At 52.2% G+C, this 46,425-nt stretch carries 27 protein-coding genes and 3 pseudogenes; 10 read left to right on the top strand and 20 right to left on the bottom strand.

All coding sequences use genetic code 11. The features are described 5' to 3' along the window. Positions 1-114: 114 nt before the first annotated feature. The 5 genes from EOW68_RS16700 to EOW68_RS16680 form a co-directional block, all read right to left on the bottom strand. Positions 115-750: a glycosyltransferase family protein gene (locus EOW68_RS16700; protein ID WP_431359015.1), complete on the bottom strand. Its 636-nt coding sequence runs from the start codon at positions 748-750 to the stop codon at positions 115-117. Between the two features lie 2 nt (positions 751-752). Then, positions 753-1,670, bottom strand: coding sequence for an alkaline phosphatase family protein (locus EOW68_RS16695; protein ID WP_128226302.1), 918 nt, complete (start codon positions 1,668-1,670; stop codon positions 753-755). 66 nt (positions 1,671-1,736) lie between these two features. Further along, a complete protein-coding gene (locus tag EOW68_RS16690) occupies positions 1,737-2,849 on the bottom strand; it encodes a glycosyltransferase family 4 protein (RefSeq protein ID WP_128226301.1) in 1,113 nt (370 codons plus the stop codon). 74 nt (positions 2,850-2,923) lie between these two features. Beyond that, positions 2,924-3,973, bottom strand: a complete 1,050-nt coding sequence (locus EOW68_RS16685) for an NAD-dependent epimerase/dehydratase family protein (protein ID WP_431359014.1) — start codon at positions 3,971-3,973, stop codon at positions 2,924-2,926. Positions 3,974-4,216: 243 nt separating this feature from the next. Next, a complete protein-coding gene (locus tag EOW68_RS16680; protein WP_128226299.1) occupies positions 4,217-6,034 on the bottom strand; it encodes an ABC transporter ATP-binding protein in 1,818 nt (605 codons plus the stop codon). Between the two features lie 261 nt (positions 6,035-6,295). Between EOW68_RS16680 and EOW68_RS16675 the strand changes: the two genes are divergently transcribed. Beyond that, positions 6,296-7,345 (top strand): bifunctional UDP-4-keto-pentose/UDP-xylose synthase, encoded by a 1,050-nt coding sequence (locus tag EOW68_RS16675; RefSeq protein ID WP_128226298.1) that lies wholly within the window; start codon positions 6,296-6,298, stop codon positions 7,343-7,345. A gap of 29 nt (positions 7,346-7,374) precedes the next feature. Here the strand turns inward: EOW68_RS16675 and EOW68_RS16670 are convergent, their stop codons facing one another. Further along, complete coding sequence (locus EOW68_RS16670; RefSeq protein WP_128226297.1) at positions 7,375-9,111, bottom strand: carbamoyltransferase family protein; 1,737 nt, start codon at positions 9,109-9,111, stop codon at positions 7,375-7,377. A gap of 209 nt (positions 9,112-9,320) precedes the next feature. Here EOW68_RS16670 and EOW68_RS16665 point away from each other — a divergent pair, with 209 nt between their 5' ends. Then, the gene (locus tag EOW68_RS16665) at positions 9,321-10,553 is read left to right on the top strand and encodes a glycosyltransferase (RefSeq protein WP_128226296.1); all 1,233 of its coding nucleotides are present in this window, start codon (positions 9,321-9,323) and stop codon (positions 10,551-10,553) included. A 132-nt stretch (positions 10,554-10,685) separates the two neighbouring features. Here EOW68_RS16665 and EOW68_RS16660 read toward each other — a convergent pair whose 3' ends face one another. Beyond that, a complete protein-coding gene (locus EOW68_RS16660) occupies positions 10,686-11,918 on the bottom strand; it encodes a glycosyltransferase (protein ID WP_128226295.1) in 1,233 nt (410 codons plus the stop codon). Between the two features lie 830 nt (positions 11,919-12,748). On the opposite strand from EOW68_RS16660, the gene EOW68_RS16655 reads away from it, so the two are divergent. Beyond that, on the top strand, positions 12,749-13,498 hold the full coding sequence (locus EOW68_RS16655; protein WP_431359013.1) for a hypothetical protein: 750 nt from the start codon (positions 12,749-12,751) through the stop codon (positions 13,496-13,498). Positions 13,499-13,624: 126 nt separating this feature from the next. Here EOW68_RS16655 and EOW68_RS16650 read toward each other — a convergent pair whose 3' ends face one another. The 3 genes from EOW68_RS16650 to rfbB form a co-directional block, all read right to left on the bottom strand. Beyond that, entirely contained in the window at positions 13,625-15,244 is a 1,620-nt protein-coding gene (locus tag EOW68_RS16650; protein WP_431359016.1) for a DUF6298 domain-containing protein, read from the bottom strand. Positions 15,245-15,587: 343 nt separating this feature from the next. Further along, complete coding sequence (locus EOW68_RS16645; protein WP_128226292.1) at positions 15,588-19,178, bottom strand: carbohydrate-binding protein; 3,591 nt, start codon at positions 19,176-19,178, stop codon at positions 15,588-15,590. A 333-nt stretch (positions 19,179-19,511) separates the two neighbouring features. After that, positions 19,512-20,435 (bottom strand): dTDP-glucose 4,6-dehydratase, encoded by a 924-nt coding sequence (gene rfbB / locus EOW68_RS16640; RefSeq protein ID WP_128226291.1) that lies wholly within the window; start codon positions 20,433-20,435, stop codon positions 19,512-19,514. A 55-nt stretch (positions 20,436-20,490) separates the two neighbouring features. On the opposite strand from rfbB, the gene EOW68_RS16635 reads away from it, so the two are divergent. Next, entirely contained in the window at positions 20,491-21,384 is an 894-nt protein-coding gene (locus EOW68_RS16635) for an SDR family oxidoreductase (RefSeq protein ID WP_128226290.1), read from the top strand. A 79-nt stretch (positions 21,385-21,463) separates the two neighbouring features. Here the strand turns inward: EOW68_RS16635 and EOW68_RS16630 are convergent, their stop codons facing one another. Genes EOW68_RS16630 through EOW68_RS16620 form a run of 3 tightly spaced genes read right to left on the bottom strand, consistent with a single transcriptional unit; the run spans position 21,464 to position 23,187 of the window. After that, the gene (locus tag EOW68_RS16630; protein ID WP_128226289.1) at positions 21,464-21,643 is read right to left on the bottom strand and encodes a hypothetical protein; all 180 of its coding nucleotides are present in this window, start codon (positions 21,641-21,643) and stop codon (positions 21,464-21,466) included. 2 nt (positions 21,644-21,645) lie between these two features. After that, positions 21,646-22,719: a glucose-1-phosphate thymidylyltransferase gene (locus EOW68_RS16625; protein ID WP_128226288.1), complete on the bottom strand. Its 1,074-nt coding sequence runs from the start codon at positions 22,717-22,719 to the stop codon at positions 21,646-21,648. 3 nt (positions 22,720-22,722) lie between these two features. Continuing rightward, complete coding sequence (locus tag EOW68_RS16620; RefSeq protein ID WP_128226287.1) at positions 22,723-23,187, bottom strand: cupin domain-containing protein; 465 nt, start codon at positions 23,185-23,187, stop codon at positions 22,723-22,725. Between the two features lie 466 nt (positions 23,188-23,653). On the opposite strand from EOW68_RS16620, the gene EOW68_RS16615 reads away from it, so the two are divergent. The 5 genes and pseudogenes from EOW68_RS16615 to EOW68_RS16595 all read left to right on the top strand — a co-directional run bounded on the left by EOW68_RS16615 (position 23,654) and on the right by EOW68_RS16595 (position 36,571). Next, a complete protein-coding gene (locus EOW68_RS16615; protein WP_128226286.1) occupies positions 23,654-26,557 on the top strand; it encodes a G8 domain-containing protein in 2,904 nt (967 codons plus the stop codon). Positions 26,558-27,564: 1,007 nt separating this feature from the next. Further along, entirely contained in the window at positions 27,565-32,778 is a 5,214-nt protein-coding gene (locus EOW68_RS16610) for a carbohydrate-binding protein (protein WP_128226285.1), read from the top strand. Between the two features lie 414 nt (positions 32,779-33,192). Further along, positions 33,193-34,187: pseudogene (locus EOW68_RS16605) on the top strand (IS630 family transposase). Between the two features lie 210 nt (positions 34,188-34,397). Then, positions 34,398-35,357 carry an NAD-dependent epimerase/dehydratase family protein gene (locus EOW68_RS16600; RefSeq protein WP_128226284.1) on the top strand — a complete coding sequence of 320 codons (960 nt, stop codon included), beginning with the start codon at positions 34,398-34,400 and terminating at the stop codon, positions 35,355-35,357. Between the two features lie 74 nt (positions 35,358-35,431). Continuing rightward, positions 35,432-36,571 carry a glycosyltransferase family 4 protein gene (locus EOW68_RS16595; RefSeq protein ID WP_128226283.1) on the top strand — a complete coding sequence of 380 codons (1,140 nt, stop codon included), beginning with the start codon at positions 35,432-35,434 and terminating at the stop codon, positions 36,569-36,571. A 1,296-nt stretch (positions 36,572-37,867) separates the two neighbouring features. Here the strand turns inward: EOW68_RS16595 and EOW68_RS16585 are convergent. The 5 genes from EOW68_RS16585 to EOW68_RS16565 form a co-directional block, all read right to left on the bottom strand. Further along, a complete protein-coding gene (locus EOW68_RS16585; RefSeq protein ID WP_152035125.1) occupies positions 37,868-38,179 on the bottom strand; it encodes a hypothetical protein in 312 nt (103 codons plus the stop codon). 777 nt (positions 38,180-38,956) lie between these two features. Continuing rightward, a complete protein-coding gene (locus EOW68_RS16580; RefSeq protein WP_128226280.1) occupies positions 38,957-39,853 on the bottom strand; it encodes a hypothetical protein in 897 nt (298 codons plus the stop codon). Between the two features lie 150 nt (positions 39,854-40,003). Then, complete coding sequence (locus tag EOW68_RS16575; RefSeq protein ID WP_128226279.1) at positions 40,004-40,615, bottom strand: hypothetical protein; 612 nt, start codon at positions 40,613-40,615, stop codon at positions 40,004-40,006. Positions 40,616-40,873: 258 nt separating this feature from the next. After that, the gene (locus EOW68_RS16570) at positions 40,874-41,800 is read right to left on the bottom strand and encodes a methyltransferase (protein ID WP_128226278.1); all 927 of its coding nucleotides are present in this window, start codon (positions 41,798-41,800) and stop codon (positions 40,874-40,876) included. A gap of 149 nt (positions 41,801-41,949) precedes the next feature. After that, positions 41,950-43,191, bottom strand: a complete 1,242-nt coding sequence (locus EOW68_RS16565; RefSeq protein ID WP_128226277.1) for an inorganic phosphate transporter — start codon at positions 43,189-43,191, stop codon at positions 41,950-41,952. A gap of 829 nt (positions 43,192-44,020) precedes the next feature. Between EOW68_RS16565 and EOW68_RS16560 the strand changes: the two genes are divergently transcribed. Beyond that, positions 44,021-45,070: a YihY/virulence factor BrkB family protein gene (locus tag EOW68_RS16560; protein ID WP_128226276.1), complete on the top strand. Its 1,050-nt coding sequence runs from the start codon at positions 44,021-44,023 to the stop codon at positions 45,068-45,070. 266 nt (positions 45,071-45,336) lie between these two features. Here the strand turns inward: EOW68_RS16560 and EOW68_RS16555 are convergent. After that, positions 45,337-46,152: pseudogene (locus tag EOW68_RS16555) on the bottom strand (ADP-ribosylglycohydrolase family protein). Between the two features lie 150 nt (positions 46,153-46,302). Continuing rightward, positions 46,303-46,425: pseudogene (locus tag EOW68_RS16550) on the bottom strand (IS1595-like element ISHti5 family transposase); the annotation flags it as partial.

Genomic DNA, 46,425 nt, shown 5'->3' with positions numbered 1-46,425 from the left:
CGGGATGGTCTCCGAGCTGAGACCATCCCTGGAGATGTTCAACTAGCCCTTGCTGAAGGTGCATATCTCCCCGATTGGTCGCCTGCTACGAGACAGTGGCGAAATTCATTGGGGCTAAACACGTACTTTATTTTTAAGCAATTCCTCTAACCACTTAGAGATAGTTATTTTGGACAATGGGAGGCTATAGCTTTGGTCGACCAATTCTTTCTCTCTGCGAGCCTCCTTATTTGGGGGAGTTATCTCTTTCATCTCGATAGGATACTGGTCTGGCTCTGAGGCCAATCTACCAACTCTCTCCCATGAACGCTCATCATTCCAAGTTTTCCAGATTTCATAATGCTGTACAAAATATACTTTTTTACCTTTTGATTCACCAAGTGACGCCACTAAATACGATGTCTCCCAAGAGGTAGCTATGGTAATATCAGCGTCAGGAATAAAAAACTCTACAAGAGAAATAGCGTTAGGAGCTATTGTTGGAATTGGAACTAATTCGACTTCAACATCAAACCAATCAACGGAATTACTTCGAACAACACGCTTAATTGTACCGAGGAATTGTGTTATTCTTGATCTGTAATCGGTCCATTCTCTATCCATTCTGGGCGGAACCACAGGATATATTATTTTTACGTCGTGGCCCCTTTGAGAAAGCCGATTCGCATACTTAAAAACGACTCTTATACCGCCAGCAATTCCGGTTCCTGGGAGAACAAAATTTATTTTCATTTTAATATATTGGGACAATCTTATTCAACGTACCCCAGTGCTTTTAATCTCTTTTTTTGAACTTCACTACTAGACTGAACAGTCCCTTCGGGAGGTGAACTTTCTATCTCTCGCCTGTTATCTGATTCTATTTCAACCCATGGTACCTCAATTAACTCAGGTAAATACAGACTGTGAAAGTGGTCATACCCTCTCACTGGTATAGGGTACATCCTCTCTCCCAACATTTCTCCATGATCGGATGTGATTATAATTTTCCCGTCAATATTCACCAACAAATCCTTCACATGTTCTAATACTACTTGTAGATTTTCAGTATATGCCTTCTTTACTTCCTTTACGTCAACATCTTTTGGATAATACATTCCTCGATGCCAACCCAATTTGTCCCACACATGTTCCCCTATTACTCCAAAGAATGGTAGATGTGGCTGCATATAATGAACGATAATTCTTTTTTTGGGATACTCTTTGTGTGCTTTTTTTGCTTCTTGAGTCACCACACCTGGTGGTGCTTGTTGAGCCGTGTCTTCCCAAGTCTCATCTAACTTAATTGTATGAAACGTATCTTCAGGCAGATCCGTAATATATGGGTTGGAAGTTATGTAAACTGTATCGTGGTACTCTCCATCATAAAATGTTTTTTGAAAATACTCGCGAGATTGACTCCCTGGTGCAGTTCTCTTTTCAACTACTCCCCACTCTTCCGGACAGTTTTGATTAAAAATGTCGTATCGGCATGCATCCAATATGATCGCTGTATCCCAATCTTCATCCACCAAATTGTGTCCATTCATACTTGGCCCAATTAAAGAAAAGTAATGTTGGTTAATCCGTCGCCCATAGTAATTCAGTTCAAGTGGTATCTGAGAAAGGGCACTCTTTGGGTCTGTGACAGCCCTGTTCAAAACGGTCAGTAAATATTCGCTCAGAGCCATATCTGTTAATTGTATTAAAATGATCCTATAATAATGTTCTCGTATATTTTGTAGAATTGGTATGAATTAACAGGTTGTTTGACAGGTTTCTTCAAGTTGACAGACGATCTGATCCCAATCGTACTCCTGTGCCGTGGCGACACAGTCATCTTCCGACATGCTCACTCGCGCAGTCTGGATCCCCTCTGCAATCTCTTTTTTGCTCGGAACACAGATTTTGCCGGTCACACCATCCTCCACCAGTTCTGTCGAGGCGTTCTGTGGATTTCTGATTGTGACGACCGGGGTCCCACAGGCCAGTGCTTCCAGTACAGTTATGCCGAACCCTTCGCGTCGCGATGGGTGCGCAAGCACATCGGCGGCTTTTATTAGACCGAGGACCGGTTCGTGCTCATCTATGAATCCGGGACAGGACACGTTGTCTTCGAGACCGAGACGTTCGATCAGTGCGGTCATCGCATTGTGCTCTGGACCGCCGCCAACGAGCCCGCAGTTGATCTCCGGGTCGGTCTCAGCGAGTTCTGCGACGGCTTCTACGACCAGATCGGGGTTCTTCTGTTCGATGAACCGCCCGGCGAACAGGACATCGCCATCACGATCAGCTGGTTCGACGCTCCGGACTGCATCGAGATCGATCCCGTTCGGGACCAGGCGTGCATCGGAGACGCCGAGGTCTTCCGCGTCGTCTCTCGTTCTGTTCGAAACGGCGATATGACCGTCCGGGACCTGTGCAGCCATCCGTTCGATTGCCTTCCCGAACACCCCTTTCCGGCCAAGGTACTCGTACCAGTAGTCGCCCCAGATCTCGTGCCAGGTCATTACCAAAGTCGATCCCCTGAGGAGCGAATGGAGTTTGCTCGGAAAACACGGGAAGTACGGAAACTCCTGACAGTCGATGATGTCGAACTGTTCGTCGAACAGCGGTCGAACAAGCTGTCGGCTATAAGAGAGCACTTCGGGAATCGAGCGACGGCCATCGACGTAGAGATCCTGCGCCGGCCCAACCCCATGCAGGACGACGCCGTCACTCTCGATGACCGATGGCCCGTCCCAGTACTTCAGACCAAACCAGTGGACATCGTGGTCGTCGGCGAGCCGCCGGGCAACCTCCCATACGCGCTTCTGGACACCGCCGGTTTCCCAGGGATATACAGCGTCATAAATGTAGGCGATGCGCATCACTCTCCCCACCCCGTCCCATCGCTTCGTTTTTGATGATCAGTGCACGGCGTACTCAGGGGTAGAAACATCGTTCACTCCCGGTTTTTGTACCACGACAGAAACCGGTCGATCCCCTCGTCGAAGGAAACCATCGGGGCCCAGTCGAGCGTTTCACGAGCGCGTGAAACATCCGAGACGTAGACTTTCTGATCGCCCTCTCGCCACTCGTCGAAACTCACATCGGGCCTCTGCCCGGTCTTCTCCTCAAGCAGGTCGAGAAATTCAAGCAGTGATGTGGTACAGTCTAGTCCTCCACCGATGTTATAAACGGCAGGTTTGCCTGCTGGATCCGATAGGAACGCATCGTACGCCCGCACAAGATCGTCGACATAGAGCACGTCCCGGACCTGTTTCCCGTCGCCGAATATCGTGAGTGGTTCCCCGCGGAGCGTGCTGAGTGCGAAGTGAGCGACCCAACCCTGATCTTCGTTGCCGAACTGCCGTGGGCCGTAGATACAGCTCATCCTGAACGCAGCAGCCTCTACCTCGTGTCGTTTCGCGTAGTCCTGTACGTATAGGTCGGCTGCGAGTTTCGAGACACCGTATGGTGTATGCTCACAGTCGTCGATCGGGAAGGATTCCGGGATCCCCCGGTCGAACTCCTTGTCATTGTACCAGTACCGGCGGTCCTCCTCGCGGACCGGGATGGAGTTAATATTGTTACCGTACACTTTGTTCGTCGACGCAATAACTACTGCGGGATTGCTGTCGGCTTTGCGGGCCGCTTCGAGGATATTGAACGTTCCCTCCGCGTTCACTTCGAAGTCAGTTCGCGGGTCCTGGATGCTCGCCGTGACAGCGACTTGGCCTGCTGTGTGGACGACGGCGTCGTGTCCCTCGACAATGTCATCGACGAATTCCTCGTTACGGACATCCCCCTTGACTAGCTCCACGCTGGGGTAGTTTTCTTCGAGATACTGCCAGTTGTACGCACCGGTGTCTCTGCTCTCGTCGGCAGTTTCGAGTGTCTCTGTCCGCGAGAGATTGTCCAGTGCTGTTACCTCGTTGCCGTTCTCTGCATAGTATTCGACGACGTGGCTGCCGACAAATCCTGCTCCGCCCGTAACGAGCACGTCCATCATAGCTACAGTAATCAATGGCTGTGGTAAATGTTCTTTGTTCAGCATGTTTTCGGATCGAGACAGTCACAGCCAAGGGCGCGGTCACCAGTGTCTGATCGCATGCACGCGGAAGTTTCGCCCGTTCTTTGCCTGTGCAGTCCTTACAGTTCCGTCCAACATTCCGAGGCTCGACGCACTGTTTGATAGCAACATTTTGCACCTGTTGGACCAGTACACAGATTCGTTAGCAATGGGACGAAATTGTCAATCTTCCGTCCACGCCGCATCGATCTCTTTTGACTGGGTCGCGTACAAAGCCGAATACTCTCCCTGTTTATTGAGTAGTTCACGATGGGTCCCGCTCTCGACTATCTCTCCATCCTCCATCATGTAGATGCAGTCGGCGTCCGTTACAGTCGAAAGGCGGTGCGCTATCGCGATCATCGCGTAGTCCCGCTCCATCGCTTCGATCCCGCTGTGCACTCGCTCTTCCAGGTGGCTGTCGAGATCACTCGTCGCTTCGTCGAGAATCAATAGATCTGCGTCTTTCAGCAGCGCTCTGGCGATTGCGACTCGCTGGCGCTGGCCGCCCGAGAGCCGGACGCCTTCCTCCCCGAGCATCGTATCGAACCCCTCGGGCAGTTCGTCGAGAAACTCTGTCACCTCTGCGATCTCACAGACCTGTCTAACCTTGCGGTCTGTCGCATCACGGTTCCCGATTGTTACGTTGTATCGTAATGTTTCGTTGAAAATAAACGGGTCTTGCCGAACCACCGAAATCCGCGACCGCCAGTCGCCGATATCGTATTGGCTGATTTCTGTCCCGTCAGCGGTGATCTGCCCGCCGTCAGGTTCGTACATCCGGGCAAGCAAGGAGACAATCGTGGATTTCCCTGCTCCGGATGGACCCACGAACGCCGCAAAATTACCGCGCTGGATATCGAACGAGACACCCTGTAGGACCTGTTCATCACCGGCGTCGTACGAGAACTCGACATCTTCGAAGCGTGTTTCCCTGATCGGTGACGGGACGGATTCACTCCCCGTCGGTTCCTGAACCTGTTTGAGCTCCGTGACGAACTCCTGAGTCCGAACGAGATGGGGGAGCGTGCTCTGGGCCTGGTAAAATACGTCGTTCAGCTGACTCAGTTTCGGCCCGAGACGAAACACGGCAAACAGGAACAGGCCGAGTCCACCGAGTGTTAGCGAAGCCAGTTGCGTCCCAATATAAATCAACCCAAAAAGTGCAACCGCTGTCGCGAACTGACTCGTACTGTTGATCAGTGCCTTGTTTCGTTCCTGTGAGATTGTCCCAGTCACATACTGGTCCATCGCCGTCTGGAACTTTTCAAATACTTCGCTGTTTAACCCAAAGAGTTTAATATCACGAATTCCCTCCGTCCCAGCCTGTACCGACTCCTGAACCAATTCGTTAGCCTCTGCGACCCGTTCCCCGATCGAGAACCCTGACTCAAGAATATACCGTACACCGAACATGAAAACGACGAGTACAATCCCCGTGGTGAGCATCAAGAATGGAGCTACTAACAGGGCGATAAGCAGATAGACGGTACACATTAATGTGAGATTGAGCGTCCGGATGAGATGGGTGATCGTTCGTCCGGCGTATTTGGTCTGTGTGATAATCGCGTTGAGCATTTCCTCTGACCCTTTTGTATCGAAGTAGCTGACCTCTGCATTCAGGGTGCTTTCGAAAGCTCTTGTCCGCATGTCCTTTACGTAACTCGTGCGTAAAATCACAGCCGCCCACATTGCAACGAAACTCGTCGCGTAGCGCACGGTGATAATAAGAAGGACGCCTACGATGAGATATTCCATCGTGAACGGCACACCGAGGAATTCGTACAGCTGTTGAAATACTCCGAGCAATCTGGAGTCTCCTGATGGGCCGTCACTCCCCTCTGCGGCCTCGATAATAGGTAGAATGAACCCCAATCCAATACCTTCTAATGAGGCCAAAACAAGGTTGAGGACGACGACAATAGCCGTCATCAAGGGACGGTACCGTGCGACGTCAAGTAGCGTTCGTATCTGCTTGGTCCAGGAAAGATTCTCGTCCATTCAATATCACCGTTTTTATAGCTAACAAATAAGTCTTCTCCGCCAACAATTAACGATTCCACTTAGTCAGATATCATGGCTAAATATTCTAGTGTTATCGTTAGTATCTAATCAACTATTGATAAATATACTAATTTACATGGGTTTACTCTCGAAATCAATGGTATACTTCCGCCCATACTGAGCTGTGGGTTTCACTGCTGGTGGTAATTTATATTCCCTCCATAACAAAATGTCACTACTCATATCTGTACCCAGAGCATGGAAAGTATCGCACTTTTCGGAGGAGGTGGGTTTATCGGATCCCATCTTGTCAGAGAGCTGCTGAACGAGGAGTACAAACTGATCGTCGTCGATCTCTCCAGTGAAAAGATCAGAGATGTATTACCACACCCTAAGATAGAGTACCTGGAGCTGGATATACGAAACGATGAGAACGATGCCAAGTTTAAACAGATTGTAGACGACAGTGACCTCGTGGTTGATCTGGTTGCCTACGCAAACCCGGTACAGTACGTCGACAAGCCGGTCGATGTTGTCGAGTTAAACTATCACGACAACATGAAAATTGTCGAAGACTGTGCGGAGTTAGATACCAGACTGATACAGTTTTCCACCTGCGAGGTGTACGGCAAGATGGGTGGGCGGAGTGACGGGAACCCCGTATTTGAGGAAGACGAGTCCGATCTCATCATGGGTCCTATCCATAACCAGCGCTGGATTTACGCGACAGCGAAGCAACTTCTGGAGCGGATGGTGCATGCGTATGGCATAGAAAAAGGCCTCGACTGGTCGATCATTCGACCGTTCAATTTCGTCGGTCCCGAGATGGACTACATCATAACCTCACCGGATGAGGGAACCCCGAGAGTATTCGCGAGTTTCATGTCCGCGCTGATGTACGATCATACGATGTATCTCGTCAACGGTGGAACGAACAGACGTTCGTTCACGTACATTGATGATGCGGTGAGAGCTATCAAGCATGTTGTCGAAAACGAGGGCAAGCAGTTCTCGGGTGAAATCATCAATGTCGGCTCACCGGAGAATGAGGTAACCGTCGAACAGTTCGCCCATCTGATGCGGGACATCTACCAAGATATAAGTACAGATGGATCGCTTCCCGAGGTGGAAGAGATATCCGGTGAAGCGTTTTATGGGGACGGATATGCGGACTGTGAACGGCGAGTACCCGATATAAGCAAGCTAGAACGTGCAGGATGGGAGCCAGAGTACGATCTACGTGAGTCTCTGGAAGAGGCTATGCGATACTATATCGAGAAACACGAAGAGAAGCAAATCGCAAAATAACAGTGAAGTAGTTGGGCGTCTAGTTCTGGTTATTTATCCTTCGTTGCACTCTTCACAAGGCCAGGTTGCTTCCCCTCAACAGACTTTTCAACAATCACATCGCCGAGGACAAGGGTATCGAGTCCCATTCCGTAGAAGTCTTTGATCGCTTCGGTTGGCGTATTAACGATCGGTTCACCGCTATCGTTGAACGACGTGTTTAGCAGTACCGGGACACCTGTGATATTTTCAAACTCGGACAGCAGTTTATGATAGCGGGGGTTCTGCTCCTTGGAGACGGTTTGCGGGCGAGTCGTGTCGTCTGCAGGGTGCAGGACGGCCGAAATCTGGTCTTTCTTGTCGTCGTAGACGTCGAACGTTTTGATCATGTACGGCGCAGGCATGGCATTGATTAGATACTCGTCTGCTGCTGACTCGAGGAGTGATGGCGCGAATGGTCGCCACTCTTCGCGGTGTTTGACAAACCTGTTGACTCTGTCCAGTGAGTCTCTCGTCCGCGGGTCTGCCAGAATACTCCGATTGCCCAACGCTCTCGGCCCCATCTCTAATCGACCCTGGAACCACCCGACCAACTCACCGTCTGCGAGTCGCTTTGCAACCTCTTTGGCGAGTTGATCGGGCTCGGTGTAGTTGATCTTGTACTCGTCCAATTTTTCTTCGATCGCTGTGGTCGAGTACGATGGGCCCCAGTATACGGTGGACATCGCGTCGAAACTGTTCACGCCCGCCTCGAGTATCCCAGCGCCAACTGCAGAGCCAGCGTCTTGGGCGACAGGTTGTATGAATATATCGTCGACGGCATCGAGTTCCATCACCCGCTTGTTCATCTTGCAGTTCAATGCGACGCCGCCAGCGAGTGCAACGTTGCCGATACCGAGCTCGCGGCTGTACGTTTCGACAATATCGGCGACTGTTTTCTCGATGAACCACTGTGCAATGTGTGCCAGGTCTTTCTCCCAGTCCGAGAAATCACCCCCTCTGGATTTTTTCGGTCTACCGAACGCAGCCTCCAGTTTTGGAATTGATTCGCCAGTGTGATAGTTGAGAGCACTTACATCATACTCAACGCCTGGTTTGACCAGATCCAGGAGTTTGTCCGCGATCTCTTCATTGTATTCCCCGTATGGAGCAAGACCCATGATCTTTCCTTCGCCGTTGTTCAATCGATACCCTAGATACGCCGTTATCGTGCCGAAGAACCCGCCTAGACTATTCGGAAATTCGTATGTCTTCACTCGCTCCAATCCGTCTTGATCCCCTTTCCAGACGACTGTGGCGTCCTTTTCTCCCCGACCATCGACACTCACGACGAGCGCTTCGTCAAACGATGAGAGCGAAAATGCACTCGCTGCGTGACAATAGTGATGATTATAGGTTTCGACGGGTGGCACTGGCGATCCAATCTCCGACAGGTTCTGCTGGATCTTGTTCGATGCTACCTTGTAATTCCGCAGGTTGTGGAGAAACCGATATCCCTTCTTTGGGAGTTCAGAGTGACTCAACGCAAGACGCGCGTCGTATTTTGCCTTCGATTTCGGTTCCCAGGAGATAGCGACTGTGTCGAGTTCAGAGAGCTCAACGTCACAAAAATCTAAACACGCTTCAACAGCCTGTTTCGGGAACGTTTCACGTGAATGTTTCCGTCGGTTGAATCGCTCTTCTTCTGCACCAAATACGATCTGACTGTCCTCAATTATCACTGCTGCCGGATCATGTGAACCAGTTCCTTCAGTGGTTGGATTTATACCCAGTATTCGCTGGACCATAGACGACAATCAGTTGACTTGTACTCGTATTAACTGTTTGCGATAGTAGTGGTGGGTATGAAGAAGATACATGCGAAAGTACAATCACAGTTGGACGAATCCGATGTCGTGACTATTTTTATCAGAATAGCCATCGAATCCCGGTCCAACAGTTTGGTGATGTTTATCTTGGCACAAGATTAATTCTCGTTCCGGGGTAACAAACAGCTATGGATATCGGGTTAGTAGATCTCTATACAAATGGCCATCATCTTCCCTATGCAGCAAGAACGAGGCAGGCGCTCGATGATTTGTCGGACCACGATGTGCAGTTCATAACTGTATCCGAGACACCCCGCAGCAAGGAACTGTTCGACCCCAACAAGATTCGGTTTCTGGAAGACCCCGATTCGCCACCCGTCGAGGACCGCGAACGGTCGTTTGATGCCCTGGCAGAGGATATGATCGCGGACTTCTACTCGAACGACCTACATGCGGAGTTTGATGCCCTCCATTTTTTGTTTGCAGACGATATCCTGGGTCCGCTTTTCCGACACTCCCCGAGTACCGACGGGCCGCGAATCGTGGGAGAACTAAATGGTGTCTTTTTCGAACGGAAATTACCACTGCGACAGCGATGCATCCACCCCGCGTTCCTGACTCTCCTCAAATCCCCATTTGGGGCGGTAATCGATACTGCCGTCCCGAACCATACCGATCACGAACAGTTATGGCGGGATTTATACATCTATCGTTGTCTCAAAAACGAGATATTTGACAACGTGATAGTCCACTCGAAGGAGGCTAACGCGTATGTTTCAAATCTGGATACGGCGGGGAGAACACCGATCAAGCGGATTCCCTATCCCGCTCCGGTTGATTTTGGCGCCAATATAAGCAAGAGTGAGGCGCGCGAAGAACTGGGTCTCCCTCCTGACGATTCGTTGCTTCTATTTTTCGGCACCCTGCGGGAGGAGAAGGGTATCCACCGTCTCCTGCGCGTGCTTCGAAATTACAGTGGGCCGGAGTTTACGATGTGCATCGCCGGACCGCCAGTCAACGTGACAGAACAACAGGTTCTATCGATCCAGGACGAGTCGTCGGTTACGATCATCACTGAACTCCAGTATGTTGATGGGCCAGAGGTGTATTTCCGGGCAGCTGATGGCTTGATTTTGCCGTATACCCGCGAGTTCGGGAAAGAGTGCACGAGTCAGACACTCGAAGAGGCAAGCAGCTCGTTGCTGCCTGTTATTGTCCCAAACTTCGGTGCTGTCGGTCGCGTCACGAGAGAATGGGAGCTTGGCAGTACCTATACAAAGGGCTCTGATGAAGCCCTCGAAAACGCAATGAGGCAATTTGCACGCAGTGGTGTCTCTCACTCCCAAGCACAGATGAAACAGTACAACCGTCGTCACAGTTACACGCAAGCAGTGAGTGCACTACGTACTGCTTACAACTGAACCGAAGACTGATTACTTGAGTTCGAACATAGTTGAATCCCTGTTGAATACAATAAAACATTTTGTTACATTGTCTGTCGTTCTCTGTTGACTCTCTGGCAATAGCTGACAGAATCGAGACGGTCTACACCTTCACCGGCCTAACTTTCGATATGTTTCCGACACACGCGACACTGTCTTTTCTTTACTGTGCTGATTGGCGTAGCGCTCCATCTGGTCTTCAGAAAACGGTGTGTCGCTCGTCACAAATTCAGCTATGACCGCTGCGAGCGATTCGGCGGAGTCATGCTCGAATGTCATTCCCAAATTCTGTTCGGTAGTCAAACGACCAAGCACACCAAAATCCGGCGTGATGATCGGTCGGAGCGAGCCACAGGCCTCCTGGAATATCATACTCATATTCTCTTTTCCGAACTCCCACTGATACGGCATCAAAACGCCATTGACTGCTCTGTAGTAAGGCCCCGGATTCTTGATAAACTCGAGTCTCGAAATGATGTTGACGCTGGATTCCCTGTCGGTTTCCTCTATCTCTTCAGCAGTCGTCGCAACGGGTGGACCGGCAATGAGTAACGTAAACTCCGGCCCACTGTACTTTCGCATCGCATCCAGCAACAACTGGATTCCCTTGTCAGATCTCAGTGTGCCGAAAAACAGAAGTATCGTTCCCGATTCTGGCAGACCGAGTTTTTGTCTCGACGCAGCCTGTGTGAACTCAGCTCTGTACTCCGTCGGGACCGGGAACGGGATGTGTGTCGACTGTTGCTCGAATCCGAACTGATCGACGTACTGCTGCGCCTCAACGGAGTGGAGTAACATTTCGTCGAATACCTCATCTTTCATGGATCTGTAAAGAAGGAGATCACGCCACATCGCCTGGTGGGATGTATCCTCCGGGACGAGAAAGTCCAGTGCCGGTGCTACTGGCGACTGCAATATTTTCAGGACCAGCGGATGCGTGTACCTATTCCTGAGCACTGTTCCGCGTGTAAAGAATGGACCGATAAGATCACCAATGGCGCTCGTACTCCCTGTCCAGTGACGTTGCACTGGACCTAGGATATCGTCGATGTATAGAAAATGAACGACATCGTACTTTTCCGAGCCAGCAAGCGACGACAACTGTGACACTTTTTCTTCCGCAATTTGGGTGAAGTCCTCCTCTCTCTCCTCAATTTTTGGCGATCCAGGTGGGTCAAGATAGACGATATTCTCGGGAGCGAAGTAGTCAGACTGTCGTTCCGTCGCGGTGAGGGTGATGAAATCAACCTCATGCTCGGTAAACTGATCTACTGCCTGTTGCACTGTATTGGCGTAGGGGAGGTGGTGTCCGGTCGCATACAAATCGAAAAGTCCGATTTTCATTGTGTTTGGTTAGTAATGGTTTCCAACTCTGACATATTTATCAGCGTTGATTAGTCGCGTCACGTCAAATATCCTTGATTACTCATTGGACGGCGAATTAAAAAATACTCTTGATCGCCAGTATGGTGCTACTGAGACAACTTCTGTGAACGATCAGCAGTTAGCCGGTACCCGTATTAGTGAACAAAGTACCTCGGTCAAAAGCTAAACGTAACAAACCTGATAGATACGTTGGTAGTTCCTGATGTACACTTTTTAATGAATCGGTAATGAAGCGACGCATATCTCGCTGCCGATAGAGATGCTTCAGGCAACCACTCCGCGAAGTGCTCCACGATCTCGACATCAGACCGCTGATTCAATTACCGTATTTCGCTCTGTACGACTACCCCCACGATGCGAGGATCGACGGACAGCACTCTAATCACCTTCTGCAACGAAGACCGTGAACTCGGCTGACAAGCGCTTGATTGACTTCATCGTGCAGCGCGCTTCTGTTTCCGTGAGTTCCGAGAAGTTGCCCTGTGTATGTCGTCCATGACATCAAGCATGGTGCGAAACAGTGTATTCCGCCCGCCTGTGACGAATCAACACAGCCATTAAGAATATTTATTAAGCCATTTGGAGTGTAGATATAGTGTTATGTGTCGGCGTGTCAAAATTGGGTCTAATTAATGATTGGAAAACTCTCACGCGTGGATACTTCCTTTATAAAGTATATTAAAAAACGTTTGTCAGATTTCATCCCAAGTGTTTTTATAATACACCACCTCTGGCGATATCGAAACATCGTACGCCGGTATATACGATTGATACAGTATCCTAAATCGTTGGCTGAGCCATACGACCTGATACACGTCCCGCCTTGTAGTGTTGATTATATGATGACTCGGCAGTTTTCATACCAGAAAGAAGCGAATCTAGATTTGACACACATCATTGGCGGAGACTGGGACCGAGTCGTGCCGAATGCAGAGGTGCTTTTTTTGAACTCTGTCGAACAAAAATTTGACCGTCGCAGGATAATGCCGTTGAGTAACTGTTGTTTTTATCGCTCCGTTGTTAACCATATCAGAAACGGAAAACCGTGGGAAGAAACGGAATTTAACGAGTTGTTGACAGACGCGGACAGATTTCAATTAGACCGGGAGTGGGAGTATAACAACGAGAATGGCCGCGAGTGGCGGTTTGATCAGCTTGATAGACTTGCTTGCTCAATGAGAGAGGACGGATATAAAACACAGAGGGAGTGTAGAGAGGCTGATATCTCCGGACACGACAAGTTTAATCCTTCACTCCGCTCCAGTGAATTCCCACCGGAGTCTCACGAGGTGGCGATCAACATTGGACGCGACGGAAAATTAATACTTGACGAGGGCCGGCACCGGTTCATGATCGCTCGGGCACTCGAGCTTGATTCAATTCCTGTACGGGTCTTTGTTCGACACGAGCAGTGGCAGCAGAAACGCTCTGAGGCCGCCCGCGCGGCGCACCCATCTGAAGTTAGCAAGGATGTACGTTGTTATCTCTCACACCCAGATATGTCTGATGTGGCAAACTTTGATATGCGGATAGACTGATCTCGCCACTCATTCTATTCATCTGACTCAATTATATCAAGATTATCCTGTTGATGGTATCACCGTATTCCGAGTAACGGACCAAGCCTCTCTTCTGGCTTGGATGCTGGAAGAAAGTTCAGCCAGCTACGGTCGGACCAAGACAGCCCAGTGGCCCGACTGCGGCGTCGTGAGGGTAACAACCTCACCAGAGAGTGTCTTTGAGCTGGCCCAAGAGCGATTTTCGATGTCGCGCCATTCGACAGTCACGTTGCCGTTCACGTCACTAACATCCAAACCGACGCTGCCGGCACCTTTGAAGTATACCGCATACACTCGTCCGGGGTCGGCCATCATGTATACCTCTTTTCCGTCACGGTTTTCGATCAGGTGATTAATTTCTTGATGGGGTTGGACGGCGTATGCTCCACCGACAGCGTTGAGCACGAGCTGCTGCGTTTCGAGGTGAACTTTTGCTTTGTCCTGCAGGCCAATCCCCCAGTCACAGTCGCCGAGTGGTCCGCGGTGGTACCGTGCGGCTGCTGCTCCAGCCATGAGACACCGCCAGACCATTGCTGCGCCGTCGTCACTGCAGTCGTAGTTTTTGACGGCGTTCATCGGCATGGGCTGGCTGGCGAGTTCGTCGTACGACGCGGCGAGGTCGGTGAAGTGGTCCTCTCCGTTCAGTTCGGAGTGCTGTGAGACCTCCGCGAACTCGAAGACGTCGCGGGACAGTGACGGCTGAACGCTGCCGTGGTTGTCTTTGTCGTTCATCTCTCCGATATAAATCTCTCGGCCAGCGTCGGCGGCGGCATCCTTGAGGAAGTTTGCCCAGTAGAGTGACCACTCTAACGCTCCCCGACGCTCGTTGTGTGGGAGGTAGATGACGTTGTCGTAGTGGAGTGTTATGTCGAGGATGCGCTGGACGAACGCCTCCTGATACTGGCGCACCGTCGAATCGTCGTTCAGTGATGGTACTGTCTTGAAGAACGGATTGGTCGTCTGTATCGGATCGTCGGTCCACGCGGTTTCGAGCGTGGTCGTCGATTCGTCGTAGGTGACGTTGTTGGCGGGGTTCCAGGGGTGGGCGTCCCAGCGGTCACCGTAGAGATCCCAGCCGTCCCAGAGTTCGATGGAGACGATAATCTCCCGTGACTGGGCTTCGGCGAGGTAGGTGTCCAGACGATCGAAGTACTCGGTGTTGAACTGCGTCAGGTCGTAGCCCGAGTCCGTCCGGTCGAACGCGTAGATGTTGTCGGTGCCGAATTTTACGCTGTCTCGGTCAGACATGACGTTTCGGACGAAGTTGCCACCGAGACTGGCGAGGGTGTCCAGCCAGGTGATCGCGTCGTAATCATCGTCGGAGTTGATATACTGGAATGGGTTGTCCTGCTGATCGCCGCCAATGAGTGTGATCGGCTGGCCGTTGTACTCCCAGTATCGGGGACTGTCTGCGGACGGCTGGATCGGGCCGTCGGCAGCAGGCTGCTCGGACTCTGTTTCCGTTGCCGTCTCGATTTCTGTTCGGCCGTCACTGTAACTCGCCAGACACTCTACCTCGTACTGGTGTCCCTCTCCATTTTCGCCGCTGGCGACAAGCCGTGTGGTGTCACTGGCGGAGTCGCCCGACACGCTCGGGCTAACAGTATCCATCTGCTCGCCTGTATCGAGATTTGTCAGCGTCAGTTGGACCGACGACAACTCACTGCCAGTATCGCTGACACTCCAAGCGGCGTCGAATGCCGCGTCGCGGTTGTCCGTTTCCACTTCGGTCAACCGTAAACTGGTGATTGGCCCCTCTATTTGATCGTTGTCGCCAAATATAGCACAACCGGCAAGTCCGACAGCACCTGCAACTCCTAGCTGCTGAAGAAATGACCGACGCCCAGGTATACGTCTATCGTTATTTCCAGATGTCATTTTCGCCTCTTTATACATGTTGCAACCTACTGCAAAAAATATTGCGTGTGAAACATATTCTGTGGAGTCTCGGAGGTTGTCTCGTATAAAACCCTCTTGTAGACTCTGGTCGAAACCTTGCCAGCCTGACGCAGTCGTCTACTTCGACGTTCAGCTGCAATGCCGAAACTGTGCGTATCTCCCAGCCGGATTACGGCTTGACGATCGCAGCCCAGTGGCCCGACTGCGGCGTCGTGAGATCGATTACATCACCGGACAGTGTCTCGGAGTCGGTCCACGAGCGTCCTTCGATGTCGCGCCATTCGACAGTCACGTCGCCGCTCACGTCAGTTATATCCAGGCCGATGCTTCCGTTTTTATTCCCACGTTTGGGGAAGTAGACGGCGTAGACGCGGCCGGGGTCAGCGAGCATGTATGCCTCGTCTGTTCCCCGATATGAGATGAGCGAATCGACTTCTTGATGGGGCTTGACAGTATGTGCCCCACCGACAGCCTTGTCAACAAGGCGTTGGGCTTCGATGTGTGCTTGGGCCTTTGACTGCAGGCCAATCCCCCAGTCACAGTCGCCGAGTGGTCCGCGGTGGTACCGTGCGGCTGCTGCTCCAGCCATGAGACACCGCCAGACCATTGCTGCGCCGTCGTCACTGCAGTCGTAGTTTTTGACGGCGTTCATCGGCATCGGTTGACTGGCGAGTTCGTCCCATGAGGACGCGAGGCTGTTGAAGTGGTCTTCGCCGCTGCGTTCGGAGTGCTGGGAGACATCCGCGAACTCAAAGACATCGTGAGTCAGTGACGGTTGGACGCTACCGTGGTTATCTTTGTCGTTCATTTCACCAATATAAATCTCTCGGCCGGCGTCAGCGGCGGCATCTTTGAGGAAGTTTGCCCAGTAGAGTGACCATTCGACTTCGTGGCGGCGTTCGTTGTGTGGGAGGTAGATGACGTTATCGTAGTGGAGTGTTACGTCGAGGACGCACCTAACGAACGCTTCCTGATACCGGCGCACCGTCGAATCGTCGTTTAGTGACGGGACCGTCTCGAAGAACGGATTGGTTTTTTGCATCGGGTTGTCAGTCCAGGAGGTTTTGAGCGTGGTCGCCGATTCAGAGTAATTGATGTTGTTGGCTGGGTTCCATGGGTGGGCGTCCCAGCGGTCACCGTAGAGATCCCAGCCGTCCCAGAGTTCGATCGAGACGATGATCTCTCGTGACTGCGCCTCGGCGAGGTAGGTGTCTAGACGGTCGAAGTATTCGGTGTTGAACTGCGTGAGGTCGTAGCCCGACTCGGTGTTCTCGAACGCATAGATATTATCGGTCCCGAACTTCACGGCATCCCGATCGGCCATGACGTTTCGGACGAAGTTGCCGTCGAGACTGGCGAGCGTATCCAGCCAGGCGATCGCGTCGTGATTATCATCGGAGTTGACATATTGGAATGGGTTGTCCTGCTGGTCGCCGCCAATAAGTGCCACGGGCTGGCCGTTGTACTCCCAGTATCTCGGATGGTCCGCAGATGGCTGAATGGGACCGTCGCCGATGCTTGGTTCGGACTCTGTTTCCGTCGCGGTCGCAGAATCAGTGTTCTGTTCACTGTCTCCAACGATACACTCTACCTCGTACTGAAACTTCTGTTCGTCTTCGCCGCTGGCAAGGAGACGAGTTTTATCACTATCTGCAGAACCTGATACGCTAATGCTTACATTGTCCATCTGCTCCGCCGTATCGAGGTTTGTAAGAGTCAGTTCAACAGTCGAAAGATTGCCATCATCGTCACTGAGTACCCATTCGGCATCGAACTCCGCATCATTATTGTCGGTTTCGACCTCGAACAACTCCAGTGAGTCGACAGTCGGGCCGACGTCGTCTGTCGCACCGGAATCCACGAAATCGACCCAGTTGAGGTTGAAACCACCGCCATTGAAATCAAGATGAAGGATCTGTTCGCCACCGGACAGACTCAGATTTGGAATATCCATGGTGATCCACTCCTGCCAGCCGCCGGTGTCCGGCACGTCGACAGTTCCGATAGTTTGCCCATCTAGCAGGACATCTATCGATCCGGCTGACCCCTTAGAGGCAACCCGGAGGAGGAGGTCGTATGTGATTGATGTATCGGTCACATCCACAGTGTATTCGAGCCACTCGCTATCTTCGATCCAACCGACATTGTACTCACCGCTGTTGTCGTTCACAACTTCAATGTCGACATCCGTCTCACGGTATGCACCACCATTGTTGCCATCAGAAGTGTCGTGGTAGGCGACACCCTCGCCGCCAGTGTCGAAGTCCTCGGCCTCGATGAGGCCAGGAAGCGGCCACGCCGACCCCCCGAAGGGTTCCTGACCACTTGGTTCGGTTTCGGTCGCCGTTTCGGTCGCCGATATCGAGTTCCCGCCAGAATCGGTCACGGTACAGGCCGTTTCGTATGCGTCTCCCGATCCATCCTCGCTGCCTGCGACAAGTCGTGTTGTGTCTTTGGCCGACTCACCAGAAATTGAGACGTTCGTAGAGTCGACAACTTCATTGGCTGTCGTATTCGTCAGCGTGAAACTGATGCTTTCAAGATCACTGTCGGTATCGCTAACTGCCCAGGACGCATCGAACTCGGCGTCGCTGTTGTCTGTCTCAACCTCGGAGAGGTCCAGCGAGTCGACAGATGGAGTTGCGTTTGCTGGTGTATCCGACGCGACGAAATCGACCCAGTTGAGGTTGAAATCACCGCTGTTGAAAACCACCCTGAGGGTTTGCTTGCCGCCGCTTGACGGCGAGATATCTGCTAGTTCAACGGTAGTCCATTCTTGCCAGCCGCCGGTGTCCGGCACGTCGACGGTTCCGAGCGACTCGCCATCAAGCGAGACGTCAATCGATGCCGAACTGTTTTTGCCCGCCACACGGAACTGAACATCGTATACCGTGTCTGCGTCAGTTACATCGATAGTATATTCGAGCCACTCGCTGTCCTCAATCCAACCGACGTTGTACTCGCCGGTATCGTCATCCACTTGCTGAATATCGACGGCTGTGTCACGATAGGCACCACCTTTGTTACTTTTTGTCGTGTCGTGATAGGCGACGCCTTCACCGCCGGTATCGAAGTCTTCAGCTTCAATCCGTCCAGGAACAGGCCAGGCTGTTCCGCCGAACGGTTGCTGGCCGGTCCCAGTCGTGCTGAAATCGATCCAGTTGAGATTGAAATGTTTACCGTTGAAATCCAGCCGGAGAATCTGTTCGCCGCTGTTTGGTAATGTGACGTCGGTCAGCTCGACGGTGGTCCACTCCTGCCAGTCGCCGGTGTCGGGGACGTCGACGGTTCCGACCGACTCGCCACCAAGTGAGACGTCAATTGATGCCGAACTGTTCTTGCCTGCTACGCGAAACTGGATAGTGTAGGTTGAATCCGGCTCAGTAACATCAATCGTGTACGCGAGCCACTCGCCGTCATCAATCCAACCGACATTATAGTCGCCGGTTTCGTCGTCGACAACTTCGATATCGACATCTGTTTCCCGATACGCTCCACCTTTATTTCCACCACTTTCGTCGTGGTATGAAACACCTTCACCGCCGGTATCGAAGTCTTCGGCCTCGATCCGCCCGGGGACCGTCCATGCAGATTCACCAAACGGTTCACTGGTTGCTGCTGCCTCACCTATGGCAGCCCTGGTCCCACCAGCACCCAGTGCAGCAACACTCCCGATTTTTAGGTAAGCACGTCTTGATAAATTTTGCCCGGAAATAGTATTATCTTTCTCATCTCCACAGTTTTTATCGTTTTCGTCCATGACCGTTAGTAAACTTCTAACTATAAGTGTATTGTTCGAAATTTTGTTGAATTTAAATAAGATTAATAAATATTAAATACTTTTTATTACGTTTATTATTATAATACATACATATATATATACCAGTTCCGACACGTACGACGGAGCGCGACAAAATATCACGTTAGGTGGTATATACTTGAGTTCACATTATAATCCCGCCCGCTAGTCAGAAGGATGCAAGCAGATATTTGATCGCGGTGCTGAAATTATTTTTTTTCTCGGAGATAATCAGGTTCTAACACAACAGCGAGTGTTCGAAAGTGGCAGAGTATTGATGGGTGAGCGATTATACTAATCGAGGTAGAACTCGACCGTTTCGGCGAGTCCCTCGTCGAACTCCCACTTAGGTTCCCACCCGAGATCGGTAATCTTCGTCGTTTCCAGGGCATACCGCTGGTCGTGTCCGGGTCGATCTTCGACGAATTCGATGAGCGATTCCGAGCTACCGGTCGCCGCCAGAATCTGTTCTGTTACCTCGAGGTTAGACAGCTCCACACCGCTCCCGATGTTGTACACTTCACCTGGCACCCCTTTCTCCAGCACGAAATCTATTCCGCGACAGTTATCTTCGACGTATGTCCACTCACGGATATTCGAGCCGTCACCGTACACAGGAAGGGCCTCATCCTTTGCGGCATTTGTGATGAACTTCGGGATGAGTTTTTCTGGGTGCTGTCGCGGACCGTAGTTGTTCGACGAACGGGTTATCAGTACAGGGAGGTCGTATGTTGTGTAGTAGCTCCGAGCGATCAGGTCGGCACCTGCTTTCGTCGCAGCGTATGGATTCCGGGGATTGAGCCGATCCGTTTCGGAGAAAACCCCATCAAGCACCTCCCCGTACACCTCGTCTGTCGATATCTGGACAAACCGCTCGATGTCGTGTGATCGGGCCGAATCCAGGAGTGTTTGCGTCCCCTGTATGTTCGTCGAGACAAACGGCTCTGCAGTATCAATCGACCGATCAACGTGTGATTCGGCAGCGAAATTAACAATGGCGTCAACATCTTCCACGAGATCGTCAACGAGGTCCCTGTTCCTGATGTCTCCTTCCACGAACCTGTGGCTGTCACTGTCAAGCGTCCCTTCCAGATTCGATCTGGATCCGGCGTAAGTAAGCGCATCCAGTGTGATGATGTCGTGAGTTGTGTTCTCAAGCGCGTAATGAACGAAATTAGAACCGATAAACCCAGCGCCGCCAGTTACGAGTAATTTCATCGTGGCTGAATTTGTTCCTATATGATTTAAGTTTTCCTCGGCCCCGATTTCAACCATGGATCTGCTTGTGCTTGGGGGAAACGGGTTGCTAGGCAGCAATGTTGTCCAGACTGCCACGGGCCGGGAGTGGGAAGTCGCAACTACATATCACTCGGAAGAACCTACCTTTGATTTTCCGACGCGCGAACTCGACATCCGCGACAGATCACGGTTCGAGCAGCTTCTCGACGAGTACGATCCGGAAATTGTCGTCAACTGTGCTGCAATGACAGATGTCGATGGATGCCAGCGAAAGCCCGATTTGGCACAGGCTGTGAACGCAAGAGCACCCAAGAAACTCGCACGCGCGTGCGAGGCCCGGGGGATCGACTTCTGTCACATCTCGACTGACTACGTGTTCGACGGGACAGAGACCGGACTGTACGATGAGTCTGCGACGCCAGCACCGATCCAGATGTACGGCACCTCGAAACTCGCCGGCGATATCGCTGTCCGAGATGCGCATTCAGCGCCGCTGATTGTCCGCCCGTCGTTTATTTATGGAGTTCACAAGCCTGACGACTCGCTGACTGGTTTTCCCGCGTGGGTCCGCAGTCAACTCCGTTCCAGTGAACAGGTTCCGCTGTTCCGCGATCAGCACATCACCCCAAGTCGCGCGGGCCAGGTCGGAGCCACACTACTCCAGTTGGTGACAGAAGGCTACAGTGGGACATTCAATATCGCCTGCCGGAGCTGTACGACACCCTACGAGTTCGGTATGGCTCTCCGGGAGCGATTGGGGTTGGAGAGTGTCCCGGTTGAACCAGCGTCGCTGTCTGCTGTCGAGCGTCCCGCAGCCCGACCGCAACACACCTGTCTTGACGTGCGCAAAGTGGAAGGCTGTCTAGACACTGTCCAGCCAACGCTCGATGAGGACCTTGATCGGATCGAACCTGTACTTGAAGAATAGTATCTGTGTGAAATCACAATAGTGTGTCTTCTCAAGAGCTGGGTATCTGGAAATGGCTCGCTCGAATGCGGTACACTCGTCAGATCTGGTACTCGCCTTTATTTTCAAGAAAGTACTCCCGTGGCTCATCGGGAATGTTTGCGAAGCGGAGCACTCTTTCACATGAGAGGCCAGGACATTTCATGACTCGCTCTGCTTCGAGTTCGTTTGCAGCGACCACAGTTCCACAGGCCGGACAGGTGTAGGTGATTATTCGCATTGTTAGAGGTTCAGATCCGAGTTCTCTCCGACGACGAGGCGTCTTCCCTCTGGAAGTAATCCTTCGGAGTTTGCAATCGTCGTGTTCCTTCCTATCAGGCTATCGATAATTTTTCCGGTTGTACTGATTTCCGAGTCACCGATAATGACGCTGCTTTCGATGTGTGCGTTCCTGATTTCCGTGTTCGGCCCGATTGAACTGTACGGTCCAAGGTATGTGCTGTCGCCGATCACAGTTCCTTCTGCCACAGCGACAGGTCCACGGATAACCGCTCCGTCTTCGATGACTGCATCGGAATCGAGGTGGACAGTTCCCTCAACCTCAGCTCCAGCTTCGATCTTTCCCTCAGCAGAGCCGTCGATTCCTTCGAGTACCAGCCGATTCGCTTCGAGGATGTCTTCCGGTTTCCCGGTATCTTTCCACCAACCCTCGACGACATGTGAATCGATTGTTCGTTCTTCGTCGAGTAGCAGCTGGATCGCATCCGTGATTTCGAGTTCACCACGCCAGGATGGTTTGATCTGTTCGATAGCGTCGAATATCACCGGTGAGAAGACGTATACACCGATCAGCGCCAGATTGCTCGGCGGGTCGTCAGGCTTTTCGACCAACCTGGTAACTGTCCCGGTATCGTCGACGGCAGCAACACCAAACTGTCGCGGATCGGCAACCTCCTGGAGGGCAATTCCGGCACTGTAATCACCCTCCTTGTAGCTATCGACCAACTCTTCGATTCCCTGATGGAGGATGTTGTCTCCAAGATACATGACGAAATCATCGTCTCCGACGAAATCCTTCGCACACCCGGCAGCGTGTGCCAGTCCGAGTGGGTTTCCCTGGACGATGTAGGTTATATCGAGACCAAACGCCGAGCCGTCACCGAGATACTCTTGAATCTCCTCTCGTCCCTTGTTCCCGAGAATGATACCGATTTCAGTGATACCAGCTTCCCGGAAATCCTCTAACGCATATTGGAGAACTGGCTTGTTCGCAACTGGAACCAACTGCTTCGGCCCTGTATGCGTTATTGGCCGTAATCGCGTCCCAGATCCTCCGGACAGTAGGATTCCTTTCATGTATTATCCATGCGGTGGTTCTTCCCAATCGAGCGGTATTTCATCAGTATCGTACGGAAGTCGTTCTTCATCTGGATTGTCATAATCGTACAAAGCTGTTGGGAAGTTTATTAATATGGCGGGCTTATCACCGATGACTTTGAATCCGTGCCAGCAAGCTCCCGGAATGCGGATAGCACGTTGGTTGTGTTCTCCGATAACAAATGTGTTAATCTTCCCTCTAGTCGCCGAACCTTCTCGGTCATCGTAGATGGCGACTTTTATTCTACCTTGGGGACAAACAAAGTGATCGATCTGTCCTTCGGTATGCCGATGCCATGCCCGGATTATACCGGGATAGCTCATAGAATAGTAGGACATTGCCGGCGCAGGTTCGTAGAATTTCCAATCGTCGCGGAAAATTTCTACTAGATGTCCACGTTCGTCAGCATTTGTCTCCAATTTGCGATTTTTCACTCCATCTATCATATTCCCGAATACACAGAGACACTATTTCAATACTGTTCATTTTCGGATTTGGTTACAAGTGATATCTATTTTGAATAGAGGATCAGTGATACTGCTAAATCTTAGATGGGAGATACAATTATGTGATTAGTTTAATACAGAAAGAGATAATACGATGTTTTTATTGACATATTTTTAATACTTTTAACAAACTATATACATAGATTATTCTTAAATACTCTTTAGTTTGTTACATTGGTTCGACGCATCTGAATATTATTTCGATTACTAACTTTTTAACAAACTATTTACACTATACAGTATGAATAATATCTTCAATGTCATCCGCTGACGGTACTGGACAACTCAGAGACCAAAGAGTCTCTTTAGAGACGAAAATAAAAATAAGGACAAAACCCGCTTGGACGCCATTGTCGCTCGCATGTAGATATATAATTCAGAAATTGATTACAGATGCAGTGAAAATATGAACGAAAATAAGAAGAGTAATTTGTCCAAGCAATGGGTGAGTAATACAGTGTCTCAATCATCCGATGAAGAAGAATCTGTACCGTTCCTTACCAGACGGAATCTGCTATTCGGGACCATTGTCGGTTTAGGAGGATTATCAGTGGCTTGGTCATTAGCAGACAATTCGGATAATAAATTTACTGCTGTAGCTAATGGAAAATGGAGTGACCCATCTACTTGGAAGAACGGAACGGTTCCAACAGATAAATCACGCGTGTTCATCCAAGGAGATGTCACAGTTACAGTCGCCAACCAGATTTCCACCCGAGTCAAATATCTTCACCTGGCAGGGACGCTCAGACACGCACCGGATTCAGACACCAGACTCCGAGCGGAAACAATTTATACTGAACAGGGGAGTCGCTACGAAGTCGGCACCAGCGTCACCCCGATCCAACAAGGAGTTACGGCAGAAATCGAAATCATCGATGATGGGCCAATTAACGAAGACAAATGGCCGGATCGGAAAAACAAAGGCTTGCTTTTGCACGGAGATGTCGAAATAATTGGTGCCGAAAAAACACCATGGCTAACGCTCGAAAAAGAACCGATGGCAGGAGACAACTCAATTGAGTTATCGAGGGAGTCGACCAACTGGAGCGTAGGCGATACACTGCTTATCCCCGACACGGATCCCTACGAATCCACTTCCCTCGATCATACTGACGAAAAGCGAACCATCTCTTCGATCGATGGCACGACGGTGACACTCGACAACCCCCTCGATCACGATCATACGGTGCCAAAAACCGACTTAGACACCTACGTCCTGAATTTTTCACGGAACGTCGTCGTCAGTTCCGAGAATACGGACGAACTTCGGCGCGGCCACATCATGGTGATGAGCACCGAGTCCGATGTCCGCTACGCCCGCCTGACTAACCTCGGGCGCACCAACAAAGCCGAATATCTCACCAACCCAGTCCGCGGCCAAGACACCCTCCCAGAACACGACGATCCGAATCCCTCTGCATTATATCCATTCCACTACCACCGTACAGGAATCGAAGCTGACCCGCACACTGCCAAAGGCCTGGTGGTCGATGGGAGCCCGGGTTGGGGGATCGTCAATCATCACGCACACGCCCACATTTCTGACTCGATTACGTATGACGTACGCGGGGCTGGATTTGTCGTCGAGGGTGGCAACGAGCGCGGATCCTTCGACAACTGCATCGCCATCCGCTCGGAGGGCAGCGGAGACGCTGTTGACTCACGCTCCGCCGGCGCCCACGGCGGCGATCCAGCCATCGACGACTTCGGCCACGCTGGCCACGGCTTCTGGTTGCAAAGCCCCCTCGTGTCGGTCACCAACTGTGTCGCTGGTGGCCACCGCCACCAGGCGTTCGTCTGGTGGCTACGCCCACTCCTCGACGGCGACCTCGCCGAAGGCACCTCAATCGAAGATAGCCGAGTCACCTTCCATCCCAACCTTCCATGGGAATATTGCAACACAGAGAGGCCCCTCTTCGAGGCAATCGAACAAGGCAGGTTTGCAAATGGAAGAAACAACGACTTGATGCGAGACACGCAGAAAATCCCCTCGACATTCGCCGATATCAAAGAGATACGTGGGAATGTTGCGTTCGGTTCGGCTGGCGGCGTGGATTTCTCCCGTCACAACTTCAAGTGGAAGCACGAACGGTTCAGCGACTTCAATGTCATTGACAACATGACGGTACACAGTGTTGGACCGTTCATCGACAGCGATGGCGTTGCGCACGAACCTGATCTGCCGAAACAACGTGCTGCAGGTCACCAAGGACGGGGTGGTGGAACGGGCGTTGCATTCCGCTACACCTCCAATGTCTCACTCACGAATTCCCACGTTGTCGGGAGTGGGCGAGACAATTCGGTTGGTGTGCCATTCCACGATTATCTGTGGACCATTACAGTCGAGAACTCCACGGTCGAACACTGGGACTGGGGGATCGACACTGGCGAACACCGGTTGAATTGGATCCGCAACTGCACGCTCCAACAGAATAGCTACGATGTAACCTGGTTGTACGATAATGCTGGAGCCGCCATCCTCGACAACAACGACCTCGACAGCATCTATCACAAGTTCGATCTGCTCAATCAGAAAGCCCCGGAAGTCCTGACTTTCTATCGAGAAAGAGGTCTTAGGGTTGACGGCCGAAGTTCCCACGTCGAAGAATCCCGGCCGGACTACGTTCCCTTCCCCGACGAAAATAGTCTCAGAAGTGTCAACAATATTGAAAGTGAAATCGAGACTGTCTCGGACGAAACGAAGTTGGTCGGGCTGACCAACCAGGAAATGTTAGAGCAGTACGGGATCTGTATCAGCGGGGCGCTACTGCCTCAGGACGCGACCGACCAACCGTTCGTCGATAATGGCAACCTCGTCGCAGGACAGGAGCGTACACCGCCTACCTCTGTCTACCTAGGTACTCGGGATGCTGGTGCTCTTGGTGAATGGGGAATTGTTTCAGAGCCGGATGCATCTGGAAATGAGTGTCTGAGTCAGACGGCAACCGAGTCTGCCAAAGGTGACCCAGTGGAGTTTACATTCGAGTGTGCTGCCGGCACGTATACCGTGTACGCGAGAATGTGGCCTAATACTTGGAATGGTGAGGATGTCTATTTCAAAATCGACGATGGAGACTGGCGCACGGCAGAGAAAGTAAAATCACCTATTGGTTTCGAGTGGCACGACGTTTCTCCAAATGATGGAACTTCGTATGAGTGGGAGCTGTCAGAGGGTACTCATACTATGGAGATTGCGAGTCCTCACCGAGGCTTGAAGATAGATGAGATCTTTATTAGTTCGGATCAAGATGTGCTTGGGGCATATGGAGTATCACAAAAAAGTATCAACGGTACAAACTCACAGTAGGTGTTTTAATTCGTCCCATCATGTTTCAATGACGTATATGATCTTTTGATTGTTCTCAACCAACACTGTTTAGATAAGATTTGAAGAGAGGGGCGAGTCGGTTTGAAGCCCTCCATTGCCTAAACCAAGCGCATCGTGGGTTTAGCAGCTGCTTCAAATGAGATTACGTAAAAAGGCGGCGACGCATCTTACAGCCCGCCAGCTTGAAAAATCCAAGTTAAATTGCGGTGAACGAGACCGTGATTCACCCCAACGACCAGCGATTCTGGCTGTACACCGCCGTGGCTCCCGAGACATGTGGATTCCCGACATCCTTTCCTGATACACGCGATCGTCCTCACAAAACAGTCCTAGTGAGAACTGGCCGAGAAGTATAAACTCATTGATAGCTTGTTTTTTGTCGACAGCACATCATGGGGGCGGGCCGCGTTGTGTGAGTAAAGCTTCGAATGTCAAACAGTCACCCGTAGTATTCTGAACGCTGCCGAAAGTCATGATTGAAAGAGATCAAACAATGTATGACTGCTTCGTAACCCTTGTGGGCATACAATGATTGAATCACCAGAAATATGCCCCAAACCCTCGTCTATGGATAGCGTTCACTTTGAAACAGGCTAAGTTGGTTTGTTGTGTCCACTCCTAACAACTGATAGTAATCTTTGAAATCGGAAATGTAGATAGCACTTCGTGTTTGTAAGATTGCTCCAGGCACATATTTTCGTTCACTTTTTTATAAATTTCCAATAAATATAACTGATATATATTTCCAACCATAATACGAAGAATATTTGTTAGAGTGGTTCGGGGTTGTATTCCGGCTAAAACAGAGAAAAGTTATTTGAGGGAATTATATTAGAAAACAAATAGATAAATTTTCTGTACTTACACAGATCAAAGAATTTAAATTCGCAAGACATAGACCGAATTTGATCCGTGACCCTGCGTAATTTTTAATTTTGATAATCAATGCTAGCCTCTTATAAACACCCGGATTTACTATTAGCCCAATGCCATCAGACACTGATGCATCAAACTTACGGGGACGGGTGGTGGCGGCACTCAATAGTGCGAAAACAGTAACGTCTGTGAACTGGTCACGGTTCATGTCGGAGTTAGACTCCACATCGGAGAATTCTGTCTCTGATGAGGATCGTATATCTGTAGATAGCACAGAAGTAATAAAGTCTCAATCAGTTCAATCTGAACCTGGGTCCTGTATCGATCAACAGTCTCTACCCCGAGCGAGTCGGCGAACAGTGTTGGGTGGGACGTTGATGGGGATTCTGGGAACAATACCGACCGTTTCCGCAGCAGATACCGCGGGAGAAGATTTTACTGCTGTCGCCGATGGTGACTGGAGTGACCCTGCCACGTGGGAGAATGGTGACGTTCCCACAGACGGCGCCCAGGTGTCAATCCAAGATGGAGTAACAGTTACTGTTGCTCAACAGATTACGACCCGGGTGAAGTATCTCCACGTCGCGGGAACGCTGCGGCACGCCCAAGATACAGACACCAAACTCCGGGCCGAAACGATTCACACCGAATCCGACAGTCGCTACGAGATCGGTACCAGTTCCAAACCAATTCAGCAGGGAGTCAGAGCGGAAGTGGAAATCATCGATGAAGGTCCCATCGATGAAAACAAATGGCCTGATCGGAAAAACAAAGGCTTGCTTTTGCACGGTGATGTCGAGATAGTTGGGGCTAAAAAGACACCCTGGTTGACCCTTAGCGAAGCACCGATAGCGGGTGACAGTTCGATCGAACTCTCGTCGAAGCCGACTAATTGGAACGTCGGCGACACGGTGCTTATCCCTGGGACAGATCCCTACGAATCGACGTCCCTCGATCATACCGACGAAAAGCGCACCATCTCTGCGATCGACGGGAGTACAGTTACGCTTGACAGTTCACTTGACTACAATCATACGGTGCCAAAAGCTGACCTGGACACCTACGTTCTGAATTTCTCACGGAATATCGTCTTCAGTTCAGAGAATACAGACGAGCATCGCCGTGGCCACATCATGATCATGAGCACTGGTTCTGATGTGCGGTACGCCCACCTGCAGGAACTCGGCCGGACAAACAAAGCCGAGTATCTCACGAATCCGGTCAGAGGCGCAGACACACTCCCAGATCAAGACGATCCGAATCCGTCCGCCCGCTATCCGTTCCACTATCACCACACCGGGATCGAAACTGAACCTCACAATGCTGAAGGCTTGGTGGTGGATGGGAGCCCGGGCTGGGGGATCGTCAATCACCACGCTCACGCCGACATTTCCGATTCGATTACCTACGACGTACTTGGCGCGGGTTTTGTCGCCGAGGGTGGCAACGAGCGCGGGTCGTTCGACAATTGTATTGCAATCCGGTCGGAGGGCAGCGGAGACGCTGTTGATACACGGTCCGCTGGTGCACACGGTGGCGATCCAGCCATCGACGACTTCGGCCACGCTGGCCACGGCTTCTGGTTGCAGAGTCCGCTGGTGAAAGTGACGAACTGTGTGGCCGGCGGGCACCGCCATCAAGCGTTCGTCTGGTGGCTGCGACCGCTCTTGGATGGCGACCTCGCTGAAGGGGTCTCAATCGATGATAGCCGCGTGACCTTCCATCCGAACCTGCCATGGGAATACTGCAATACGGACAGGCCACTGTTCGAGGCGATCGAACAGGGCAGGTTTAAAAACGAACAGGTCATGCGAGATACGCAGAAAATTCCGTCTACATTCGCAGAGGTCAAGGAGATACGCGGAAATGTTGCGTTTGGTTCGGCTGGCGGCGTAGATTTCTCCCGTCACAACTTCAAGTGGAAGCACGAACGGTTCAGCGACTTCAATGTTATTGACAACATGACGGTACACAGTGTTGGACCGTTCATCGACAGCGATGGCGTTGCGCACGAACCCGATCTCCCAATCCACCGTGCCTCGTCGCCGACACAAGGCCGTGGTGGCGGAACTGGTGTTGCTTTCCGGTATACGTCAAATGTCTCGCTAAAGAATTCTCGCGTTGTCGGGAGTGGGCGAGACAATTCGGTTGGTGTGCCCTTCCACGATTATCTGTGGACCCTTACAGTCGAAAACTCCACGGTCGAACACTGGGACTGGGGAATCGACACTGGCGAACACCGGTTGAATTGGATTCGTAACTGCACGCTCCAGCAGAATGGCTACGATGTAGCCTGGCTGTTCGATAATGCTGGGCCCGCCGTCCTCGACAACACCGACCTCGACAGCATCTATCACAAGTTCGAACCGCTCAATCAGAAGGCTTCGGAAGTGCTGACATTTTCCCAGGGAAGAGGTGTTAGGGTCGATGGCCGAACTTCCCACGTCGAAGAATCAGATCCGGAATACGTGCCCTTTCCCGACGAAGACAGTCTAAACGGCGTCAACAATATTGAAAGCAAGATAGAGACTGTCTCGGATGAGACGAATCTGGTTGGGCTAACCAACCAGGAAATGTTGGACGAATACGACATCTGTATCAGTGGCTCACTGTTGCCTGGTGACGCCACCGACGAACCGTTCATGGATAATGGCAACCTCGTTGCAGGAACTGATCGGACCCCGCCCACATCTGTTTACCTTGATGGTGTAAATGTAGACAATATAGGTGCGTTCGAAACAATTGATGACCCAGATGCAGCCGGCGGCAGTTGTCTCCGTTGTACAGGCAGCGACTCACCCAAAGAGAATCCAGCGTCGATCACGTTCGATTGTGCGTCCGGAACATACATTATATACGGCCGTATCCGGCCTGACGCTTGGAATGGAGATAGTGTCTACTACAGAATTGATGGTGGAACGTGGCAGGAAGCAGAAAAACTAAAAAGTCCAATTGGGTTCGAGTGGCACGATGCTTCCCCGAATGGTGGTGAGCCATATGAATGGGAACTTACTGAAGGAACACATACGCTGGAGTTTGCCTGCGGGAACGATGGCGTTCTTGTGGATGAGATCTTTGTCGGATCTGATCAAGAGGTTCTCGGTGCCTATGGGATGTCCCAGGATGGCGATACAGGCAGTGCACCTGCGGTTGATAGCCTCTCGCTGTCTGAAGTGGAAACGAAAAACTTTGACGCGGAATTTGACGCGTCGTGGGATGTCAGCGATGTCGATGGTGATCTAGAGTCAGTTGACATAGTGCTCACACAAGACTCGAACAACACGACCGAAGATTCGGCGAAATTGTCAGTTTCAGGTGCGAGTGCAAGTGGTACTACCCGTCTCGTCGCATCAGGTGACGACGGTACCGGTAACGGTTTCACGGTAGAAGCGACCGTCAAGGATGGAGGTGGTAGTGCCGCATCTGCGACAGCGTCTGCGACTGAAAGCGAAGAGCTCCCAGTCCTCGACGAACTTTCGCTGGCAGAGGTCAAAACAGATAGCTCCGATGCTGCATTCGATGCCTCTTGGGCCGTCAGTGACGTCGATGGAGATCTCGATACTGTCGACCTCGTATTAATTGATGAGAGCGATGGTGAAACGGAAAGTTCCACTTCGCTGGATATAAGCGGTCAGACAGCTAGCGACACAACTCGACTAGTCGCTGCCGGAGACGGCGGCAGTGGTAACAGCTATACTGTCGAGGTAGTAGTCACTGACTCCTTCGAAAACACTGATACGGGTACTGCCTCTGCGACTGCAGAGATCGTTAACGAGTATCCACCTGCAGTAGACGGGATCTCACTTTCTGAGGTCGAGACGGATAATTCCGATGCGGAGTTTGACGCCTCGTGGGCTGTCAGTGATGCTGATGGAAATCTCTCGTCGGTTGAGGTAGTGTTGACTGATACCACTTATCGAGAGATGGAAGATTCCATCACTAGAGATGTCAGCGGTGACACCGCCAGCGACACGACACGCTTGATCGCTGCCGGCGACGAGGGGAGTGGTCACAGTTATTCGATTGAGATGACTGTTACAGACGCATACGGCGAGACGGACTCGGCAACTGCCTCCGCAGGAGAATCAGAAAATACTCCTGCTATCGATAACCTTGCAGCGAGTGAGGTTGAAACGGATAACGCTGACGCCGAATTCGATGTCTCGTGGGATATCAGTGATGGGGATGGAGACCTCACCAACCTCGAACTGCTTCTGACACAGGACTCTGACGATACCACCGAGGACTCGGTTACAGTAACTGTTTCGGGGAGCAGTGCGAGCGATTCTTCACGACTTGTTGCAGCAAATGACGACGGTAGTGGCAATGGCTACACTGTAAAGGCGATAGTTACCGACTCCTTCGATAATACCGACGCTGCGATACAGTCAGTCGAAGAAGGTGAGCCTGATACGCAATCTCCGTACGTGGATCACGAGCTCTCTCAGATCAATGCCGAGGACTTCGACACCGGCGGTGAGGGAGTCGCCTATCACGATACCTCGGATGGAAACAAGGGTGGGGCGTATCGGGATACTGACGTTGATATTCAGGAAGCCGATGACAGCAGTGGGGCCTACAATATCGGCTGGATTGAAACTGGCGAATGGTGGGAATACACCGTCGAGGTACCCGAAAGCGGTGAGTACAATCTCACTGCACGCCTTGCTGGAAAGAATGACACTTCAGTTGACATCGCTGTCGATGGCACTCAAATAGCCACTGTTGACGTCCCCGATACACAGGGATGGCAAGAATGGACAACTGTCGACGGTGGGAGAATAAATCTCTCTGCTGGTACACAGACAATTCGAGTGACTACGAATGGCAGCAGCTTCAATATCAACTGGTTTGGTTTTGAGAAAGTCGGCAGTCAATCGGCATACGTGGATCACGAGATCTCTCAGATCAATGCTGAGGACTTCGACACCGGCGGTGAGGGAGTCGCCTATCACGATACCTCGGATGGAAACAAGGGTGGGGCGTATCGGGATACTGACGTTGATATTCAGGAAGCAGATGACGTCAGCGGCGACTATAACCTTGCCTGGATTCGCGCAGGCGAATGGTGGGAGTACACCGTCGACGTTCCATCAGAAGGTGACTACGATCTCGCCGCGCGCATAGCCGGAAAGAACGCCACTTCGCTCGATGTCATCGTTGACGGTTCGGAAGTGGCGACAATGGAGGTTCCCGACACGGGCGACTGGCAAGAATGGACCACTGTCGACGGAGGAACTGTCACGCTCCAGGCCGGAAGACAAACAATCCGACTTGAGGCAAACGGGGACGACTTTAATCTCAACTGGTTTAGTCTAAAATAGCGGGCAACACTGTTCCACGTCATGGGATAAGATATCCCAATATTCTTTTGATTATTTTTGTGGTTCTAACACCACAATATCGAATACGATGAGCCGATAATTAGAATGTCCACCAGAGTAGTCTATTTCAAGGTATTCACCGTCTGTAAGGTAGCATTTGGTTTAGAGATTTGTGCCAGTGAGCGAGGCTTTGGGACAGCTTTTTAGCTGTCTCCGGTTCGTCGTTAGTACTGCTGATAGTTAATGCGAAACGCTCTCGTCGATGCCAATCTGATTCGGAGCTTCACAGCCGTCTGGCTGTAAATTTGCTTTCTGCATCAAATCGTGGACGGGGCTTCCGAAAACGTTGGACACCCAACTTGTGAGAATCGTAGTGGTATTCAAAAGTGATACTGACAGCTGAATCTTTCTCAAATAGAAAGACGTTGTTCCGATACGGCTTCCCTCGACAACGTGTCCACCGACAACCTCCGCCAGGTCTTGGCGGAGGTCGAGGGAAAGAAGCCGACACAGCGGGTTATGGCGGCGATCAACTGCCTCGAAGAGGACGAAGTGACGTTCTACGGATACACTGCTGGCTGGCTCTCACGCTGGCTTGACCGACTAGAACGGCTCGCCGACGAGCCGTTCGAGGAGGTTGTCTACGACGAACACCGTTCCGGGAGACCATCCGAAATTTCTGACGAACAGTACAACCGGTTCGTTGAGACACTCCACGCGTCACCCGAAGAAGTTAGGCTAGACGCGCCCGCGTGGTCTGTGGCACTGGGCTCGTCGCTACACCGCCGAAGAATTCGATGTTGAGTACTGTGAACGCCACGTCCGACGACTGTTGTCCGGTCGGAGTACTACAAATCTGACGAGAGAGCACTGGAAGCCTGGCAGGAAGGCTTAAAAAAGCGCGACAACTTGGACGGTGAATACACGATCTTGACCATCGATCAGACGCGACAGGTGCTCTCAACACTGATTTATGCGCGGTTTCCGGAAGGGGAGTGCTCGTCACCGGCAGTGATGAGCGCGTGGGACAGCATCAAACTGCTCGATGCAGTAAGTGATTCCGGCGAGACGTTCTTCCTGCCGTGTGCCGAGAACTTCAACAGTGACACCACGATCAGATTGCTCGACGCACTCCAGACCGAGTTCGGCGAGAAAATCTGTGTCGTCTTGGACAACGACTCATATTTCACGGCAAACAAAGTGCAGGAATTCGCTGCAAACACACCGATCGAACTGTGTTACCTCCCGCGGGGTTCACCGGAGCTGAACCCCACGGAGGAGTGCTGGAAGAAACTCAATCAAAAACTTGCAACTGTCTCTTCGATACATACGACGAACTTCGTGATGCTGCGCTCTCTGGTCTCGACTCTCTCAAACCACTAGATTTAATTACGTACTTATGTCCGTAAGTATCAATCACTAATGGTTCGACTATACGTGAAAAATGTATTTATTCCGATAAGATGGGGCAATCTCTTCAGCGATCCATTGATATTCTCCCCCACGCCTATGTGGCGGATTTCTAGACAATGAGTGCTTCAGAGTTTCGGCCAAACATCGTTACTAAAAAACCTTCGTCGGTTAGTTTTTTTAATCGTGGTCTGTGAGGCTATGTAGAGATAGACGAAGCTAAGATTCTCGTCACTGGTGGCGCCGGATTCGTCGGCTCGAATCTCGCGAATTACCTCGCAACGGACAATAACGTCGTCGTTATTGACGATGGATACCTGGGTACGCCGGAGAACCTCGACGACGCGGTTGAGTTCCACAACCGGAGCGTCCTCGACGACGATATCCCGACAGATGTCGATGTCGTCTTTCATCTTGCGGCACTGTCGTCGTACGCGATGCACGAGGACAATCCCTGTCGAGGAGCACGCGTCAACGTCGAGGGGTTCGTCAACGTCGTCGAACAGGCCCGTACGGATGGCTGTGACACGGTGGTATACGCCTCGACGTTGTCGATCTACGGCAGTCGAACCGAGCCCTCGCCCGAAGAGATGGACGTGACTGTGAATACGGGCTACGAGGCGTCAAAGTTGGCACGGGAGCGGTACGGCGAGTATTTTTCGAATCACTACGATATGTCGATGGCAGGAATGCGTTTTTTCTCGGTCTATCAAGGCTACGGCGGTGCCGAGGGACACAAGGGCGAGTACGCAAACGTGATCGCTCAGTTCGCCGACGACATTGCAAACGGTGAGTCACCAGTACTGTACGGCGATGGCACGCAGACGCGGGACTTCACGCACGTGTCTGATATCGTTCGTGGACTTGAACTGGCAGCGGAGCATCAACTGGACGGCGTCTACAACCTCGGCACCGGCGAAAGCTACGACTTCAACACCGTCGTAGAGATGATCAACGAGGAGCTGGGGACCGATGTCGAGGCAGAATATATCGAGAACCCGATCCCAGAGTCAGTGTACGTCCACGATACTTGTGCCGACTACTCGAAGATTGGAGACGCGACAGGCTGGGAACCGGAGATCAGCTTCGATGAAGGGATTCGACGCGTTTGTGCGGAGTATCATGATGAATTACCAGCAGAGACGCAACTTGCAGACGGTCAAAGTTAGGGCTGCTCGGCGAACAGATTCACTCAAAACACTGCGTTCAAGATAATATGGGTAGATGATTTAATCACTCAACGATGGATATCGCTTTCGTCAGCAATGTCGTGTACCCTTTCGTAACCGGTGGCGCAGAGAAGCGAATCCACGAAATTGGCACCCGTCTCGCCGACAAGGATCACGAGGTCACGGTCTATGGCCGCCACTATTGGGATGGCCCAGAGGAGAGAACTCACGATAAGATGACACTGCGCGCGGTCGCATCGGAACGAGAACTCTACGAGGATGACCGACGGTCGATCACAGAAGCAATCGACTTTGCGGCCCGCGCGCTGCCGCCGCTACGCAGGCGACTCCGCAACGACGAACACGATGTCGTCGTCGCCAGCGTCTTCCCGTACTTTCCGGTACTCTCGGCAAAAGTTGCTAGTCTCAAGACTGACACGCCGCTCGTGACGACCTGGCATGAGGTCTGGGGCGACTACTGGGACGAATATCTCGGGAACCTCGCCCCCTTCGGCAAACTCACAGAGAGATTCACTGCTCGCACGCCGCAACACCCGATCGCTATCTCCGGAATTACGGCTGACCGACTCGCTGCCATCGGCCCGACCCGCGAGTCCATCGAGATTGTCCCGAACGGAATCGATACCGAGCAAGTCCAACGAGGCCCGCTTCCCGACACTGGCTTTGACATCCTCTTTGCAGGCCGCCTCATCGAACACAAGAACGTTGATATGCTTATGAATGCCTTCGACGAGGTGGCTAACGAATACGATGTCACTCTCGGTATCATTGGGGATGGTCCGGAGCGCGATGAACTGGACGCCCAACGGCGGTCGCTGACTAACAGAAACCGTGTGCAATTTCTCGGCTTTCTCGACGACTACGAGGACGTGTTAGGTCACATGCGCACCGCCGATATCTTCTGCTCGCCAAGTACGAGGGAGGGATTCGGCATGACGTTCGTTGAGGCGATGGCAACTGATTGCACCGTTATCGCGGCGGACCATCCTGATTCAGCCGCAGACGAGGTGATTGACGATGCTGGCTTTCTCGTCGATCCGACAGTCGAGTCTCTGACGGCGGCGCTCCGTGCAACATTAGGTGGTGAACAACCAGCTTTTGATCCCGTCAAACAAGCGGAACAATACGATTGGGACGCTATCACAGACACAGCCGAAACTGCCTATCAGTGTGCCATTGACGGGTCCTGGTGATCAGCACTATCAGTAGACAACACTCCGGAAGGCTTGAGAGAAGTCCTTGATAACCGCAGAGATGCTCACAGACACCGACTCATAGTATTTCGCGCAATAGTTCTAGTTCCTCTTCTTGCGAAACATATTCGGCGTTAATACACGCATGTACCATTTTGTGTTTTATCTCATCATCCAGCGCGGCACTATTGTCAGAAGTAGATTGTTTCTCCAGTTTCGCCTCAACAGCAGAAATCCGAGTTTCAAGAACTTCAAATGTTTCACAATCTACTCGGAAAGATCGGCATAGAGTCGAGTCAGTCCACACTCCGGACAGAGAAATGCATGGAGAGGGGTTTGGTGACCGACTCGGAGGCGATCCAGTACACCACCGTCTCGCTCAGTTTCAACATAGAGGTCTCCGACTCCTTCGGCGGTTACGTTCGTCTTCTCCATATGGACATCACAATCCGGACAATGGCATTCGCTCATTGGTCTCGCATCTGGTTTTACGTCTGATTCGTAAAGAGGGCAGTTCATGATTTCATGCTCGGATACACCGATTCGGCCTCATTCTCTGCTGAATTCCCATCAGCATCTGTTCAAGCTGTACAGCAAACCGACGGCTCAAAGACCATCGGTATCTCTCAGCAAGCGAAATAGCAAACTGAGGGTTAGCGTCATCACAACAGCAACTGTCAGTCCAATAATTAGCGTCCCTATCCCAACCATACACAATTTCGGGGAGTCATTCCTAAGAAAGTCACGACCTGAGATATTTCAGTCCTAGACCGGTCTGACGACTTGGTTCGCACGTGCTCCGAAACGGCTATTCAGCACATCTCACAAAAGAAGGTCACTCCCATTCTGACGGTATACTCTCTATTCAGCAGCCGTCGAATGAATTAACCGACAGTCGTCACAACTGCAGAGCTGATACTGCCGGCTGTAAATTCGGAAAGATATGCGCTACCCCGGGGTGACGCAATTCTTCAGTTTCTTACAGCCGGCAGTATGAATAGAAGGCGCGTATCTCGCAAAGAAAGAATCACAATTAGTAGACGTTGTAATTGGTCGATACAGTCCCTTCACGCAACGAAAGAGGTCTATTCATAAGTCGAGTGAAAATTGCTGTGTGACGGATAGTTCCCTTGTGTTTCGCAACCAGAAATCCGGCTAGGGGGTTATAGTAATTGGGCAGGTCATTGGAACATATGGACTGGGCATTCCGAATCCGGAAAGATGTTCCATCTTGGGTCATGAAACTCGTACTGGTAGTTGCAATCCTGCTAATTGCTGGCCTCCAACATTTTAATTTTATATAAGCCGATGCCAACCTGTCTTGATCTCTTTGTGATCCTCGTGCGCTACGAATTGGAAGGAGTCAGCAGCTTTGAACTCGTATCCGACGACGACATCACGTTCTTCGAAATCGCCTGCGTTGAATTCGATTCGCTCGTCAGGCCACTGATCGACTTCGACGGTAAGAGTGAACTCATCACCGTAGGAGAGGTTTTCGAAGGAGGGTGAGCTAACCAGTGTCAGCGACTTCCGCTCGACGACCCCGCCACTCTCATTGCGAAGCGTTAGCGTCGAATATCGGGCTTCCTCACCGATTTCTTGCACCACACGTTGAGATCAATATCGACAGTCTCGGGCGTGTCATCTTCGGGAGGCATGTCGTCAGATTCGTTGTTGTCCGTGTCGTTGTTGCTGATACTGCCGGCTGTAAGAAACTGAAGAATTGCGCCACCCCGGGGTGAGCCGAGCAGCGCGAGGCGATCCTCGGTAGCCGAACGGCTACCGGTGGTGGCGCATATCTTTCCGAATTTACAGCCGGCAGTATGAGTTGTTCTGTTTCGGGGCCATCATCTGCCTCTGTCTCTGGCGCAGGATCGCTCGTACTGCTATCAAGAATCACCCCACGAAACATCATAAAGACGGCAAAACCGACCAACGCGACTCCAAGCAGGCCGACAACGATCGACCGACCGTTACCCCGTGTATCTTCAGAAAGGATGTTCGTAGACTGCTGCTGTGTCATCAATCGTAATAAATCGGTGAGTATATAAAAATCGGATCGTCTGAACTATCAGAAGGTTCATAATTTTCGTGCTCGCCCCTGCTACTCTCGTGTATGCCGTTTACGACAACGTGGCACAACCTCCTCGAAAACATCGAAGAACTCGAAAACCGCATTGCAGAGCTCACCAAGTTCCGCTCTGGGCGCTCATTTCGCGATTCAGAAGCTAGTGAATAAGACAACGATGACGGCCCTCAGACAATTCGTCAGCCAATCAATACAGAGAGCATACATACCGCGACGGGTGTCAGCCTATCTGGTATCCGTCAGAAATCCGGTGAAACATGCAGAGGCTGCAGTAAGAGAGCGTCAGTGGGAGACACTCATTCAAAGGGTGCCGCAGACTGGTCAAACATCGTTCCATTGAGTGCGGTACGGTCGGTGTCGACTGTCCCCTCTAACCAGCGGACCGGTCCCTCTTCGTCGACAGTCACTGCCGAGAGTGCCTCTATCTTGTGACCAACCTCTTGCAGATCTTCGACAGACAGGTCCCCGTTCAGATGGACATACCGTACGTCAGTGGTTTGGCCGTCAACTGTGTACCCGGTACCGGTCCCGGTGAACTCGGTTCCGTCCGTGGGTTCAAACTGCACCGAGGCAGTGGTTTCGAACCCAACACGGTCGATGAACTGTTGGATGCTGTCGGCCAGTTTCGACGGCGACTTTGAGCGTTCGGTAACGAGATCACGAACCACGTCTTCGGAGGCGGCGGACTCGACGAAGACTGCCTCACCGTCTCTATAGAGACCGTACTGGTCGTCGTCGTATGCAACCAGTTCATACTCGTCGACGGTCTCGGGCGAGTTGTCGTCGTCGACGGAGGGGCCCATCGCCGTCACCATTTCTCTGGCAGTGTTCGAGTCGAATGACCCACCAAAGGCCCGAACTCCCGGTGTCACTCCCAGTTCGTTGTGGTACCATATCGCCCAGTCGATGGAAGCCAAGTCGGACCGTGGTCGTAACGGAGTCGCTAAGGACTGGTTTATTACCGGATTGGGAATGTGGTCCTCGGCGGCCATCAGTTCGGTTGGGGAGTCGAACCACAGGCTGGCCTGGTTCTTCTCGTCGGTATAGTGGCTCTGGTCGTACAGCCAATTGCGGTAGGCCGACTCGTCCTCGTTGCTACCGCCCAGCAGCGAACTGCAACCAGCGAGCGCGCCGAGGGCTATCGTCGAGAGGCCAGCGAGAACTGTCCGGCGGGAGGGATCAGGGGCGGACACGTCCTGTCATAATCCTCGACTGGAACAAAAGCATTCCCCTCAGTTTCACGGTTCGCAACTGTGACCACCGACGAGGACAGACGCACCTCCTGTTTTCGTATTCTTTGATCTGAGGTCACTTACTTGAGGAGGGGTGCTATCAGTCATAAATCACTGGACTCGTTTGGTTTGGAAGGCAACGAGCATGCGCCCAACTTCTTTTACTAATCTTTCAGCCAATTTACTTTCCTCACTAACCAAAGGCTGCACATCATGTTCCAGAAAGATATTATACCGATTTTCCCCAGTTTGGGTAATTTCTCCATCAAGTCCAGCTTGGTTTGCACGAATGCTACACTCTCCCTGATCCAAGTAAGTCCATTTCTTCCCAGAGTTGCGTGGGACTCCGCGATTTTTCACGTAGAGGTTTGGACCATCTGAGGCCGCCATGTAGATGTTCTTAGTCTTGACTCCCGTTTCAAGATCCGCTCGGACAACGTAGGCAACCTGTTCATGACCATCTGGCTCGTGGTTAGGAGTGTCCCAGATCTGAAAACGGTCTTTTTCACCGCATATTTGCTGATCCTCTGCTGGAACTCCCTCCTCCATCCCGTAGAGGTCACCGCCAACACCACTGATTGTAACCCTGAGATATTGCTCAAACGGGATTTCTTGCTCGCTTCCAGTATATGGTTTTGCTCCATCATTTCGTAGCTCCCAATCAACGATGTCTCCCTCGCTATAGGGAACAATAGTTGATCGAGCTGGTTCGGTGTTACTCAACTCGTTTGGATATACAACGTCGAATTCTTTGTCGCAGGTGGGGCAATTGACAGTCAGGTATCTGTGTGCACAGCGGTTACCTCCTCATTCCTCAAAAATAGACGACTCGATAAGCCGCTGCTGTCACGTGGTTTTTCTCTTAGCTAAAGACCAATGCTCGGACGAACACTATCCCATCTTCACCGGCCTCGAGGTGATCGAGCACAGCAGTGTGGCCTCTGGAGTCGAACCCGAACCTGGACCAATTGGCCCGACTGGCTACGCGGGCTTGTGACCGACGATAGCCTGGAACCCGGTGCCTGGGATATCGGTGACTGCTGGGTCCACGAACCCAGCGCCCTCGAGGGCGGACTTGTACTCCGCGGCGGTATGTGTGTGGCCGTCCGGCGAGATGGTTAGCATGTGGGCCGCGAATCGTTCGACGTCGTTCGAGTGGTCCCGTGTACGTTCCGTGCACATGAACGTCCCACCGGGGTCGAGGGCGGTGAACGCGTTGTCGAAGTAGTCCCGGAGTTCGGTCGGTGAGAAGGTCAGTATCACCCTGGAGCTAAACACGAGATCGAACCCGTCTGGGAGCGACTCCGTCGCGTCGCCGGCAACCGTCTCGAGGCCCGCCTCGGCGTGGTGATCCGCGAGGAGATCTATCACTGGCGGGATGTCGAACAGTGTCACATCGGCGCCACGGCGGACGAACTCCGTTGACAGCCGACCGGGGCCACCCCCGACGTCGAGCACGCGATCGGGCTGTGGATGGGCGTGCTCGGCGGCCGTGACGACAGCACGCACGGTCGTCTCTTCGATTGTAGCCATCGCACCCATATACCGCCGGAGTTCGTCCATCTCATGCTGGGGTGTCGCACCTGTCCGCATCAGTTTGGGTAGATCCATATACCCCTCCAGCACGTCCAGCCGATGGGGCAAGATGCCCTTGTCTAACACGTCCGTCTCCGGGCGAAACCCGTCGAGTTCGGCCGTTGGGCCATACTTGCCGTCAGACTCCTCGAGGTAGCCCATGTCGGCGAGCGCCTCGAGCGTGACAGTCGCGGCCCGGTCCGTGATCCCAGTTCTCTCCGCGACGGTGTCAGGGCTTTTCGGCCCGTCGATCAGTTCTGCGATGACGCCCGTCTCCCGGCACGCCCAGAGCAGAAACACGTCCAGATGCGAGTGATATATTTCGTCACCCATACGCACACATGACAGTCAATCATAAAAGCTACTGTGGTATCCATTGGTCTTTAGAGCGTGACTCCATGAGAATCCCGCTGCATACCCTGGAGTATGGAGTATGAAATGGAGTCCCGAAGGTCGATCTACTATTACATCCGACGGAGTTATCAGAGGAACACGAACACCGGGTAGGAGGCGGCAACCGCCAGCGATGGGGTCAAAATCCACATCGTAGCGATGCGTTTTGCCGCCGCTGGATTAAACAGACTGTTTTCGTCGAGGTCAGCTGGTCCCTCTGCGCCGATATCCGGTACGTTTGGAATCTCCTCCGGTCTCTCTGGCGGTTCTTCGTATCTTGCAATATCCCCGATAGTCGGACTAACGGGTGCCTCTTCGCTGCGTGAGGTAATTAACGCCCCCGTCGCCACCTCGAAGTCCGAACGCTCGGGCGCTGGTGTGACTAACTCTGAAAGTGTCGCTGCCCGACTTGCCCGCCCCCACCCGAGCCCAATGATCGTCGATGTCGTACTGACAGCGAGGCTTGCAGGAATCCCAAAATACGAGAGTATTGTGATGACTGTCCCACCGACTACGGAGACAATCAGCGACGCGAGAATCGGGAGCTCTGTGATTTCATCGCCAACCGTCGCCAGCGTCCGACGAGCGATAGTGAAACTGCCCAAACCGAAGGCAAACACCGCGAGCAAAACCCCCTGATTGACCGTCAGTGATCCCCCTTCGCCGACGAGGGGAGCCACAGCGTTCGCGGCGTTCGACGCCCCTGCCGAGAACGCCATATAGCAGGCGATGACGACCACCAGGAGCGATCCGACGATGTCTCGCGAAGACGCGTTCGGATTCACAGACGGGCGGGGCACCGTCCCCGAGCGGTCTATCTGCACAAACTGGAGGGTGAACGTCGTGAACGCGACGTAGCGATCAAGATACGGGTAGATGTAGCGCCCAACGCCGACCCCGATACCTAAGCAGAAAAGCGGGGCAACGATCCACGCGGAAAGAATAACGAACATAAGCGCCTGGTTGAGGGTACCCGACGCGAGTCCCAGTCCGACGATGGCTCCAACAGCCGTCATCGAGGTCGACGCTGGCACGCCGTAGAGATTCGAAATAAGCAGTGACAGACCAGTAAAAAACAGGACGACCACGCTTGCAAGAGGCGTGAACTGGGTTGCTGGCACGATACTACTGCTCATCGTGGCAATGACGTTTCGACCTACGGTCCACGCACCGAGGAAGCCGAACACGAGAAACAGCGTCGCCGCGGTCGTCTTCCGAACGAGGCGTGACCCGACCGCCGGACCAAACGCCACACCCGTTGATGACCCACCGATATTGAACCCGACAAATACGGCGACAACCACACCGACGATAGTCAGTAGTGCCACCATCTTTCTGTGTGTGAGAATGTCACGTAGTCCCCCGAATATAATTTCCGGACTGAGTATTACAGAAAAGCCCTGCAGATATTGGTTGATATCTCTCAACAATGTTCGTCGATCTTCTTCGTTCAGTCTCCGTTCACGTGGAATGCAGATCGGGTCTGTCTCGACCACTCCCCTGAAATCCTCAAAGCAAGTCATCACGTGTCGAGTGCTGAATAGAACGCGCAAGTCCTGCAGGATGGCTTGCTCTGTTCAGGGCAGTTCAGCCAGGTCAATAAAGCCGAACGATAGAGCGAATCAGGCCGTAACATCTCTGATTTTCGTCAAAAGCGATGTGAACGATACAGAGGGTGAACGCAACATATCGGTAACGTTCGGACAAATAGTTAACAGCCTACTATGTTGTCAATACTAATAATCGTCACCCTGGTTACTTTGTTCATGGTCAAATGTGCCCGATGCGACCATGATGTGGATGATGTTCGAAACATCTCGCCAGATATGGTCTCGAGAGAACTGATCGACTCGGTCGATCACGGCGAAGAAGACATGGGCAGAGAGGATAGTACCGAGGTTCGTGCCGAGTGTATCAATGGACTAACGGGAGAATGAAACCAACGCTGTCTGGCTTATTGACGATTTTACCACGAGATGGAGTCCAAGATTTGCGCCCTGTCTCCCGCAGACAGCAAACCAATAGATTGCGCGTCTGTCAGAGACTGTGTGCAGAATACAGAGCTTTCGGTAGGGAAACGGAAATGTTTCACTTTTCCATTCCGCTGAACGAGTCGTATAACCACCGACGATTGCGATGCTCGCACAAGGTGCGTGAACTATGAATATCCAGTCTGTCGTCTCGCGAGTGAAACCGGTTCTCCGCGTCTTCAGTGAAAAGAACGTGACGTTTCTCGCCGGCAGTATCGCGTACAGTGCGTTCGTCTCGATCGTTCCACTGCTCATGTTCTTCCTCATCGGCGTCTCCGTACTCGGCGCGCCCGAACTACAACAGCAGATAGTCGAGGGGGCGACTGAAAACGTCTCTCCGTCAGTCGGTGGTGTCATCGAGGTGATGATCGAAGAGCAACGCGGCTCCGGCCTCGGCTCGACAATCAGTTCTTCTCTCATCGGGGTTCTCATCCTTGTGTGGGGGGCGATCAAGGTATTCCGTGCGCTCGATACGGCGTTCTCGGAGATATACGAGACAACCGTCCAGGGATCGTTCCTCGGCCAGATCAAAAAGAGTCTGGTGATGCTCTTTACCCTCGCGCTGGGCGCCATCGCGATGGTCGGCACAACTACCGTCGTCGCATTCTTTTCGTCAGTCCCGTTCATTGGGGTTGTGGCCCCCGTGCTACTGATCGTCTGCCTCTGTGGCGCGTTCTTCCCGATGTACTATCTGTTCCCGGACATCGACGTGACGCCACGAGAAGTGCTGCCGGGGACGGTTGTCGGGGCCGTCGGTTGGGCGATCCTGCAAGTGCTGTTCCAAGTGTACGTCTCCCTGACCGGCGGCGGCGGGAGTCTCATCGCAAGCATCCTCCTGTTGGTTACCTGGCTGTACTTCATCGGTGTTATCCTGTTGCTCGGTGCTGTGGTCAACGCCGTCGGCCTTGGCCATACCGACGTAACCGCCGCCGAGCGGGAGGCGTCTTCGGTGCTGGATACCGAGATGACCCGCGGGGAGGCAGCGACGTATCTCCGGGGCCTTCGTGAGAGTCTCACTGGCGGTTCCGGGGGAATGGAGCCGACAAGTACGGAAACTGTCAGCGGGCGCAACCCTCCGAGGGGGACGATCTCCATCACTGAATGGGCTCGCGAAACTGAGGAGGGACTGATTCATGAGGTCCAGGTGGAGTGGGATGCAGACAGCGATAGCGACGACTGAGGCACGCGGAGAGTTACCCCAAGAATGGGTGGAAGTACGTGCTTGCCTGCATACTCAATTCCCGTCTCTATTATTCACATCGATAGATGACAACTCGCCAGTGACCAATTCGCGCTCTGTATCTGGCACGGCTTTCCTGACAGGTAGTAAGTAATTCCCACTAAAATAAATGATTCGTCTGAATTTTTGCCGGACGACGGTGGTGAGTAACACTCTACACCCATGCTGACAGAACCCCCAAGCGGTGCTGATCGAGACACAACTGGTCAGGTTGACGCGTTGAGATCACTCATTACGAGCGCTTGAGCAAGGAGTTCGAGTTCCTCCGGCTTGTTGATCGTGTCGAGCCATCGCTCGGGGAGAGAGTCGCTCCCGAATCGTGCGCCAGCAAGTGCACCTGTCACGGCTCCGATCGTATCTGTATCTCCGCCACGGTTGACAGCAGTGACGATCGCATCTTCGGCAGTTTCAGCTGTCATTGCATCGTACAAGGCTATCTAGAGCGTATGCACAACGTATCCAGAGGTTTTCAGCTGGGGTTCATCGATCATATCTGGAACGAACCGGAGGCTCTCGACGAGTTCGTCTGGAGCGTCTCTCTGAACTTGGTCCAACGCCATCTCAAGCGGATCCTCAACATCCCGGAGATACCCCGCGATGGTGCAGTTCAACACTGCGCAACCGTAGGTGCATCGCGGATCGTAGTGTGTGATCGCCGACGATTCTTTGCTCACCTGGATGAGTGTATCGAGGTCTTCAGCAAAGGCAATCGCGTGTGGCGCACACCGCATCACGCTCCCGTTCCCAGCGTTTGATCCCTCGGCGCGGCGGTGCCAGACTTCTCTTCCGGCGTCGCGCCACGCGGTCCCATCGCCGTACTCCCGGATGGCATCGGCCGTCATGAGGCCGATATCGAACGGGCCGCTGTCGTACCATACAACTGGACGCTTCGATCGCCCCGTATCCTCGAGTTCGATGATCCGGCGGTCGCCACTCTCGGTTTCGCCGACGACGAACGCCTCTCCGCAGTTGCACCTGAAGAAGAAAATCGATCCGACGTCGCCAGGCGGCTTGTACGGCACTTGCTCAGCCGGGTACTTCCAGATTGGCGGCACGTCTTCTCCGCATTCGGGACAACGACGGGCGTCTTTCAGTTTCTTGCGAGTGGCGTGGTCGTACTATCACGGGATGGACTGATCTATCCAGCACATATCAGACATCAGTTGATACGCTCATCTGTAGAAGTCGGTACTCAGGATTTTCTCGAACCAGCGTTCGGTGTTGAGTGTGAGGCTGAGGAAGTTCAGATAGCCCTGTAAGTGGTGTTTTGAGACGCCCCGGAACCTTCGCAACCA

This window comes from Halovenus amylolytica (genome assembly GCA_004015825.1).
In the GTDB taxonomy this organism is placed as follows: Archaea; Halobacteriota; Halobacteria; order Halobacteriales; family Haloarculaceae; genus Halovenus; species Halovenus amylolytica.
Note: the sequence above shows the minus strand (reverse complement) of the source record. Positions and strands in the feature narration are given on the sequence as shown.

Excerpts from the sequence above, each read along its gene's own strand:
- EOW68_RS16695 (WP_128226302.1), bottom strand. The coding sequence starts at position 1,670 with ATGGCTCTGAGCGAATATTTACTGACCGTTTTGAACAGGGCTGTCACA.
- EOW68_RS16690 (WP_128226301.1), bottom strand. The coding sequence starts at position 2,849 with ATGCGCATCGCCTACATTTATGACGCTGTATATCCCTGGGAAACCGGC.
- EOW68_RS16685 (WP_431359014.1), bottom strand. The coding sequence starts at position 3,973 with ATGATGGACGTGCTCGTTACGGGCGGAGCAGGATTTGTCGGCAGCCAC.
- EOW68_RS16680 (WP_128226299.1), bottom strand. The coding sequence starts at position 6,034 with ATGGACGAGAATCTTTCCTGGACCAAGCAGATACGAACGCTACTTGAC.
- EOW68_RS16675 (WP_128226298.1), top strand. The coding sequence starts at position 6,296 with ATGGAAAGTATCGCACTTTTCGGAGGAGGTGGGTTTATCGGATCCCAT.
- EOW68_RS16670 (WP_128226297.1), bottom strand. The coding sequence starts at position 9,111 with ATGGTCCAGCGAATACTGGGTATAAATCCAACCACTGAAGGAACTGGT.
- EOW68_RS16665 (WP_128226296.1), top strand. The coding sequence starts at position 9,321 with ATGGATATCGGGTTAGTAGATCTCTATACAAATGGCCATCATCTTCCC.
- EOW68_RS16660 (WP_128226295.1), bottom strand. The coding sequence starts at position 11,918 with ATGAAAATCGGACTTTTCGATTTGTATGCGACCGGACACCACCTCCCC.
- EOW68_RS16645 (WP_128226292.1), bottom strand. The coding sequence starts at position 19,178 with ATGGACGAAAACGATAAAAACTGTGGAGATGAGAAAGATAATACTATT.
- rfbB (WP_128226291.1), bottom strand. The coding sequence starts at position 20,435 with ATGAAATTACTCGTAACTGGCGGCGCTGGGTTTATCGGTTCTAATTTC.
- EOW68_RS16635 (WP_128226290.1), top strand. The coding sequence starts at position 20,491 with ATGGATCTGCTTGTGCTTGGGGGAAACGGGTTGCTAGGCAGCAATGTT.
- EOW68_RS16630 (WP_128226289.1), bottom strand. The coding sequence starts at position 21,643 with ATGCGAATAATCACCTACACCTGTCCGGCCTGTGGAACTGTGGTCGCT.
- EOW68_RS16625 (WP_128226288.1), bottom strand. The coding sequence starts at position 22,719 with ATGAAAGGAATCCTACTGTCCGGAGGATCTGGGACGCGATTACGGCCA.
- EOW68_RS16620 (WP_128226287.1), bottom strand. The coding sequence starts at position 23,187 with ATGATAGATGGAGTGAAAAATCGCAAATTGGAGACAAATGCTGACGAA.
- EOW68_RS16615 (WP_128226286.1), top strand. The coding sequence starts at position 23,654 with ATGAACGAAAATAAGAAGAGTAATTTGTCCAAGCAATGGGTGAGTAAT.
- EOW68_RS16610 (WP_128226285.1), top strand. The coding sequence starts at position 27,565 with ATGCCATCAGACACTGATGCATCAAACTTACGGGGACGGGTGGTGGCG.
- EOW68_RS16595 (WP_128226283.1), top strand. The coding sequence starts at position 35,432 with ATGGATATCGCTTTCGTCAGCAATGTCGTGTACCCTTTCGTAACCGGT.
- EOW68_RS16570 (WP_128226278.1), bottom strand. The coding sequence starts at position 41,800 with ATGGGTGACGAAATATATCACTCGCATCTGGACGTGTTTCTGCTCTGG.
- EOW68_RS16565 (WP_128226277.1), bottom strand. The coding sequence starts at position 43,191 with ATGGTGGCACTACTGACTATCGTCGGTGTGGTTGTCGCCGTATTTGTC.
- EOW68_RS16560 (WP_128226276.1), top strand. The coding sequence starts at position 44,021 with ATGAATATCCAGTCTGTCGTCTCGCGAGTGAAACCGGTTCTCCGCGTC.